Origin of the sequence: Celeribacter baekdonensis, from assembly GCF_900102315.1 — a bacterium.
GTDB lineage: Bacteria > Pseudomonadota > Alphaproteobacteria > Rhodobacterales > Rhodobacteraceae > Celeribacter > Celeribacter baekdonensis.
In genome coordinates, this window is the sequence record NZ_FNBL01000011.1 from 1 (window position 1) to 57,671 (window position 57,671).

Below are 57,671 nucleotides of genomic sequence, written 5' to 3' on the forward strand. Positions count from 1 at the left end.
CTTGGTGGCGATCTGCTTGGCGGTTTGACGGGTGGTCTGACGGGCACCGATGGCCTGCTCGATCCGGTTGTGTCGGATGGTGGCCTGCTGGGCGATCTGACCGGGAACAGCGGTCTTTTGGGCGATGTGACGGGCAATGATGGCGTCTTGGGTGAGGTCATTGGCGATGCCGGTCTGGTGTCGGATCTGACGGGTCTGGCCTTGGTCACGGATGGCACAGCGGATGCGTCCGGCGGCCTTTTGGGCGGCTTGACGGACGGGTTGTTGGGTGGCGAAGGCGGTCTGCTCGATGGCGTGCTTGGCGGCGATCTTCTGGGTGGCCTGACCGATGGTCTGCTGGACGGCGGGCTTCTTGATGGCCTGACGAGCCTGACCGACGATGTTGCCCTCTAAGGGACGATGACACCATGGGATCGGGCGGCACACGCGGCCCGATCGCAACCAAGACGGATGTCGAGGGCGCAAGACATCCTGAAATCTCCCGCCCCTAACGTCTGGCACGTTGGGGGCGGGTTGTTGACCCAGAGCGGTGTGTTTTGTACCAAATGATCCGTGGGATGACGTCATCCGGCCTGTAGGATGATTGAGAGTCTCGCTGTTGTGCGGGTGGGATGCTGCGTGACAGCCAATACAAAGGCGTATGCGATGGGCAAGAAAAAGCGGTCCCGAAACGTGCCAAAAGCAGATGCACGACAGGGGAAGACCGACAGACCCAATGCGTTGATGTCGCCGCTTGCACAGCAGTCCAAAGCCCCGTTGACCGTGCTTTTGGCGCAGGCCAAAGCGGCTTTGACCTATGCGCTGGTGCCCTCCGACGTTGAAACGCCGCCGTCCGCTCCGCTGCGCCTCTTCTTCTCCATGAGTGACGGGACCAAACGCGCAGATGTCGTGCATTTCGTTGGGCGCGATCTGGCGGACATCTGGGAAAAAGTAGAGACATGGCGGGGGGCTTTGGCCAATCCCTGCCCGGCGATCCGTTGGTTGAGAGTGGATTGGGTTGACCAAACATGGGACCTGACATGGCACCACTGCCAATTGGCGCTTGAGAACAGCAAGCGGAGTTACTTTCGCTATGGCCTCGCACTTGACCATGGATTTGAACAGGCATTTTTAGAGCAGGAACTCAATGCCAATGCGATGTTGTATCTTGGCGGCACCGTCGAACAGGCCGGTGTGAACGAAAAGAACTTCAACATTTATGCGCGCCGACGTTTTGGCGCAGGCTTCCAATTGCCTCAAGACCCCGCGCATCAGGTCCGTTTGTTTTCGACCCAAGCTTTCCTTTTACAGCCGGGTCATGGTCCGATCCGGCTGCACGGCTTTAGCGGCGGGGCCGAGGGGCGGGATACCGGGCGCAGGAGTGTGACGGATCTCGACGAAACCACTGTGGAAAGCATGGTCGCGCAATCCAGTCGGTTTTTGGCGACCCAAGTCGATGAACAGGGCCAGTTTGTCTATGGGATTCATCCGTGTTTTGACCGGGAGATTAAGGCCTATAACACCCTGCGCCACACCAGCACGATCTATTCCATGTTGGAGGCGTGGGAGGTCACGCAGGACGCGGGGGTCAAAGCCGCGATCGACCGCGCGCTTCGGTTCATGACCCAGAGTCTCATTCGTCGGTTCACCTTGCCGGATGGGAAAGAGGTCGCGTATCTGCAAGACCTGAACAATGAATTCAAACTGGGGGGCAGTGCTGTCGCCCTTTTGGCGCTTGTCAAATACACCGAATTGACGGGGGATCAGAGCCACCTGCCGCTGTTGGACCACTTGGCGGAGGGCATCCGACGGGTGCAAGACCCAAGGACCGGGCAACTGCCCCATGTGCTCAATTCCACGGATCTCAGCGTCAAAGAAACCTTTCGGATCATATATTACGATGGGGAGGCCGCTTTTGGATTGATGCGGCTCTATGGGTTGACCAAAGACGCGCGGTGGTTGCAAACGGTTGAAAAGGCGTTTGATTACTTTATCGCGCAACAGCATTGGAAAAGTCACGATCACTGGCTCAGCTATTGCGTCAACGAATTGACGCTCTATCGGCCAGAGGAGCGCTATTTCCGGTTTGGCATCCAAAACGTGGTTGGGTATCTGGATTTTGTGATTGACCGCATCACGACCTTTCCCACCCTGCTTGAGTTGATGATGGCCGCGCATAAGATGATTGTGCGATTGCAGGGCAGCGATGCGCACCGCCCTCTTTTGAAACATCTTGATCTTGATAAGTTCTACCGCGCCCTCGAAACGCGTGCGCATTACCTGATGAACGGGTTTTTCTGGCCGGAAATCGCGATGTATTTCAAAAACCCCCAACGTATATTGGGCAGTTTTTTCATTCGCCATCACGGGTTCCGCGTCAGGATCGACGATGTCGAACATTATCTGTCGGGCTATACGGCCTATCTTTTGCACTATTTGCGGGATGGAAACCGCCATGGAACGCGCCCGACAGACGCGGCGGAACCGCCGAAACTGACAGGGCATGTTCCGGATGTGGACGACACACCGTCTCTGAGCGCACCCGCCATTTTGGCTTGGGGGGGCGACGTCAATTTGGGGCGTCGTCAACATTACAGATCAAAGCAGCTGGGGTATGATCAGGTCCTCGACATTCCCGAGCTTAAGTCTGCCGATCTGTCGATCGTGAATTTGGAATGCGTTGTCAGTTCGCTCGGCGCACAAGGTGTGATCAAGGGCGAGGGGGGGCCATATTATTATCGCGCCCGGCCTGAAATGTTGAACATCCTGACGGCGGCCAACATCGACGCGGTGGCCGTGGCCAACAATCACAGTGGGGATTACGGCCCCCAAGCGTTGATGCAGCAACAGGATATCCTGCGCGCACTTGGCATTGCCTGCGCCGGCAGTGGGCGCACCAGAGACGAGGCCTTTCGTCCCACGTTTTGTACCGCTGGCGCGTTGCGCGTTGCGCTGTTTAGTGTCGATGCAACCCAGCACCGGTTTGCCGCGACAGATGATACGCCGGGCACCGCATATTTGCCGTTGGATGATCCACAGACGTGGCGAGAGGTATTTGAACCGCGCATCGCCGAGGCCAAGACACAAGCCGATCTTGCCATAATCGCCGTGCATTGGGGGGCGAACAATGCGGCCGCACCGGATGACGATGAAATCGCAGTTGGCCATGCCTTGATTGATGCGGGTGCTGATGCTGTGCTGGGTGCCTCGGCGCATCGGTTGCAGGGCATCGAAATCTACAAGGCCAAGCCGATCATCCATGACGCGGGTGATCTTTTGTTCGACTCCATCCGCAGTCAGTTTTCTGACGGCGGGGTGTTCCGGTTGGGGGTCGGCGCAGAGGGCGTGAAGTGGGTTGAATTTATTCCGGTGGGGGTTGGCTTTGGCTTTAGCCAGCGCCTGCGCGGGGATGCCGCGCGCGGTGTGATACAGCGGTTTCAAAGCAAATGCCAAAGCATCGGGACGACATTGACGTGCCACGAAGACCGGGCCTCTGTGGCACTCGTGCCACCGTCAGACGCGGAAAAACCCGTGGCGCGAAAGGGCGCATCACCGCGGTGCCATCCGGTTGAGGTTTTGCAGGCCTATGAGGCTGATGCGACGTATGGGCAGGTTCCCTATGTGCCCGAAGAGGCGCGTATAAAGCCGGTGAAAATAAACGGTTTGACGCTGTTAGGGGTGCGCCTGAGCCCGCAAAATATCACGCATCGGCGGATGCTTTGGGTTGAGACCTGGTGGTCCAGTGACATCCCGCTCTCTGAAGATCTTCGATTGAGCTATACGGCGGTCCCTCGCGGGCAGGGGCCGGTGGTGGAATGGGGGCGCGGTATGGATCATGATCCGTGCGACTGGATGCTTCCCACCCGTCGCTGGGTTCCCGGACGGATTTATAGAGACCATTTTGGTCTGCGTCCGCCGCCGTTAAAACACTTGAGCAACGCACCGCTGCAGTTGGAAATTCGTGTGCTGGGGCGGGCACCGAATACACAGTGTTATCTGCATCCAAAACTGGTGCCGGTACACTTGGCAGAGACGGACTCTGCGCTGAACCTGACCTACCGCACAGAGTTCCCTGATCTGGAACATCACAGTCAAACGCATCAAACATGGACTGCGGATCAGCTTCAGGCGATCACGGGAGGCCAGTGGCTGACCGCGCCGCAAAAAGGGTGGTTCGTGCGCTCTGTGGTCAATGGTCAGAAACATATTGAGATGCGAGATGCCCCGGTCTTGTTTGTGGCCCACACCAATCGCGAACGCGCGTTTCACGAAGGCGCGGCCCAGCCGATCAAAACGATCGGCGACCGCCATCCGGTGGTGGCGCAGAACATCAACCGTTTGGCCGGGGCGATTGTCAGTAAAGCCATTGCAAATGTGCCAAGCGATTTCCCGCAGTTGTTGGTCGATGATCCGATCAAGGCCAATATGGAACTGGGCTTTGCGGCCCGTCAGCGGTTTCAGGGGCCAGTGATCGCCGTGACAGGGACGGTTGGGAAATCCTCAACCCTCAGGTTGCTCGAAACACTGTTTGATCCCGGATGTGCCCTGAAAAGCGTGGACAACTATAACTCGCGTGTTGGCGTGCCGATCCAATTGGCCAGCCTTGCGCCCGACCATCAGGCTGCTTTGCTCGAAATTGCACAATCTGCGCTCTGGATGAACCGTGGTCCAATCACCCGATGGGTGCATCCGACCATGGCCATAATCACGGAAATCGGCCTGTCACAAACCAACAGGATGATCAAGACAACTGAGGATGTTGCGCGTTGGAAATCGAGGGTTTTCGATGGGCTGATGCCGGGTGGGATTGCCGTGATCGGCGAACATTTGGCGCATTTTGAGACCATCCACGCCAAGGCAACCCAACATGCAAGCCGGGTCCTGACCTTTGGGCCCAGCCCGAACGCCCATTTGCGTGTGCTGGATCACGCCGCTGAGGGCCGATCGACCCGGCTCACGGTGGAGCTGGCGGGTCAGACCCATGAGGTGACGCTGCCCTTTGTCAGTCAGGGCATGTTGAACAACGCAGTCGCAACGCTCGTCGTTGCTCATGCGCTTGGGCGCGATCTGCAGGACAGCGTTCAAAGGCTGGAGGCATACAGGCCGGAAGAGGGGCGTTTGGTCCAATATGTCTGTCACTTGGGTGGGCACAAGGTGCAGGTGCTGGATGACAGTTGGAACGCCGAAGTCCTTTCGATGTTGAATGCCTTCACTGAACTTGAACGACAGCACGTGGCGGGCCGGAAAATCGCAGTGCTCGGGCGCATTGTCCATCTTGGCGATCAGGCGGCCAAGCTACACGAGGCGCTAGCTGCGCCCTTATTGGCGACGGGTGCGTCCCTTGTTCTGACGCATGGGGACGAGATGCGGCATCTGCGAAAGAGGTTGCCGGAGGCCGTTTTGGGGCCGCATTTTTCGAGTGCGCCCGCGCTTTTTGCCACTCTCAAAGACACCGTGAAAGAGGGGGATTTTATCCTCCTGAAAGGATCGCGTCGGGATTCAGACTTTGGTGATCTGTCCCGTTGGCTCAATACGCTCAAGGTTTTGTAAACTGAAATGGCAAGCTCTGGCAAAGCTGTGTCACAGAATCAGGATAGGTATACCCGCCTTGTGTAGGGGGTGTTGTGCTGGACGACGCCAGATTTATTCAAGGCACATCACATAAAATCAATTCTTAGTGATGTATAGACATATCCTATAGGTCATGTAAATACATTATAAAGAATATATAATATTGCGTATGAAACCTAAAAATTGAAATTTCATTGCTTTAGTCCTTGAAAAAGGATGGCCTTAAATCTCTAAAGTTACTTCGTATGGTGTGTCGTTAATCCTTTCGACACTTTCATGGTCAAAAATATCAATGTGGTGAGCATGAGCCCATGAATCACCCCGTCCACAAGACTTTCGGAGAGAACGCACAGATGAAATTCTTCAAGCCTGCAAAAGCCTTAGCAAAACGTTTCACTCGTGAAGAGGACGGTGCCACAGCAATCGAATATGGCCTGTTTGCCGCTCTGATCGCCGCCGTCATTATTGTGGCTGTCAGCAATATTGGCAAAAACGTGAACTCGGGTTTCGAAAGTGTAAATACTGCACTCTGTGACAATACTTCTGCAACTGCTTGCCCTACATCATGATGTCGCGCCTGGGACTGTCCGGGCGCGTGACCATGGTTTTGGCAACATCCACTTTGGTGGCGGGCTCCGCAGTCTGGTTTGGGCTTTTGCAAAAAGACCAACCCTCCCTGCCGCAACTCCCCCAAATGGAAGCACAAACCAAGACCGAACGTGTCTTGGTCGCGGCTCATACCGTTGTTGCTGGGACACAAGTCACGCCCGCAGGCTACACATTTACAGAGATGGCGTCCGATCAAGTTCACGATGGGTTTCTCGTGGACAGCCCGGCCAATCAGGCGGCTCTTGCCGTGTTGACTGTGGCGCGGACTGTTCCAAGTGGCACGCCCTTTGTGGCCGAAGATTTGATACCACCCGAAACGGCCGTCTCTGGTGCAAAACCACCAGTGCACACAAGCGCCTCGGCTCTGCGGCTGACCGAAGGCATGCGCGCGATTGCTCTGCCGGTGACGGCGGAAACCTCTGTGGCAGGGTTGATCAGGAATGGCGACCGGGTCGACATCTTGCTGTCTTACGCATTGGAAGACGGCCTGATCGCAATCCGCACCGTTTTGCGCAACGTGCGTATTATTGCCACGGATCAGATCCCGGAGCAGGCCCCGGAGAGCGAGCCGGTCGAACCCAAAGCGCCGCCCAAGATCGTCACATTTGAACTCACGCCCGACGGGGCAAAAGTTTTGGTCCTGGCCCAGAAGATGGGTGATCTGATGCTGGTACTGAGCGGCGGCGAGGAGGGGAATGCGCCGATCATTGCCGACGACACTCCAATCTTTTCTTCTCAGATTTCCGGTGAAACGACGAAACCACTGCCGCCGATCAACAGCCGCAGTGTTGCGGTCGTGCGCGGCGCAGAGAGCCGGATGAATGTCCTCACCGTTGCGGATGCCATCGAGCCGGGCGAGATCGGTCGCCCGCTGCCTTCATCAGAGGCGGCCATTGTTGCCGTTCCTCCCACTCAAGGTGATTAATGCATTTCTTTCAAACGTCTAAGATTTTGAAACGCATGTGCGCGGGTCTGCGTCACGTGTGCCTGTGCGCGCTTTTGATCGGCTTTGCGATGCCAAGTGCCGCGCAAACGCTGGTAGAAACCCGCAACCGTGATGTTAATCTTTTTGCTGGACAGGGCAAATTGATCAAACTTGAGAACCCCGCGGAAACGGTGTTTTTGGCCAACCCGGACGTGGCCGATATTGAGATCAAGTCCCCTAGACTTTTGTATATATACGGCAAGGCGATTGGAGAGACGACGCTTTTTGTCATCGACGATCAGGAAGAGGTGACTCTGAGCAGTGTCGTAAAGGTCTCTTATAATATGGACGCGATGAGCCGCGCCGCCCATGCCGCACTCCCATCGGGAAACTTCGCAGTCTCTGAAGTGGGTGGCGCGGTCGTTTTGAGCGGCAAGGTCAACACGATTTCTGATGCTGAACAAATTGAATCCGTGGTGCGACAACTGGCGGGACCCGAGACCGCTTTGATCAACAGTCTCGCACTTGAAACCCCGCCGCAAATCAATTTGCAAGTGCGCATTGCTGAGGTGTCGCGAAGCGTCACAGAAAACCTTGGCGTGACGTGGTCTACCTTGTCGGGACAGGGCATTTCCGGTGGCGAAGCGGTCAGCGGCGGCTATTCGATTGCTGGTAACATTCGCAAAGGCGGAACCAACATCGGTGTGACGCTTGAGGCGCTGAAAGGTGAGGGATTGGTGACCATTTTGTCGGAACCCAATTTGACGGCGCGTTCGGGCGATAAGGCGAGTTTTCTCGCCGGCGGGCGCTTTCCTTACCAGACGAGAACAGCAGAAGATGTCCCCACGGTTCAATTCGAACCCTATGGAGTCGAGCTTGAATTCCTCCCCGAAGTTTTGCGCAGCAATCAAATCAAACTCAATGTTCGGACTCAAATCCGCGAGCTTGATTTTTCCAGCGGCAGCCAGACGAACACACAAAACTTTCCGCTGATCCTGGAACGAAGCGCGAGCACAACGATCGAAGTTGGCAGCGGCCAGAGCTTTGCCATCGCCGGATTGTTCAGCGCCTCGACGCAACAGGATGTCAAGGATGTGCCTGGCCTTGGCGATATCCCTATCTTGGGGGCCTTGTTCCGGTCGACGAGCTACCAAAAAGGTGAATCTGAGCTGGTCATCATTGTGACCCCCTACATCGTGGAGCCCGCGTCGCCTGACAAATTCAAGACGCCCTTGGATCACTTCGCGCCGGCGAACAGCCTTGATCGGAGTTTGTTGGGGGCCTTTTCGGCAGGAGAGCCGATTGAGGGGAATGCCCCCGTCTCCGTCAAAAATATTAACGGGAATGCGGGGTTCCTTTTGCAATGACTGTGACCAAAGCCAAAACCATTCTGGCGGGGCTTGTCCTGATGTGCCTTGCCGCTTGTGACACGCCAACGCCACACATCGGTGTCACCCAACGTTTGTCCGCCCCTTATGTCGAAGCGCAGCATCAATTCCGTTTTGCATCTGGAGCGTCCTCATTGTCCGCACAAGAACGCGCGCGGATCACGGGGTTTCTAAACCAGCTTGCGTTGAAAAATGGGGATTTTCTGATCGTGACGATCCCGTCGAGCGGACAACCCAAAATTGATGCGGAACGTCAGGCTGTGATGCAATCGCTTTTGGCACGTTCGGCCGCGAAAAAGCAGTATCTCATGGACACCTCTTTTGGGTCACGTCCGTCATACCGGCAAACCGGTGTCATTCGTGCCACGCGAACACAAGGTCTGCGCGTTGATTGCAAACCGAGTATCACCGATTTGGGCTGTGCCAGCGCCGCGAACCTTGCCGCCATGATTCACGAGCCGGGCGATGTCCTTGAGCCGGATATGACTGCCACCATGGCCCGTAGGGATGCGCCGCTTGAAGGACATCCGCAATGAGCCAGATGTTCCAGCCCTCCAAGACCGAGCGCCGTGTCGAGGCGTTTGTCACGACAGAAGAGGGCCGCGATGCCGTGATCCATCTGTTGCGACAGGCAGCACTGGACAGCAATGCGACGGTTCACACCGGCACGCTTCAAACCATGGCGCGCCTGTCAGGCATGACCACATTTGGCGATGTGATGATTGCAGAACTTGGTGAGACCTCGCTCGACGCCAATATCGAAGCGGTTCGTGATATCGTCGCGGATGGGACCGAAGTCATTCTGTTGGGTCGCGAAAATGACGTGGCAACATATCGGACCTTCTTGACCGCCGGGGCCAAGGACTACCTCCTGCTGCCTTTGGATACGAAGGGTCCATTGCCGGATCTTCTGTCGTCCGAGAGCATTCCTACAGAGGTAAAGCGTGCGCATGGAAGGGTCATTGCCGTTTGTGGAGTCTCCGGTGGCGTGGGTGCCAGTCTCTTGGCCGCCAATCTTTCGGTGGCGTGCAGAGCGGGCGGCGAGGGGACACCGACCGTCGGGCTGTTGGATGCCGATCTGGCCTTTGGCTCTTTGGCCGTTGATCTGGACATTGAGACCACGTCAGGCCTGTTTGAAGCCTTTTCAACACCGGAACGCGTGGACAGCACTTTCCTTCAGGCGACCATGCATGAATTGCAGCCGGGTCTGTCCGTCTACTCGGCTGAAATCGAAGACATGAGCTTGCTGCCGAGTTGCGAAATGGGTCTGTCCGCCCTTGTGTCTTCTTTGAAAGAGACGTTTTCGACCACTGTGATAGATCTTCCGCGGCGGTTGATTGCCGAGAAAAATCCGGTCTTGGATGTCGTCGACGATCTCATTTTGGTTTTGGCCCCCGGCTTTGGCGCGGTCCGGTCCGCAGGGCGTTTGATGGATCTGCTCAATCGAAATGCGGCAGGGGATGCGCCGCGGGTTTGGCTTGTGCTCACCCAGACCCGCCGGGATGCTGGCCTGAGTGCCAAGGAAGTCGCCGGGGCACTCGATCTGCCGGTCTCCTGCGCATTGCCTCCATGTGCGAGCGACATTGCGCGCGCTTATGTGAAAGGCACGCCCGTGCAATCCCTTGCCCCAAACAGCGCCTATGCCCGCCGTGTGGCACGCCTCGCACAGACCATGTGCAAAGGTCATGAGGCAGACAAAGTGCGGCAAACGTCCTGGTGGAAGAAAAGGGCGTAAGCCATGAGTGAGACCGTTTCATACCCGACTGACATCGCAACCGTGCGTCCGGTTATCGAAGCCCGCGTGCGGTCTTTGTTGGCCGATGGTGCGGTCACAGGTCTTTACGCGGTGAGTGCGGCGATTGATTGGTATCAGGACACGACCGAACAGAGCCTGTCGCGAGAGATGCAACGCGATTTGATGAAACATCTGGTGTCATTGACTGAGGTGCCAGAGGATACCCCACAGGCTGGGCCGGACGCCAGACCGCGGGCCCATTATCAACCAGAGTTCACCAGACGCGTCATGCGTTTGGGGGCGAAAATCGCGCCTGAGATCATGGACCTCCTTGATCTGCGCGCCCTTGCCGGATTGCAATATGTGGCACAACGCGGTGCCATTCGTGATGCGGTCATGTCCGTCAGTAAATCGCAACGGTTTGATTTGAATGGCGTCGAAAGCGCGGAACTCGTCGATTATGTCGTCGATGACATGCTCGGATTGGGGCCGCTCGAACGGCTTTTGGCAGATGACAGCATTTCCGAGATCATGGTCAACGGACCAGAGCAGGTTTACGTCGAACGTCACGGTCAGTTGGAATTGGCGGATATATCGTTTCGCGACGATGATCATGTTTTGACGATCGCGACGCGGATCGTGGGCGCTGTGGGTCGCCGCGTCGATGAAACCACGCCTTTGGTGGATGCCCGCCTGATGGATGGGAGCCGGATCAACGTGACCATCCCGCCGTTGGCCATTGATGGGCCAACCATGACCATTCGAAAATTCCCAAAAGATGACTTAAAACTCTCCGATTTGATGGACCGGGGCAGTCTCTCTGGCCCGATGGCGGACTTCCTGCGCATCGCCGCGCAATTGCGTCTCAATCTCCTTGTCTCTGGTGGAACCGGGTCGGGGAAGACCACGCTTTTGAACGCAATCTCGCGTGAAATTCCGGCGAATGAACGGATTGTCACGCTTGAGGACGCGGCTGAACTGCGGTTGCAGCAGCCCCATGTCGTGCGCTTGGAAACGCGTCCGCCCAATATTGAGGGCACGGGACAGGTGCCTATGCGCGCGCTGTTTCGCAATGCCCTGCGGATGCGTCCTGACCGGATCATCATCGGTGAGGTGCGCAGCGAGGAAGCGTTTGATTTGTTGCAGGCGATGAACACGGGACATGACGGTTCAATGAGTACATTGCACGCGAACACCCCCCGTGAAGCCCTGACACGCATGGAAAATTTGATCGCCATGTCGGGGATTGTCTTGCCGACGGTCTTCGTTCGGCAACAACTCCGGGATGCCATTCATCTGATCGTCCAGATTTCGCGCATGCGGGACGGGGTGCGGCGGGTGACATCCATTTCTGAGATTGTGGGAGGCGAAGAGTCGGTGATCAGCCTTCAGGAATTGTTCCGCTTTGTGCCTGAACCCACACAAGGGCGCGAGACACTTCGCGGGCAATTTGTGTCCAGCGGATTGACGCCGGGCTTTATTGATCGAGCGATTGAACACGGTCTTGATGGCAAATTGCGCCAGATCGTGAGTGTCCAAAGATGATCGCCTCCGCTGTTCTATTCCTTTTGATTTTTACGGCCTGCCTCACGATCGGCACGGTTGGGTTGATGCTCACGGACAGAAGCCGTCGCATTCGACGCGCGCGCCTTGTGAGATACTCAGCGGATCATCCGGGCGCGACCTCAGAACTGGTGCGCAAAAGAGTGTCGCAAACCACCAATACCGTTGCCCAAGCGGCGCTGAAACAACGGCAGGCCGGGATTCAGGGGCTCTTGCAACGGCGGGTGCGTGAGGCAGGCCTGACCATGTCACCTCTGTCCAGCCTTCTCGTCATGGGCCTCATCGCCGCCCTGACAAGTGTGGGTCTTGCCATGGCAACCCCGCTCTCCAAGCCCTTGGTGGGGCTGATTTCGTTCGGGAGCGGATGGATCGTTTTGAATGCTGTTTTCGATGTTCTGAAAGCGCGCAGGATCGGGCGTTTCACCGAGGCATTGCCGGATTGTCTTGATGTTTTTGCGCGTGGGTTGCGTGCGGGGCAACCCCTGAGCGAGGCCTTGGGGCTTGTGGCGAGTCACGCCTCGGGTATCGCGCAAGAAGAGTTCCTGCGCTGCCGCGATGAGCATCGTGTCGGCAGACCGCTTGATGAGACGCTTGCCAGTATGGCGGACCGTATCGCAACGCCTGAGGCCCGGTTCATTGCTGTCGCAACAAATTTGCAGGCGGAAACGGGCGGTAATCTTGTGGAGACGTTGGAGAACCTTGCCGTCCTTTTGCGCGATCGGCGTAAACTGCGTAAAAAAGCCGCCGCCTTATCCGCAGAAACCCGTGTCAGCGCTGTGATCTTATCCAGTCTGCCCTTTGGGATTGGCTTGATCATCTTCATGTTCAACCCCGGCTATCTTGCACCCCTGATCCAAGACCCTCGGGGGCTCTTGCTGACGACTGTTGGGGTTCTGAGCCTCTGTTTGGGCATATTTAGCATGTACAAACTGTCCCGGATTGATGTCTGATATGGGATATTTGGGCCTCATATTCCTACTTCTGCTCATTCTTGGGCTGAGCCTTGTGCAACTGATCGCCTTGGCTTTGATTGACCATCGAATGCGGCGCGGCCGATTGGATCGCTGCATCACGTCGACGGGTAAAAAGACCAAAGATGTCGTCTCTCAACCTATGTCCTTGAGAGCTGGAGAGATTTTGAGACGGATGGCGGCAGTGACTGCGGAACGCGTGTCCGTGGTTAAGGGCGATGAGGCGGAGACCTCAGCAGCTCTTTTGAAATCTGCGGGCATTCGCAGTCGTGACGCGCATCTGATTTACGCCTTTCTAAAGCTCGTCCTGCCTGTGGCCGCTGTGATCCTGTCGGTGCTCTGGCTGAGTCTCAATTCTGAAGAGGGGGTCAAGCCCCTCACCGCAATCGTTGTGGTGTGCGCGACAGCTTTGGTCCTGTCACGGGCACCGGATGCCGTCTTATCCCACAAGCGGAAGCGGCGGCTTGACAAAGTGCGGCGCAATTTCCCGGACATGCTTGAATTACTTGTGATCACAAGCGAAGCGGGGCTTGCGCCCGTCCCGGCACTTGGTCGTGTGGCGCGAGAGCTCTATGCGGCATGTCCCGACCTTGCCATTGAAATACAACAGTTGGTCGTTGAACTTGGGGTGTTGCCAGAACGCGAACAGGCTTGGCGCAATCTGGAGGAGCGGCTGCCTTTGCCAGAGGTGTCCGTGTTCGCCAATGCGATGGCACAAGCCGGGCGCTACGGCACGCCCTTTCGCGGCGCGTTGCGCTCTTTGATGTTGGATGCGCGCGCTCAAAGACTTTTGAGGTTAGAGGAACAGGCGGGGCGTCTCCCGGCGTTGATGACCGTGCCGCTCATCCTGTTCATCATGCCCGCGCTTTTCATCGTGCTGATCGGTCCGGCCGCTCTGAGCATTCTGGACAATCTCATGAAGGGAGGGGCGTGATCGTGACACGGTTGCAACGATATCGGCGCGAAGACGCAGGCGCGACGGCGGTCGAATTCGCGCTTGTGCTGCCATTGTTGCTGAGCATCCTGTTCGGGATCATCACCTTTGGCCAGTATTTCGCCATCGCCAACAGCCTCCAACAATTCGCCGCCGAGGCCGCGCGGTATTCTGTGAGTGAACCGTTTCTTGCCGATAGGGAAGGGCGGGCGACAAGCTTTCTTGCTTCGCCAGGCGGGCGGTTCTCATTTTTGAACGCCAATCACATTTCCGCCGATATCGACATGATTGAGGGCACCATGCCGGCCATCCAGATCACGTTGACCTATGATCTCAGCGGCACAGCGGTTGAGGTTGCAGACAGCTTTCTCGGCATCGGGATCACTGAGATTACGCGGAGCAGCTACCTTGCGTATTAAAGCGTGTTTCCGAAAATACAGGTCTCAAAACGACGGTGCCGTGGCAATCATCGTCGCGCTTTTTCTGACGGTCGCTGTGGGCTTTATGGCCATAGGGATCGACCTCGGTTCGCTGTATTTTCGGCAAAAATCTTTGCAAACGCAGGCGGATATGACCGCGGTCAGTGCCGTTTTGAACCTGAGTGGCACACCGGATGACCATGCTCAGGCGACCGTCATTGGCAACAGGCTCGACGCCTTGGCGCTGACGTCTTTGGCATACGGTCGCTACATCTATGACAGCGCCATTCCGTCAGAGGACAGGTTTGAGACACGCGATCTGTCCGATGTGGATGTCAACGCGGCAGAGGTCGTTTTGAAAGATGCAGCACCTTTGTTTTTCTCTCAGACGTTTTTGGACACGGACAGCACCCCTCTTTCGGCTTCGGCAACGGCGGCACGATTTGATTTTGCATCTTTCAGTCTCGGATCGCGGTTGCTCGACTTGGATGGTGGCATTTTGAACGCGCTGCTCGGCGCGGCCCTTGGTTCAAACGTGTCGCTCTCTCTTTTGGATTACCAAGCCTTGCTGGATACACCGATTGATCTTCTGACCTTTACGGACGCGCTGGCGGTGCGTGCCGATCTTGTTGCGCTTGACTACGCGGATATACTCACCTCTGAGATCGACCTGCTCGATGTGGCGGGCGCGATATTGGATACCGGGCTTGTCTCAGGCTCAACAGATGTGCTGACGGCAATCCTGAATTGCACAGCCTGTGGGCCTTTTAATGCGTCTGAGCTGATCGGCATCTCCGGAGATAACGTGGCGATTCAACTGGAGGATCGTCTTGGCACGGTGTCTGTGTCGGCGCTTGATGTGCTGAAAGCAACGCTCGACATCGTCAATGCAAACCGCCTGATCGAGGCCGATGTCAGCCTGCCCATCCCAAATGTTCTGGGCAATGTGGATTTGGCTGTCGTTGTCGGCGAGCGCGAGGCGCATTCAAGTTGGATCAACCTCGGAGAACGCGGCGCGACGCTCCACACCGCGCAGGTGCGGCTGAAATTGGACGTTGATCTGTCTCCGTCTTTGCTCAGTGGACTTGGGGTGGGTGTGTCCGCCTTGGCCTTACGCCTGCCGGTTTATGCCGAAATCGCGAGCGCAACGGTCACATTGACAGATCTATACTGTGATGCGAGCGGCCCGAATGATCGGATCGCCAGTTTTGATACAGGTCTCACCCCATTCACCGGAACAAACGGCACGCATGTGGTTGAGATGTTCATCGGTGAATTCGATGCCCCAACCTTCGCGGACACGACCACACCCCTTGATGCGGCCAATCTGAACCCTGCGGACTTCTTGGATCTGGAGCTGAACCTCGCTTTGATCACGATTGACCTCTTCACCCTGCAATTGAAAGCCCATGCCGCCACAGGCAATGCGTTACAGCCGCAAATTGATTTCCTCGTGTCCGACATCGCAGGCAGCCCGAAAACGGTCGGGTCCGGCAGCCTGCTGACCTCGACGATTGCATCCTTGCTGGACCCCAACAATTTGGAGATCAGCGTCAGCAGTCAAAGCCAATCCATACTTGGCGGGCTGTTGTCGTTTTTGCTTGCACCGGTTGTCGCGCTTGTGGACGCCGTGCTCGACGTTTTGCCGGGGAAATTGCTTGGCGCTTTATTGACGCCGATTGATGCCTTGCTCGACGGCGTTTTGAATGTGCTCGGCATCGGGATCGGTCAGGCCGACCTCACCCTTGATGGCGTCGCCTGCGGAAAGGTTGTCCTTGTCCGATGATGCATGTTTCTGCCCACCCTCACACCCGCCCTCATCAGCTCGACCGGAGTAAACCATTGCCCTTTTTCACTTACATCACCCGCGCCCTTGTTCCTGTTTTCTTGGTGTTCAGCTTGTCGGCTTGCTCCATGGAGTTGTCCAGCGGCGGGGACGGGAGCACCACGGCAGGCGCGGACACGTTGCGCCTTGCACAGGCGACCTCTGAGGCCGGTGACAATGAGACCGCCGCGCGATTGTTCGAGAAAGTTCTTGTCGCCGACCCCGTCTCCGTTCCGGCGTTGTTGGGCGCGGGGAACAGCTATGCGCGGATGGGACAAAACAGCCGGGCCGAAGCGGTCCTGTTGCGGGCACATGAACTGGCACCGAGCAATGCCGAAGTTTTGACGACATTGGCGCGGGTCTATCTGGCCCAACATCGTTCACAGATGGCCGTGGAGGCATATGACAAAGCCTTGCGGGTGGATCAACGGAATGTGTCCGCCCTCACAGGGAAAGGTGTCGCCTTGGACACGCTTTCGCAGCACAAACAAGCACAGGGTGTTTATGAGGACGGCCTGTCCTATTACCCAACAAATTTCATCCTTCGGAGCAATTATGCCCTGTCTCTTGCCTTGTCGGGGGACATCATCCGAGGCACGGCGATCTTGCAGGAACTTGTCAAAGATCCGCTGGCTGCGCCGTATGTTCGCGGCAATCTTGCCCTCGTGTATGGTCTCGACGGGCGCGACAACGAGGCTCGGGCCACCTTGTCGTTGGACATGAAGCCCGATGAGGTCGAGGAAAACATCCGCGTCTATCAGGCCCTGCGCCGCATGCGTTTGGAAGGCAAACCGATAGGATCCCTCGTCTTTGTCTGAACAGGACCCCAAAACGCCGCCAAAAATTTAGCGGTGGCACCGCTCCGGATGCAACGTTTTCGCGCTTTCAGTCGGGGCAGGCATACGCAGAGGGCGTCTGAGAAGGGGGGCAGGACAGGGCCAGATCACTCCGGATGTTCCGCCTCGCACGCCATTTGGGACCGCGCCAGCGCGTCCTCATAGGCATCCCAAATGTCGGAAGGACGATCCTCTTCTACCTTGAAGGACGCAGGCCCGTCACATCATAGTCTTCATGAGACGCAGCAGTGGTGGCCTGCGGGTTTGCGTTACGCCCGGTTTTTGAAACGCCAGCTTTTGTTGCCGGTTATCTTGTGGCGGCGGGGCGGAACAGGTGTGAACCTTGCGCATGCGGGTGCCAGCGGAAGAGACGGTTCATCCCATGGCTGCGCACAATGCGTGGGACCGTCGCGTCGGGCATAAGGGGATTGGTCGTTGTCGTGGCTGTTATCAGGTATAAACATCAAAAGGTCAGACGCAAAACGAACGCTGATCAAAAGCTGGCGATCAGATATCTTGTTGTGATATGCTCCCCGCAAAATGGCACACCAACATGATCACTAATCTCGAAGCGGACCTGTTGCGCACCTTTGTTGCGATTGCGGAAGAGGGTGGCTTCACTGCGGCTGCGCAACGGGTTTATCGCACACAATCTGCTGTCAGTCAGCAGATGAAGCGTCTTGAAGAGACGCTGGGCATCCCCTTGTTCGAAAAGCTGGGCCGCAAACGGCGGCTGACGCAGGCGGGTCAGAACCTTTTAAGCTATGCGCGCCAAATCATCAGTTTGAACGATCAGGCCGTGATGATGGTGCATGCCTCGCAGGAGATCGGTGAGGTTCGCATCGGAGCGCCGCACGATATTGCGGATTCCATTCTGCCGCTGTTTCTGTCGACCTATGCCCAGACCAATCCGCGCGTTCACGTCATGCTCAAAGTGGACCGAAGCCCAAATCTCATGCCTTTGCTTGAGGACGGGCGGCTCGACATGACCTTGACCACACGTCATTCCGAACGGTTCGAAGGCAAGCTTTTGCGAAGCTCGCCGACGGTCTGGATCGCCTCTTCCATGTTGCGGCTTGAACGCAATCAACCGGTGCCCTTGGTTCTTGCGGATTCTCCATCCATTTTCCGCCGGATCGCGCTTGATGCGCTTGAACAACGGGGCGTGGCCCATATCGAACGCTATACCTGCCCGAGTCTGTCCGGGATTCATGTCGCCTTGACCGCCGGATTGGGCGTGACCGCGCGCACACCGGAAATGGTGACGCAAGACCTGCGTATCCTCGGTGAGCGTGAGGGTCTGCCGCCATTGCCCGACATCAATTTCTATATCTACCGTCGAAATGGCGCGTTGTCTCAGGCAGCCAGTGCCCTTTTCGATCAGATTTGCACCGAAAGGTGAGGCCGATCAACCCGCGGGCGGGGGGTCTTTAAGCCGGGCACCATCCCAGAGCTGAAGCCTGCCATCACACTGGCCATCTTAGTTTGTCTGTCGCGCTCAACGCGACAGCTGTTCTTTGGTATATTGTGCTGACGTGCGCTGGGAGTTGCAGGCAGTAGATGTCCAAACACATTAGCATCACTTATATATTTTGGTTCATTTCTAAATATACCTAATGCTTTTTCCGACCTAACGTCGCCTCGATAAGGGGACCGTAAGACATAAGGCCTCAAACCAACGGGAGACTACACATGCTCAAATCTCTACTTCTCGGTGCTGTGCTTGGAACGAGCCTGATCGCCTCTGCATCGGCGCAGGACTATCCGACACAGGACATTGATCTTGTCGTGCCTTTCGATCCGGGCGGAAGTGTCGACGTCACCTCCCGCTTGCTTGCGGAGGCCGCAAACAAATACCTCGACGGCGTGAGTGTTGTCGTCTCAAACCGCGCCGGTGGCGGCGGCGTTGTGGGGCAGAGCTTTGTCTCAAAGGCCAAACCCGATGGCTACACGGTTCTGGCGATGACCAGTTCCGTCGTGACAAACCCACAGCTCAAAGGCGCGCCCTATAATATCGAAGATTTCACGCCGGTTGCCGCCTATAACCTTGACCCGGAAGTGATCGCCATCCCGGCCTCTTCGCCGTTTCAAACCATTGACGATTTTGTTGCCGCCACCAAAGACCGCCCGTTGAATATCACCGTGGCCGGGATCGGCACATCGCACCATATGGCGGGTCTCGCGCTGACTTCCGCTGCGGGTCTTGAGTTCAACTACATCCCCGCCAATGGCTTTGGTGAACAGCTTCAAGCCGTTGTGGGCGGTCATGCCGATGGTGCGTTCTGGCCGATGGGCGAAGCGATGGTCCACGCCGAAGCGGGCACCGTGCGCATTCTTGCCATTGCCTCTGATGCGCGTGATCCGAATTTCCCGGATGTGCCGACCTTTGAAGAAGCCGGATTGAACATCCCGATCTGGGCAACCTTCCGGGGCTGGGCTGTGCCCGCGGGCACTTCGGACGACACCGTGTCTTTCCTGTCCGATCTTCTCAAAAAGGTGTTTGAAGACGACACCTACCAAGAGAAAATGGCCGCCGCTGGTTTTGATCCGATCTATCGCGATGCGGCAAATTTCCAGTCGATCATCACGGCCTATTCCAATCAGGTTGTGCCAATCATCGAGGACAATGGCCTCGCGAAATAACGCAGGCTGCGACAAACATCCTGCTTGTGCTGATCACGTCCGCCCAACTGAGCGGCGGGCGGGGTTGGCTTTCTGAAACTTTGTGCTGAGGTAGTCATGCCGACTTCTGTCAAATCCGGGATGGCCACACGGCGTATCCTGAGCGACGTATATGTGTGGACGGGTGCTGTTCTGTTTGCCTTCGGGGCGGGGGCCGTATATCTCGCCATGGGCTTTGATCCCACCTCTCGGACCTTTCCCTTGGTGGTCTCGATCATCATGATGCTCGCAGGCGGCGGCGTCTTTTTACAGGCCCTCTCGTCCCACGAACACCGACCCCTCCCGCTGCATGAATTCGGCACCATCGGCTTGGCCGTGATCGCCATCGTGCTGTGGGGGCTGGGGCTGGCGTTTGGTTTGGGCTTTTTGTTGTCCACGATCGCTTTGATGATGGCGATGCTTTGGCTGTCCGGGCTGCGCACCCCGGTGCGGGCCCTGGCGATTTCCTGTGTGATCGCGGTTGTGGCCTATGGCCTGTTTGTGATGGTGCTGAACGTGCATCTTCCGTCGTCTTTCCTCTCCTTTATCGCGCCGGGGCTTTAACCATGGATCAGATTGCTCTCGGGTTTTCCGAACTTTTGCAGCCTGCCGTTTTGATGATGCTGACCATCGGCGTCTTCGCCGGTCTGGTTGTCGGCTCCATCCCCGGCGTGAATGACAATATCGCTTTCGCGGTCTTTATCCCGTTTTCCTTCAACCTTCCGGCGGAACAAGCACTGGCCTTGATGGTTGGGATTTACTGCGCCGCCGCTGCCGGAGGAGCAATCCCCGCGATCATGATCCGCGTGCCCGGCACCGCCTCCGCGCTTTTGACCACGATCAATGGCAATGCCATGGCCCGCAAAGGGCAAGCCGGTCAGGCGCTGTCTATTGCGATGGTTTCCTCTGTGGTTGGGGGGCTTTTGAGTGCCTTGGTGCTTTTGGTTTTCGCCCCTGCTCTGGCCAAGGTCGCCCTGCGCTTTGGTTATGTCGAAAACGCGGCGCTGACCATTTTGGGGCTGTCCAGTGTGGTGGGGCTTTTGTCCGGCAATGTCCTCAAGGGCGTGATTTCCGCCATGTTGGGTCTTTTGATTTCCACCATCGGCTACAGTCAGGTGACCGGCTATCCGCGCTACACTTTCGGCAGCATCAACCTCATTGAGGGTATTCCCTTCGTGCCGATGCTTGTTGGCCTTTTTGGAGTGGCCGCTGTGTTCGACCTTCTGCGCGATCAAGCGCAAGAGCGGCGTGAGAATACCGAAGCCGAAAAATTGCCCGAGATCGGCTCGATGCGCCTTGGCCGCAGATTGATCCGCCGCCTCATTCCGACATGGCTGACCAGCGCGGCGATCGGCAATTTTATTGGTGTTTTGCCCGGTGCCGGGATGCTTATGGCCATTTACATCGCCTATGATCAGGCCGGTCGCCGGTTTCGCAAACATTTCGCCGGACGCAAAGGCGAAGCCAATTGGGACGAAGGCGCGCCCGAGGGCATCGCCGCACCCGAAGCCGCCAACAATGCCGTCACCGCCAGTTCCATGGTGCCGCTTTTGTCGCTGGGCATTCCGGGCAACTCGACCTCGGCACTGTTTATTGGCGCGATGGCTTTGCACGGTCTGGTGCCCGGACCCCTGCTGTTCACGCAGCATGCCGATATTGCCTGGATGATCATGGTCGCCTTTTTGGCCTGCAACATCATCATGGGGCCCGCCGCCTATATCGTGATCCGCACCGTGTCGCGGGTGATCTTTTCCATTCCCAAAAACGTGATGGTCGGCGTCATCGTTTTGCTCTGTCTGCTTGGGGCCTATTCCGATGGCAACAACCTGTTCAACATCTGGGTTGCGCTTGGTGCAGGCGCCGTCGCCTATCTCATGAAGATCGCGAATATCCCGCTTGGCCCCGCCATTCTTGGCCTTGTTTTGGGCGGGCAGATGGAAGCCTCCATCGCCAATTCGCTCTCCATCTCTCGTGGCGATTGGTTGGTCTTTGTTGACCCGGTCAATCACCCGATCAGCGCTGTCATGTTGCTGGCCGCCCTGTTGATGTGGGTCGCCCCCGCACTGCGCGGTTTGCGCCACATGCGCGCCAATCGGTTCGCCAAAGGACAACGCTCCTGACGCCGCACCCTATTTCATTCAAGGAGGACCTTTCATGTCCATCACACCCAACCCCGATCTTTCCACCACACGCGCAGAGGCGGTGCGCGCGCTCATCACGACCACGCGCGCACGCTTGGGCGGCGGGGGTTTGACCCGCGATCTGCTTGATCACATCCGGAAAGACGTGGCGGATTTGGCCGCACAAACCGATTTCTGGACCGATCCCATCTATGCGCCGCCCGAGGGCGATGAGCGTCAGGCGCGCTATTTGATCGGCGCCGAAGAGGGCACGGGGATCTCGCTCTATCTCAACGTCATGCGGTCCGGCAAAAAAATCCCGCCGCACGATCACACCACTTGGGCCTGCGTTGCGGCCGTTCAAGGCGGTGAACACAACACGCTTTATGATCGCCTGGATGATGGCACCATCGAAGGCTATGCAGACCTTGCCGTGCGTGAGGTTGTCGAAATCCGCCCCGGCACCTCGGTGGCGTTGATGCCCGATGACATTCACAGCGTTGAAATCCGGGGGGATCAGATCATCCGCCACCTGCATTTCTATGGCCGCCCGCTTGAAACCCTGTCAGAGCGCAAAGCCTTTGATTTGGACAACAACACTTACAAAATCATGGCCGTTGGCGTGAAAACACGGACCTGATCAGGAACAGATGATGCCAATTGAAATGATTTCCGCCACCGCGCTAAAAGCAATTTTAGCGGGCTCAGAAGAATATGCCTTTCTTGATGTTCGCGAACACGGACAATATGGCGAAGGCCACCCGTTTTTCTGTGTGAATGCACCCTATAGCGTGATCGAAACATGCGTGCCGGTCTTGGTGCCGCGCCGTGACGTCCTTTGCATCTTGATGGATGATGGCGATGGTGTGGCCGACCGGGTTCATGCACGGATGACGCAGATGGGCTACAGCACCCTGCGGGTCCTCGACGGCGGGGCACCGGGGTGGGCGGCGGCGGGGTATACGTTGTTCAAAGGCGTCAATGTCCTGTCCAAAAGCTTTGGCGAATTGGTCGAACATGCCAATGAGACCCCCTCCATTTCCGCCGAAGAGCTGCGCGGGATGCAGGCGGCGGGTGGACCTTTGGTTGTGCTCGATGGCCGCAGCCCAAAAGAGTTTCACAAAATGTCTTTGCCGGGGGCGCAATCCTGTCCCAATGCCGAACTCGCCTATCGTCTGCCGGAACTTGTCCCGGATGACAGCACTCCGGTTGTGATCAACTGTGCCGGGCGGACTCGTTCGATCATCGGCGCGCAGTCTTTGCGCAACCTTGGCTTAAAAAATCCAGTGTTTGCCCTGCGCAATGGCACCCAAGGGTGGCGTTTGGCGGGCTTAGATCTTTGTCACGGCGAAGTGGCGCAGCCACAGCCCGCTCTTGACGCAGCGGGGGAGGCGTTGGCCGCAGAGCGGGCCAAGGCATTGATCCGCCGGTTCAACCTGACCACGGTGTCGCCCTCTGATTTGGACGCCATGCGCAGAGATAGAACCCGCACCACCTCTCTCTTGGATGTGCGCACCGAAGAGGAATATCTGAGGGCGCATTGGCGTGGTGCGCGCCATGCGCCGGGCGGACAGTTGGTGCAAGCCACCGATGAGTTTTTGGGAACGCGCAATGCCCGGATTGTGCTCAGCGATGATGTCGGTCTGCGCGCCGCGGGCACGGCGGTCTGGCTCATGGGCATGGGGCACGACGTCTATATCTTAGATGCCGATGCGCGCACAGGCTCCGAGACCGGACCAGAACCCCGCCCGACTGTCTCGCTGCCCCAACAGATTGCCCTGACCGATCTGGCACAGGCGGTGTCACAAGGTGCGCGGCTCTATGATGCGTCCCGCGGGATGAGTTATCGCGAGGCGCATATTGACGGTGCGACATGGGTGACGCGGGCGCGCCTCAGCGTAACAGACGCAGGTCCCGCCCCGATTGTTGTCATCGGTCAAAGTACCGATCTCGTTTTCGGCGTGATGCAGCGCTTGACCGAGCTTGGTGCGACGGAGGTCTCTGGCTGTGTGAGCACGCCGGAACAGTGGCGCGCGGTTGGATATACAGTGGTGGCCACGCCCTACATTCCAGAGGAAGCGGACTGCATCGACTTTTTGTTCTTTGTTCATGATCGTCACAACGACAATCTTGAATCCGCACGTCAGTATCTTGCCTGGGAGCTGAACCTGCTGGGGCAACTCGACGTCCAAGAACGGGCTGCGCTCAATCCACTGATGGCAACAGAACCGGAGGCCGTGTGACATGAGACGCGAAACGAAACTCTGTCATTACGGCCAGACCTCGCGACCGAGTCCGGCAAACCCGCCCGTTGTGCGCGCCTCGACCATTTTGCACGATACGGTCGAAAGCTACCGTGCCATCAAAAAGGCGCGGGAAAACGACGACTATGTGCTGTCCTATGGGCGGCGCGGCACGACCACAGCGCATGCGCTGATGGAGGCAATCGCGGATCTTGAAGGTGGCGATGGGGCATGGCTCTATCCGACCGGCGTTGCCGCGATTTCCGCGACGCTGATGGCGCTGTTGCGCCCCGGCGATCATCTTTTGTTGGTCAATACGATCTTTGGCGCGACGAAAACTCTCTGCGATGAGGTCCTGTCGGAATTTGGCGTGAGCTATGATCTCTTTCCCTCCGGCACCACGGATGTGACGCCCTATGTCCAAGACAACACCCGCCTCGTTTTCGTGGAATCCCCCGGTTCGCAAACCTATGAAATCATGGACCTGCCCGGATTATGTGACACGGCCCATGCCGCCGGTCTCGTCGTTGTTGCGGACAACACCTATGGCTCCGGCTGGCTGTATCGCCCGCTTGAACTGGGGTGCGATGTGTCGATCATTGCCGGCACGAAATATCTTGGCGGACATGCCGATGTGATGATGGGTGCAGTCAGTGCGCGGGGCGATGCCGCCGCAAAACTGCGCAAGGCCAGCCACCTCACCGGGCAAATCCTTGCCCCCGATGAAGCCTATGCCACGCTGCGCGGAATGCGCACGTTGCCCTTGCGACTTGAACGGCATGGCCACAATGCGCGCAAACTTGCGGACTGGTTCACCCACCGTCCTGACGTGCTGCGCGTTTTGCATCCCAGTCTGCCCGATCATCCGGGGCATGCGATATGGGCGCGCGATGCCTGCGGGTCGAACGGATTGTTGAGCGTGGTCTTTGCGCCGGGGATCGACAGCGACGTCCTTCTCAACAGCTTGACTTTGTTTGGGATCGGCAGCAGTTGGGGCGGGTTTGAAAGCCTCGCCATGCCGATCACGCCAGAGCGCAACCGCGCGTCTTTGGCCGGACTGCCGCAGGAGGCCCAGATCGTCCGGTTTCATGCGGGGCTTGAGCATGTGGATGATTTGATCGCAGATTTGGACATGGCGCTCACCATGGCGCTCACCACGATGACGGCAAAAGGGTAAGCTCGGATGCAGCTCGGATCTTCTAAGGTCTCATTGAAACTCTCGACGTTTTTCAAAGAGAATATAAAAGGCTTTCTGGTGTCAGCCCTCGTCGCTGTTGCCGCAAAATTCCTGTCCGAACATTACGGTGCCCCCGCCATGCTGCTGGCGCTTTTGCTTGGGATCGCGATGAATTTCCTTTCAGATGATCCGCGCACCCATGCCGGGATTCATTTCACCGCCCGCACCGTGCTGCGCCTTGGCGTGGCGCTTTTGGGCGTGCGCGTGAGTTGGGAGATGTTGCGCGATCTGGGGCCGGAGGTGATCGCCTGGGTCATTTTGGGGGTGTTTCTCACCATTGGCTTTGGCGTGTTTTTGGCGCGCCTTCTTGGGCGCAGTACGGATTTTGGCCTGTTGACCGGCGGATCGGTTGCCATTTGCGGGGCCTCTGCCGCAATGGCGATTGCCGCCGTTTTGCCCGCACGCGAAAACGATGACCGCGATCTGACATTTACCGTCTTGGGCGTCACAGTGCTTAGCACTGTAGCAATGATCATCTACCCGGTTCTGGTGCAGCTTTTTGGCTTTGATGCAGAGACCGCCGGGATTTTCCTTGGGGCCACTATCCATGATGTCGCCCAAGTTGTCGGTGCAGGGTTTTCCGTCTCTGATGAGGTCGGTGAAGTGGCCGTTTTGGTCAAACTGATCCGCGTTTCCATGCTCGCGCCCGTGGTCCTTTTGCTGGCTCTGCGCGTGCGTCAGGCTTTGGCTTCGGGTGAAAAACATCGGCCTAAAATTCTGCCGGGTTTCTTGCTCGGATTTGCGGGGCTGGCCTTGCTCAACTCCCTTGGCGTGATCCCCGACGTGATGCGCTCGCTTTTGACCGAACTGTCTGGCTGGGCGCTTTTGGTTGCCATTGCGGCCGTCGGCATCAAAACCTCGCCGCGCAGCATCATCGCGGTGGGCGGCACCGCCATCATGATGATCGTGGCAGAAACCATTTTCCTCGCGCTTTTCGTGTTTGGCGTGGTGATGTGCCTGTAATTGGCCGTGGCACCGGTGATGCAAACTGTTGACCATGCGTCCGTGTTGCGATCCGCCTACAGTGAATGTCAACACTGTCTGATTGTCGGTCACGCCGCGTTGCGGCATGTCTTGAAATCGAACGCAGCGCTTTCCCTGGGCAATGTTTCACACCCATGCGTGAATGATAAATCATTATAAAACAAATAGTTAATAAAATTTATCCTTCTTTTTCTCCCTTTTTCACGGGCTGGAAAAGAACCTGCTTCCCTTTGGATAGGATCGACGGTCCGGCCAAAGGGAGAGGAGCCCCCATGGCCACAGCGACCGTGATCCCGGCGTAAGACACGCTCTGTACCGCAGGTTCACTGCGCAACAAGGATGGGAGGAGAGATGCACGATGGCATTTCAGATCAATATTGATAACGGAGGGACGCTGACCGATGTGTGTATCATGTCGGACGACGGCGTTCAAAAGACCAAGGTTCTGACCACGCCTTATGATTTGTCGAAATGTTTTTTCGAGGGTCTGACCAAAGCCTCCGAGGTGGTCTATGGCGCCACGGACGTCAAACGTCTGCTCGAAGAGGTGGACCTGATCCGTTATTCCACCACCCAAGGCACAAACGCGATCTGTGAGCGCAAGGGGCCGAAACTGGGTCTGGTGCTCGATACGGGTTCCAAGGGTCTTGTGGTCTCACTGCGAGACCACGATCCCGAAGTCTATGATGCGCTGATCGGGGATCGGGTGGCTTTTGTCGATACGGCGACCTTGAACAGCGACGCCGCCGAAGTCGATGTGGTCAAGGTGATCAACCAATTGACCGCAATGGGCGCGAACCGTCTGGTGGTGTGTTTCAGCGGCACAGGTTTTGGTGATGCAGAAGAGCGCGTGAAAAAAATCGCGCTGCGCAAATACCCGCGCCATTTGTTGGGGGCGGTGCCGGTGCTTTACGCGTCGGATCTGACGGTCGATGCCAATCCGGATCGGCGGGCGTGGTCGGCGTTGATCAACTCTTTCCTGCATCCGTCGATGGAGGCGTTTTTGTACAACGCCGAAAACCGCCTGCGCGCGTTTCGCACGAAAAACCCGCTTTTGATTTTTCGCAATGATGGCGACGCCTCACGCGTGGCCAAAACCGTGGCGATCAAAACCTATTCGTCGGGTCCGCGGGGCGGCATGGAAGGGGTCAAAACCTTTGCGGCGCTTTACGGCTTTCGGGACACGGTTTCCATCGACGTGGGCGGAACCACGACGGACATCGGCCAATGTACCGAAGGGCGCGTTGCCGAAATGCGCCGCGGTCATGTCGAAGGCATCAGCGTCTCCTTTCCACTGTGCGAAATCATGTCGGCCGGGGCCGGGGGCAGCTCGATCTTTCGGGTGAAAGATGGCCAAATTGTCATTGGTCCCGAAAGCGTTGGCGCATTGCCTGGTCCGGCCTGTTTCGGGCGTGGCGGCAAAGAGGCGACCATTACGGATGCCAGTTTGCTTTTGGGGCTTCTTGATCCGATGTCATATTTTGGCGGCGGTATGGGGCTTGATCTTGCGCGCGCAGAGGCGGCGGTGATGGCCAATGTGGCCGATCCGTTGGGTGTGGACCTTGGAACGGCACTGCTTTCGATGTCGGATGCGTTCGAGGCGAAAATTGCCGAGGAACTGCATCGTTGCACCACGGTTTCTTCTGATACGGTGATGATGGCCTTTGGCGGCGCTGGACCTTTGAATGCCTGTGGTGTGGCCGAAAAAGCCGGGATTTCCCGTGTGGCTGTCCCTGCAATGGCGGCGGTCTTTTCGGCCTATGGCATCGGGTCTTGCGATGTGTCGCAACGCTATGTGGTCGGCCTTGAGACCTGTGACACGGCATGCCTGAACGCGACTTTGGACACCCTGAACGTCAAAGCCGCACGCGATATGTTTGCGGAAGGGTTTGAGCCGGGCAGCTACACGATCTTGGCTCAACTGGTGGCCCAGACCGATGCGGGCGAAGTGGTGCGGCCTCTGACCGAAGGTGCTGATTTCCCACCTGAATTGGCCGGAGCGACGTCGGTGGAATTGGAACTCAGCGCGATCAAAAGCCTGCGCCAAGGGGACACGGGTCATGTCGCAATCACACGCAAATCCGCCGCCAAAGCTGCGGAGCACCGCAGCGTTCTCGTGCCTGAGAAAGGCCGGATTGACCTGCCTGTCTACGCCTTGGGCAGCCTGAAAAAGGGTGATTTTGCTGCGGGCCCGGCCATCCTTGAAGAAGACTATTTTACCGCTCGCGTGCCTGCGGGTTGGGGTTTTGTTGTCAGCGAAGCAGGCGACGTGATTTTGGACCGGGAGGGCTGAGCCATGAAGATTCCGATGACGGAATATCTACGAATTGATCTGGAAACCGAAAAATGGGAGTGCCGCGTGTGCGATCATGTGATCGCGCCTGCCGATGGCAATTACAAAGAAGGATTGTTGGTTCACAACCGTGATCCGCGCGAAATCCACCCGCCGATCATCGACCCGGACAAATACCGTTTCACCTTTAGCCCAGACCCGGAATGGGTGCGTATTCTGGAATTCTGCTGCCCAGGCTGCGGCACGCAGGTTGAAACCGAATACGCCATTCCCGGCCACCCCCCGCTTTGGGACATGCAGGTCGATGTGGCGGCATTGAAAGCACAATGGGCCGCGCGTGGTCCTGCGGCGCTGCCGGATGCGGGTCCCGTGGTGATGCCCGAACGGGGCCACAGCCACTGACCATGATGCACTGAAAATGACGCCAAGACCCGCGCTGTGACGGCGCGGGTGACACCGGGGGTGTGTTCGCAAGGTCGAGGAGACTTGCCGCCTCCGCAGCACATAAGGGAGAGAGTATGAAACGTGTATCCGTTGATATCGGCGGCACCTTCACCGACTGTTTCGTCGTTTGGGGCCAGCAATATATCGAAACCAAGGCCCTGACGACGCACCACAATCTTGCGATGGGTTTTAACGAAGCTCTGGGCAAAGCCTGCACCACGTTGGGTTTGGGGTTGGAAGAGATTTTGGGCGAAGTGGACAGCGTGCGCTATGCGACAACGCTGGGCACCAATGCCCTGATTGAACACAAAGGTCCGAAAATCGGCATGTTGGTGACGGCGGGCTATGAGGCGACTGTGCCGCTGAGCCGGGCGCGGGGCTATGGCGAAGGTTTGGACAACCTCGGCCAACAAGACATGCCCAATGCCCAGCGTCCTGACCCACTGGTGGAGCCGCACATGATTTATGGTGTGCGCGAGCGGCTGGATTTCGAAGGCAATCTGGTGATGAAGCTGGACGAAGAAGACGTGCGTCGCCAGTTGCGCGGGCTGGTCGATCGCGGCGCACAGATCATCGTGGTCGCCTTGGTGAACTCGGTTGTGAACCCGGCCCACGAACAGCGCATCGAAGAGATTGTGTTGGAGGAATATCCATCGCATTTGCTCGGTGCGATCCCGGTGATCCTGTCGCATCAGGTGGCGGGCCGCAAAGGCGAATATGTCCGCGCGACCTCGGCCATCGTCGATGGCTATCTGCATTCGACCATGTATCACGCGCTCTCGGCGCTTGAGCAAAACCTGCGGGCGCACAACTACGAAAAACCGATGTTGGTGATCCACAATTCGGGCGGTATGGCACAGCTGAACTCGACGGATGCGCTGCAAACCATCCATTCGGGGCCGGTGTCCGGCATCGGCGCGTCCGAGCACCTGTCTTTGCAAGCCGAATTGGGCAATGTGGTTGCCACCGACATGGGCGGCACCAGCTATGACATCGGGATCGTCGTCGAGGGCGGGATCAAGCACTATGATTTCAACCCGGTCATCGACCGCTGGCTTGTCTCTGTCCCCATGGTGCACCTTGTGACGCTGGGCGCGGGTGGCGGGTCCATTGCCTCCTATGACCGGATGTACAAGACGGTGAAATGCGGGCCGGAAAGCGCGGGGTCTGATCCGGGACCGGCCTGTTATGACCGGGGCGGGATGCGCCCCTCCGTCACCGATGCCGATCTGGTTTTGGGTTATCTGGACGCGGAAAACTACGCCGGCGGTTCGATCCCTCTCAATCCGCGCCGGGCCAAGACCGCGGTTGAGGATGCGCTGTGCGACGAGTTGGATTGCGACGTGATCGAAGCCGCCAAGCTCATTCGCGAAAAGGTCGATGACAACATGGCAAACGGTCTGTTCACCGAGCTGCGCGCGCGGGGCTATGACCCGAAAGATTTCACCATGTTGGCCTATGGCGGCAACGGTCCGCTGCATTGCTGCGGCATTGCGCAGAACCTCAGCATCGACAAGATCCTGGCCCCGCCCTTGTCCTCCGTTTTCTCGGCGGTGGGGGCAGGCAACATGCACCAGCTCCATATTCATGAACAGTCGCTCTACATGGTGCTCTATGACAGCAACACCCGCCACATCTTTGACGACTACGATCGGTTCAATGCCATCGTGGCGGAGTTGAAGGAAAAAGGCACCCAAGACCTGTTGCGTCAGGGTGTGCCGCTGGAACAGATCAGTCACGATCTGGAACTCGATATGCGCTATGGCAACCAGTTGGTGCAAACCACGGCTGTGATCCCGCGCCATGAGGTGCATGGTCCGGCGGATGTGTTGGCGATGATTTCGCAATTCTCCAACGATTATGGCAAGCGCTTTGGCGAAGGCTCTCAGGCGCCTGAGGCGGGCATCCGCATCAACACCATTCGTGTGGCCGCCTATGCCAAACACGAGACGGTGAAATTCGAAGACATCAAGCCATTGGCCAAGGCGGACCGCAAGGCCCCGCCCGCTCCGCAAAGCCATCGGACCTGTCATTTTGTCGGCTTTGACACGGCCTTTGAGACCCCGGTCTGGGCGCGCAAGGACATTGAGCCGGGTGTCGAGATTGAAGGGCCAGCGATTGTTGCCTCCGAAGTCACGACCTTCTTGGTGAACCCCGGCTGGACCTATGTCGCGGCAAAACAGGACGCGTCGTGGTTCTTGCGCAACGAAACGCCGATCACCCACCATTAAGTCAATCTGCCCCCCGGCGCGGAGGAGGCGTCGGGGGACGTACCCCTTTGGAGGAGAGTCCCATGAACGAGATGTCAACACGGGCGAAAACGCCCACACTCGAAGAAATGAACCTGATCAAGAAGTTTCTTGATGACACCACGCTGTTTCTCGGCCCTGACCCGGAGATCATGCAAAACCATGACCTGATGCCGCGCACCGAGATCGAAGACGACGCCATCGGCAAGGTCAGCGATGCCCATACCGTGGCCAAAATCCGGGATCGCATCCAATCGGGCTGTGATGAAGGCTATGAGATGGTCGAACAGATGGGTGCCGCACCCGGTGCAAAATGGGGTGACGTGATCACGGGCGTCTATTCCGCCAGTGGTGATCTTGCCATTGCGTCGGCCGGGGGCGTTTTGATCTTTTCGGCGCTGGTGCACCACCCGATCAAATTCATCATCAAAAACTGGATGAATGAGCCGACCGTGGGGGTGAAGGATGGCGATGGTTTCATCCACAATGACTCGCGCTATGGCAATGTGCACAACACCGACCAGTCGATGATCATTCCGATTTTCCACAAAGGGAAACTGGTGTGCTGGGTTGCCTCGACCGTACACGAAGGCGAAAACGGTGCGATTGAGCCGGGCGGCATGCCCTCCATGGCCGAAAGCCCCTCTGATGAAGGGCTGAAAATGTCGCCTTTCAAAGTGGTTGAGAACTACCAGATCAAACGTGACATCCTGACCTTTCTGCAAAACTCGGTACGCGAGCCAAAGCTGCAATACGAAGACATGAAGGTGAAACTGTTCGCCTGTCTGCGCATCAAACAGCGAATTGAGGAGACGCTGAATTCGGACGGACCAGAGGCCTTGATGGCGACGCTGCGCCTGACCATGGAAAACGTGCGTGCCGAGGTGAAACGCCGGATTTCGGAATGGCCGGACATGACCGTGCGCAGCTATATCATTCAGGACTCCACCCTGCGTGAAAACTGTGTGGTCAAGATCAACTGTAAACTGACCAAGACCGGCGACCGGTTGATTTTCGATTTCCGCGGCTCGTCGCCCGAATTCACCAACCGCGCCACCAACACCATTGTTGCGGGTCTCAAAGGGATGCTGGCGCAGGTTTTCCTGTGCTACGTCTGGCCCGATCTGCCGCGCGGACAGGCGGCTTTTGCGCCCATCGAAGTGATCACCGATCCGCATTCGATTGTGAACTGTTCCTATGATGCGCCAAATTCGCAGTCCTTGATGTCAATCTTCACCGGGTTCACCGCCGGACAACATGCGGTGGCTAAGTTCCTGTATTCCTGCCCGGAAAAATTCACTCGGGTGCATGCGCCGACCTTCAACATGATCAACACGTTTATCTGGGGTGGGGTCAGCCAGCATGGCGAAACATTGGGCAACCTCTGTGCCGATCTGAACGGCATGGGCGCGGGGGCCACGGCAAGCCGCGATGGCGAACATGCTCTCGCTCCGATCTTTGCCACCATGGCCGACATCGGCGAGCAGGAGCTGAACGAGGAGGAAGTGCCCTTCTTGCAGCTTGTGTCGAAGAAAATGACCCGTGACGCCATCGCGCCCGGCAAATATCGCGGCGGTCAGGGCTATACGATGATGGTGGCCACCAAGGATTCCGAACAGTGGGGCTTCATGACCACGGCGCAAGGGGCCAAAATCCCGCCGCTCCAAGGTCTGTTCGGCGGCTACGCGTGCGGCACCTATCCTTTGTCAAAGGTCAAGGATGTCGATGTCTACGATGTGTTGATGAACGAACCGGAGCGGTTCCGTCATTCGATCGAAGAGATCATGAACGAACAACCGTTTGAGGACGCCGATTATTCGACCCATCACATGGGCATGGGCTTTGAGATCTCGAAACGCGGCGAGTTGTTCATGATCAGCCAAGGCGCGGGCGCAGGCTATGGTGATCTTCTGGAACGCGATCCGGAAAATATCATCAAGGACATCGAGGAGGGGTTGATCTCTCCCGAAGTGGCCGCACGCCTTTATAAAGTGGTCTTTGATGCCGCCACGCTGGCGATTGATTTTGACGCGACCGAGGCCGCGCGTGCCAAAGAACGTCAGGCCCGGATCAAACGCTCGGTCCCCTATGCCGAGTTTGTCAAAGGCTGGAACACACCAAAGCCGCCGGCGCATCTGCAATATTTCGGGTGTTGGGGCGACGATGTTGGCACGCTCTATATGGGCGCGCCGGACATCACCCGCCGTGGCGACCAACCGCGTCCGAATTACATGATGCACCCCAAAGACGTGCGCATCGCGGAACTCGAAGCGCGCCTTGAGGCGGCGGGTGCCATGGGGGATGAAAAGAAATGAGCCAAAACCTGGCAGACGATCTACCCGATGGCTCGGGTACGAAGGCGCTGCGGGTCTGGTTGAGGTCGTCGGGCTATGCCCGGCGGCTTCTGCTGGGCGAAAGCGGCGATCCCTGGGCGGACGGGGCGGCGAAATACCTGTCCTTTTTCTCTCAGGCACGCGGGCTGCTGCGGGCCGATGTTGCGGAGGTGGATTTGGGGGATTTGTTCCGCTCCTGGGTACACCGCCATCCCGCGTTGCGTGCCGACATGGCCAGTAAAAAACGCGCGACATACCCGTTGCGGCGGATGCTCGAAGAGGAAGGGCCGCGCCAGCTTTTGGACGAGGTGACTGAGGCCGTTGCCGCCAATTTGCAAGCTCAGGTGCCAATGGTTCTGGTGATGCCCGCACCGGGCGCTTGGTTGGCTGAGGCGCAACAGATGGTCGATCGTCCGCCTGAGGTTGACGATGATGCGGTGGAAGATGCGGCCATGTATATGGCCGATTTTCTGCGCTGTGTGTCCGCGCGTCCAGTGGGTGGGCTGTTGTTGGAAGAGGGCGTCAGCCCCGGCCCGGCCAGCCGCTATTCCCCGATCCTGAATGCCGCCAAACACTACCGCTGGGCTGTGGTCGGACGCAATGTCGCTCCAGAGTCAGCGGACGTGTTTGACGCCACCATAGGCACGGATGCAAGCGCCCAAGGCCGTGATGTCAGTCTTGATCTGTTTGGACAGGGCACTTTGCCTGCCATTGGCTTCGGCCAGTTTGCCTTTGCCGAAATCCCGGTCGGCCATGCGCCAGAGGCGGTGCTTGACGCGATTGCCCAGCTACGGGGGTAGCTGCGCGGGTCATGTGTCTCAAATTCCGTCCCTCCCCACGGGCGGATTTGACCAGCGGTGCAGTTTTCAAACAGACGCCAAGGTCAGCACGGCGCCCCTCCTCCGGGGCGCCGTTTTTCGTGAGGTCAGTTTTGGACCGCGCGCAGGATCGCGACACTTTCCTTTAATCCAAACCGTTCCAGTTTGACGTAAAGCGTGCTTTTGGCGATCCCCAGATCACGCGCGACAGAGGTCAAATTGCCCTGATGCGCCCGGATTGCGGACATGATGGCCCCGCGTTCGGCCAGTTCCAAGGGGCTGATCCCCGCATGATCAGGCGGGGGGATGTCAGAGGTCAGATCATTTGGCAGACCAAACTCAGACGGCAAATGTTCCGCCTCCAAAAGGTCGCCATCGCAGACCAAAAGACTGCCTTCCAAGGCGTTGCGCAATTCGCGGATGTTGCCCGGCCAATCATATTGCTCCAAGGCGCGCCGCATCCCGTGCCCGATCTGGGGAACCGGGCGGTCATACCGTGCCGCGATCTGCGCCAGAAAATACTCCGCAAGCGGCACAATATCGCTGCGCCGGTCGCGCAATGGCGGAAGCGCCAAAGACGTCACCGCGATCCGATAATACAAATCCATCCGGAACCGCCCCGCTTGCACCTCGGCTTTGAGGTCTCGGTTGGTCGCGGCGATCAGGCGAAAGCGGACTTTGCGCGGATGGTTCTCACCGATGCGGCAAATCTCGCCGGTTTCCAGAACGCGTAACAGATGCGGTTGCAGATCGAGAGGCATCTCGCCGATCTCATCCAAAAACAATGTGCCGCCATCGGCGGCTTCGATTTTCCCCATCATGCCGCCACGTTTGGCCCCGGTAAAGGCACCCTCTGCATAGCCGAACAATTCGCTGGTCAGCAGTTCGCGTGAGAACCCGCCGCAATTGACCGCCATGAACGGGCCCTTTTGGTCCGGCCCCATGTCGTGAAACGCATGGGCAAAAGCATCCTTGCCGACGCCGGTTTCGCCCAACAACAACACGGGAACCGAGGCTTTCGCCAGTTGTCGCGCCCGGTTCAGCGCCGCCACATAACGTGGCGCGGCCCCGATCAGGCGGTTAAACGCATCGGTTGGTGCGGAGTTCGGGCGGGGGACGTCGTGTATTTTGCTGCGTTGCACCAAGGCATTGCGGTCGGGCAGTACAAGGATCGACCCAAGACGATGTCCCTGCACATGGACGGGTTCGATCCAGTCCTGATCCACCCAAGACGGCATTTTCTCGGGCACGAGCTTGCCGTCCCGCCACGGCAATGTCAGGTCGCGAATGGTAAGGGCCGGATCATTGCGGCCTTTCGCCAGTTGCGTCATCAACGCGGCGGCACTGTCATTGGCTTTGACGGCGCGGCCTTGACGATCAAACACGATCAACCCGTCGCTTCCGGCGTTGTTCAGCCGGTCGAGATAGTGATCAAGCAGCCGATACCGCCATTTCATTTCCTGACGCGCCAGACGGTTTTCGATCCGTCCAGACGCGGCGACAGCCAGCGCCAGCGCGTGACGGCTGTAGCTATCCGTCAGACCGGAAATGTCAATCGCGCCAAGGATTGTATGGCTGATCGGATCGCGGATCACGCTGGCCGAACAGGACCACCGTTTGATCCCGGAACAGAAATGTTCGGAGGAATGAATTTGAATCGGTTGGCCGATTTCAAGCGCGGTGCCGATTGCGTTGGTTCCACAACTGGCCTCACTCCAACTTGCACCGGGCATCAGGTGAATGTTTTCAGCCGGATCACGCAAAGAGGTGTCGCCCTCAATCGACAAAACCACACCTGCCGCATCGGTCAGCACCATGACGGTTCCGGTTTCGTACAGAAAATCGCGCGCAGATTGCATCACCGAGACGCTGGCCTGTACAAGCTCCGTGTTGGTTTCCAAGAGGCCATACAGAGGATCACCATCAAGGGGAACCGGGGCCTGATCCCGTGTGGGATCGACCTTGCCCTGGCAGCGGCGCCAAGAGTCGTCGATCAACCGACGCAGCGCATCAGAACCGGGTTCATCGCCTTGTAGAAACCGTTCCCAAGATGTCATAATTTGCCGGTCATTCTCTGGACGTGAAAATGTCTGGCGCAAGGCGGTTCCCGGCATTGCAGTTCTCCTCCCAGTGTTGCGTGAGTGGTGGCTGCTTCCTCCCCGAAACAGATGGTCCACCAGCCAAGACAGCGACCGAGATCGCCTCTTTACGCATTTTTATGGCGGTAGTTTAACAGCCTTTGCCCTCTCCACCACAATTATTGCGTTTTGGCCTGTCTGTGCGCGGGCTCCATGGGCCCTGCGCGACTGGGTCTTTGAGGCTTTCTATTTCGTTGCGACGCATATCGTGCGTGTCGTACAGCGCGCGCCTTTTCAGCCGTGATGCGGTCGTCGTCACCGCGTTTTCTCTGCGCGCAATCTGGCGCAACCGTCCGATTTTCGAACGCTCCACGCAATGTGCTCAGACCGGAAACCGGACGCTTTGGTGAGGAGGTTTGGAGCGCGTTCTCCGCAAGCCGTTGTTTGGCCTGAAAAGTCGTTTGTGGAATGAAACCTGCTTCTCTTTTGGGTGGATGGATGGAGGAAAACCGATGACAACGCCCGAAAACCTTGCTGTTTTGGCGCGCCCTGCGGATGTGGGCCGCGTGCCTGTGACCCTGTTGACCGGGTTCTTGGGAGCCGGAAAAACAACGCTTTTAAACCAGCTCATGCGCCTGCCCGAAATGGCCTCTGCGGCCGTTTTCATCAATGAGTTCGGTGAAATTGGCATTGATCACCACCTTGTTGAGCGAATCGATGAGGCCTTGGTGATTCTCGAGTCTGGCTGTGTGTGCTGCTCGGTTCAGGGCGATCTGATCGCTGAGTTGAAACGGCTGCATGATCGCATGGCGCGGCGTGACATCCCGCAGGTGTCCCGCGTGGTGATCGAGACCACGGGTCTGGCCGATCCGATGCCGGTGGTGCGGGCCTTGATGGAAGATCGGTTTGTGTCCGCCCGTTTCCGGTGTGACGGGATCGTGACGGTGGTGGACAGTGAACATGCCTGTGCCCAGTTGGCGCATCATCGTGAGGCTCGGGTTCAGGTCAGCATGGCGGACCGTATCGTCTTGTCGAAAACCGACCTTGCACCGCGGGCCGCGCGGGCAGAACTGACCAAAGTTTTGATGGCGCTGAACCCTGCCGCGCCTCGGGTGAGCGCGGCGGAGGCGGTTGATGCGGTGGGCACTGTGTTGGGTGGCGGGCTTTATGCGCCGGAACAGATCCCGCAGGATCTTAATGGTTGGTTGCAGGCGCACATCCCATCAGGGTCGCGCGCGGAAACAATGCCCGTGCCGTTTCCCCGCGTAACACAAGACCCCCATAGCGGTCGCGTCCGCAGCTTTTCCATTCGCCTGCCGGAGCCGGTGGCCTGGCGGGGCTTTTCTGTGCGGATCGGGGAAATCCTTGCGCGCTGGTCGGGTCAGATTTTGCGCCTCAAAGGCATTGTGGCGGCTGAGGGGATCGAGACGCCAACAGCCATTCAATGCGTGCAGGATACGGCCTATGCGCCCGTGCATATGGCGCGCTGGCCAAAACAGGATGCGACCGGGGCACTGCGCGCGGGACAGGGCGCGGTGGTGGTGATTGGTGAGGATTTGACGGCTGAGGATGAGCAGGCAATCCGCGCACTTTTGACCGAGTTTCCGGCAGACAGATTGGCCCTGCGCCGCGCGGCGGCCCTGCCGGATTTGGCAACGCGCAACTGGCTCAACGAGCGGATGCCCTTGGCGTCACGACCGGGGATGAGCTCTGAGGCATTTGTGATCCAGCCGCGGTTTTTGCGTGATGCGCAAGGATCAGTTGCGTGATGGGGGTTTCGATAAACCCAAGGTCGCTCAGAGGGGCTGCCCATACGGATGTGACGACGCAGGAAGACGTATAATTTGATGCCCCAATATCGCTGCGCTGCACAGGCAGGCAAGGTGGCAAGGACCACAGGGGCGGGCAAAATGACAATCACAAAGGAGAACAACATGACCGGCATTCATATCGTGGGCAGTGGCCACACCGCGTTTGGGCGGCTCGATGCCCGAAGCCTGGAAGACCTGATCGTCGAAGCCACGCGCGAGGCTTTGTCGGAGGCTGGGATCAGCGGCAAAGACATTGATGCGGTGTATCTTGGACATTTCAATGCTGGCATGTCCGACGACGGGTTTGCCTCATCCTTGGTCCATCAGGCCGACGACCAATTGCGGTTCAAACCGGCAACGCGGGTTGAAAACGCCTGTGCCTCCGGGTCGGGGGCGGTATACGCCGGGATCGACGCCATTCTGGCCGGTCGGGCCAAGCGCGTTTTGGTGGTCGGTGTCGAAAAAATGACCCACCGCAGCACACCCGACGTGACCGCTTCGCTTGGCCGCGCCGGGTATCAAGGTGATCCGACCGAGGCCGGGTTGAGCTTTCCGCAAGTGTTTGCCATCGCGGCCAAAGCCTATGCCGAGCGCTACAGCGATCCGATGGCGGCCATGGCGCGGATTTCGTCGAAGAACCATAAAAATGCTCTGGCCAATCCACTGGCCCAAATGCGCCGTGACCTGAGCTTTGAGCAATGCAACGAGGTGACCGAAAAAAACCCGCTGATCGCGCCGCCGCTGCGCTTGTCGGATTGTTCGCTGATTTCCGATGGTGCCGCCGCCGTGGTGCTCAGTACCGATCCGGCGGCTCATGCGCGCAGTGCGCATATCCGCGCCGCCGTGCATGTGTCGGATTTTCTCCCCATGTCGCGGCACGATCTCCTGCGCTTTGAAGGTCCGAAACGGGCCGTGGCGCAGGCCTATGCGGTGGCGGGCATCAAGGTGGATGATGTGGGGTTTGCCGAGGTGCATGACTGTTTCACCATCGCGGAATTGCTGATGTACGAAGCGCTTGGCCTGTGTGAGGCAGGACAGGGAGAGACTGTGTTGGCGGATGGTTCTGTCTATCGTGGTGGGCGGTTGCCGGTGAACCTGTCTGGCGGGCTCAAAGCCAAAGGCCACCCGGTCGGGGCCACGGGTGTGTCGATGCATGCGCTGTCGTTTCGGCAATTGACCGGCACGGCGGGGGAGAGTCAGGTGGATGCCCCGCGCCTTGGAGTCGTGGTCAATATGGGTGGCGCGGCAGTGGCAAATTATGCCACCGTGTTGGAAACGGGCCACGTCTGAGCAAAGGTGTGGCTGAGGGGAGGAGCGCATGAGCTTGGCCGACCTGTCGGGGGGCTTTGAGGATCGGGTGGTCAGTGCCGTTTTGGCATCTGTGCCACAGCGCGCGCGTCATCGCCACGCTACAGCGCGCCGCTTGATCCGGTCCGATCTTGGGGCGGTGAACCCGCATACGCTGTTGGGTTCACTGCCATGAGAGGCCCCGGACTGCATCAGGTTCAATACCCGGCACAGCGGATGTCTCAGACGATGCAACGCGCGCTCAATCTGTTGCAAATGGACAATGCCGAACTGAGCGGTCTTTTGATCGAAGAGGCCGCGCGCAATCCCCATGTGCAGGTCACGCTGCCGATGCCCGAAGACCCGCCGCCGCGCAAGCACAGGCATTGGGGCACGCCCGGTCTCATGGCCGGGGCCGTCGATTTTGATCCTGACCGTGTCGAGGCTCAGGCGTCGGGTCTCTACGCCCATGTCCAAGCGCAGGTGGGGCTTCTTTTTAAAACCGCAAAGGAGCGCGCCATTGCCGAGGTGTTCATCTCCGCGCTCGATCTTTCGGGCTGGTTGGGCGAGACGGTGGAGGAGGTCGCCCGTGCGGCGGGCTGTGCGCCTGAGAGGGCGGAACAGGTGTTGCGCAGATTGCAGGGGGTTGAACCCACCGGGCTGTTCGCCCGGTCGCTGGCCGAATGTCTGAGCTTGCAACTGGCCGAGGCACAGGCCTTGGACGCCCCCATGCAGCGCTTGCTGGAAAACCTTCCGGCCTTGGCGCGGGGCGATACGGCGCTCTTGTTGGATCGGTGCGGTGTTGATGCCAAGGAATTGGGTCGTATGGTCGCGCTCTTACGCAGCTTTGATCCCAAACCGGGGGCTCAATTCGACTCCGACCCTGCGCCCCGTCGCGCGCCTGACCTTATCGTCAGCCGGGATTCACTGGACAGGTGGCAGGTGGTCATGAACCGGGCCAGCACACCGGAGGTCCAAGTGGCGCGTTTGGCCGAGCCGAGCAGCAAGGAGGGTTTGGAAACCGCCCGATGGCTGGAACGTACCTTGTCGCGGCGCAACCAAATGATCCTGCGGGTTGCGGGCTATGTGATTGCGTTTCAGCACGCGTTTCTGGAACAGGGGCCGACGCAGTTAAAGCCATTGACCAACGCCGAGGTGGGCGCGGCCCTGAGCCTTCATGAAACGACGGTGGGGCGTATCCGCACCGGGCTTTTGATGCAATTGCCCGAGCGCGTGCTGGCGCTGGATGCGTTTTTTGGCCGGGGGCGCGTGGCGTGTCGCAATGGCGGCAGTCTGGCGGGGGATGCAATTGTTGCCATCATCCGATCCCTGATTGCCACTGAACCGTCAAAGGCGCCGTTGACCGACGCTCAACTGGTGGACGCCCTTGCCCTGCATGGCATCACGGTGTCGCGCCGGACATTGGCCAACTGGCGCAAACGTGCCGGGATTGAGACCGCCTCAGACCGCAAATGCGCCAAATAAGCCGCTCCGCCCTAAACCGAAGGCATGACAAACCATTATGCCGTTTCCTACCGCGATCTTGAAGAGATCATGGCCGAGCGCGGGGTGAAGGTTGACCACGTCGCGCTGAACCGCCCGGGGGGCCAGTTTGCCCTCATGAGGGAGCGGAATGGGTGTTTTGCCTGAAATCTGTGGATTCAAGCAACCTCAACCACCCCGTTTCCAGCGTCGGCGGGCGGTCGCTACCCGTGTGGCGGAGGGAGCCGACCCTGTGCGCCCCGTTATCGGGAAGGGTCGCCATCGGGATGAACCCATTCAATGGGCAAATCAAAGGCCACGGACCAATTGAAAAGCGGCGAGTCGTCAAGCGCGCTCCGCTCCGTATCCGAGTCCCGCACACATCCGCGCGCTCCTTCGAGCCGCCCAGATCGTCCAGACGTGCCGTTGTAAAGCGCGTAGCTGACACGCGCGTTGCGCGCAGGGGGACGGTCGAGCACAAGGCGTATGCGGCTTGGACCGGCCCGTTCAACCGCGATGATGTGGCTCTGTGGGTCATGCAGCGAAAACCCATACTGGCCGGGGTCGCGCACATGCTCGGTATCAAAACACAGCGGTTCCACAGGCACGTCAAAGTCGATCAAAACGGTGCTGTCCGTATGGGTCAGTCGGCGCGGCTGAAGCGGGTGCCAGCCTTTGCCCTCCTGCGCCAACCAACGATAGGCTTTGGCAAAAAGGGCACCATGCCGCCGGGTCGATGCGGCATCAATATGGGCCCAATCTATGTAATCATACTGATATTTTGGCCCCACCAGAACAAGCTGAGGATGGGTCAGCGCGGCCTGAAATTGCATCTGCGGCGTTCGAAAATGCTGCCGATCCCCGCTGCAATAGCCGGAAATGCTTGAGGTTTGACACAGCAGCATGGGCATCGGCTCCACCGTGTCAAAGATGTCCGAGAGCGCTGAGGAGAAATCCTGATGCCATTGGGCCAGAATGCGGTCGTAATCCGAGGTGCCTTGCGCCCCGTCGGTTTCACCATGCAGCACCAAAATCGCGCCAAACTGGACGTCCGGCACATGGGTCTTGGCCATCTGGGCTTGGGCGATCACCTGTTCAAAAACGTGGCTTGGCCCGCCTTTGCGCAGCGCTGCATAGGGCTGACCGGCCCAGCCTTGCCCGGCCAGAATGAGCGGGTCAGAAGAGGTCTGCAAGAGCTGTGCCGCAAAGCCGCTGGCGATGGTTTCCGTGCCGGTTTCGCGCAGAGGACCAAGCCGCGCGGTCAGCGGTTGGCCATTTTCCCCGACAGGACCGCCATCAAAACACAGGGCTTGATCCTGCGCCACGGGATCGACGCTCATCGCCGGGGCGCGTCCCGTCGCAAGACTTTGTCCAGTGATCAAAAACAAATGCGTCACTTGGATCTCATGGCAGAGGGTGGTTTGGTTTTGGCATCCGCGCCGCGCAGTCGGTGGCACTGAGCAAGGCGGGTTTGGGACAGGCGGGTTCTCTCAAAAAGGCTTTTTCAAGCCCCTTTGCCTGCACTCCGAGATAATGCACAAAGGCTTTCAACAGCGGCGTTTGATAGGTGCGGGACGGGTAGACCGCATAAATTTTACGTTCCGGGGACCGCCAGTCCGGCAGGACATTGACGATGTGACCGGCGTCAAGTTCGGCACGCGCGCTCCAGATCGAGGAATAGGCAAGGCCTGCGTCGGCCATCGCGGCGGCTGTTGTGGCATCCCCGGAGCGGGTGGAAATGCGCCATTTCACCGGGATGGTGACCGTGTTTTGCCCGTTTGATAGCCGCCAGTCTGTGATCGGGGGGCTGCCAAAAACCACGCATTCATGGGCGGAAATATCCTTTGGGTGGTCAATCGCAGGGGCGTTGCGCAGATATCCGGGAGAGGCGCACACAATCCGATAATCCGTCGCAATGGCCACCGCAATCAGGGAAGAACTCGGCAAAACCGCCTGACGAATTGCGAGGTCAACACCGGAATCAATCAGGCTGACGATGCCATCGTCATCGAGCAAATGAATGGACACATTGGGGTGTAACGCCTGAAAGCCGAAAACGATTTTGGCCAAAAACAGGCGGGCAAAAGAGGTGGATGACGTGATCGTAAGGGAGCCTGAAATCTCATCTTTGCGCGATTGAATGCTGTTTTCGGCCCTCTGTATTCCTTCAAGAATGACCCGGCATTGTTCATAAAAATCCTGCCCGCTTTCTGTCACCGACAAGCTCCGGGTTGAGCGCGTGATCAGGCGCACCCCCAACAGATCTTCAAGCTTTGAGAGTCGTTTGGAGACCAAGGCGAGAGAGAGGTTGAGGTCCCGTGCCGCCTGAGACAGCGACCCTGCCTCGACGATCGTTGTAAAGATGGTGAGATCCTGGATGCTGTTGATATGCGTTGAATAGGGGGTCTGTGATCGCATCTCGACGTCTCCTAATAAACTGACTTTACACAAGTTTTACAAAGTGAGGCGCGCAACGCGACCTGTGGGAGATGGCTATACTCAATAAGACCAGAGTACCAAATTGCTCAGTTCTGCAAAGACCCTATCCATTATTTGATGTGCCCTGACGTAAACGCGCTTGGTTCAGGGCAGGAATGCCTTGTGAATGGGCAGGTTGTCGATGGACCGCTCAGGGTGCAGGTCAGCGCCTCCCGCATTGTTGCTGAATCGTCAAGAATGCCTCGCCAAATGAGTGGCTACTGACCAACCCCACCACAGAGATACTGAAGTCACCCGGAGGCCGCACCCTGATCGGTGCGGCCGGATCACTCTGCGCCTTGGCGCAGATTTCTGTCATTCGAAAGGGATCGAAATGCCCACAGATGCCAACCCTGAACTGAATGCCGCCAAACTGGCGGCCCCTGATACCAAAATGACATCAAAGCTTTGGCGTACGCTTGTCATTCTTTTGTTGGCCCAATTTATGATGGCCGTCGATTTTTCCATTCTCAACGTGGCCTTGCCCGAAGTCGGCGCCGCACTTGGGTTTTCCTTGGGCGGGATGCAGTGGATTGTCACATCCTTTGCGCTCACAGCCGCCGGGTTTACCCTGTTTTTCGGGCGGCTTGGCGATTACCTCGGTCGGCGAAATCTTTTTATTGGCGGGATGGTCCTTCTGGGCCTCTCTTCGCTTGTGGGTGGCATGGCCGAAAGCCAAACCGTGTTGTTGTCGGCGCGTGTCATGCAGGGCCTGTCCACCGCCATGGTGACGCCCACCGCCCTCTCTTTGATGACCACGTCTTTCCCCGAGGGACCTTTGCGGGATCGCGCTTTGGGAATGAATGGGGCGATCATGTCCGCCGGGTTCACCACCGGGGCTGTTCTCAGTGGTGTGTTGCTGGACCTTTTGAGCTGGCGTTGGTTGTTCTTTGTCAACGTGCCCATCGCCGCCATCGTCGTGGTGTTCGCGCCGATGTTGATCAAAGAACCTGCGCGCGATCCCAAGGCCGGCAAGATGACGCTGGACATGCCCGGTGCGATCACCGTGACCGCCGCCGTTTTGTCGCTGGTCTACGGGATCACGGCGCTTGGCAACCACGGTTTGGAGGCCTTCCTTGGCATCGAATCCATGGTTTTGAGCGTGGTTCTGTTCGGTGTCTTTATCGTCATTGAGAAACGGTCGGCGGAGCCGCTTGTGCCGCTCAACATTCTCAAACGCCGCTCGGTTGCCCTTGGCAATATCACCGGCCTGTTGGCGTTCGCGACGGAAACATCGCTTGTGTTCCTCATGACGCTCTATCTGCAAGAGGTCTTGCAACAGTCGGGAACGGTGACCGGTCTGGCCTTTGGTATTCTCGGGGCGGGGACCGTTTTGGGTGGGGTGATGGCCTCTCGGGTCATCTCTTTGATTGGTCATCGTGGCACACTTCTTGCCGGATTCGCGCTTCAGGGCGTGGCCACAGCGGCGCTGATCCTCTTGACCACAAACCCCGGTTCGATCCCGCTGATGCTGATCGCCACCTTCCTTGGCGGTATCGGCAACATGTTGGCCATCGTTGGCTTTATGACCGCCGCCACCTCGGGTTTGCCGAACAAACAACAGGGGCTGGCCACGGGGCTTGCCATTCTGACTCAGCAATTCGGGATCACCATTGGCATCCCGATCATGAGCGCGATTGTGTCGGCGCGCATCCTGTCTCAGCCCGATCTCGACGCTTTGAGTGCGCCCGAGCGCATATTGGGAGGTGTGCTTTTTGCCATCGCGATCAACGTTGCGCTGGTTGTGCTGGGCTTTCTTGTGGCGCTGCTGCTTCGGCCAGATCAAGCGCCAGACGGTGCTGAGACCGTCACACAAAACTGACGCCACTGCGGGCGGGTCCGAAAGGTCCCGCCCGCTTCCTTTTATCCCTCTAACAGGAGCTTACCATGACACAAACCACCCCCTCATCAGGACCGTTCCAAAGGTCGAAAGACGCCAGACCGGCGATGTCTTCCTCAACCGATGGCGCGCGCTTGCCACGGCTCCCCTCCTTGACCGGATTGCGCTTTTTGCGGTCTTTCTATTTCATGTCACTCTTTTCACCTCGCCCTTGCCGCCCTATCAGCCGACGAACCCGTTCGGCGCGACGCCCGTGGGCGACACCATTGAGCAGCTCTTTCGCCAGCTTGGTTATGTCGGGGTGAGTTTCTTTTTCATTCTGTTCGGCTTTGTGACCACTTGGGCCACGCCCCAATGTTTTTCGATCCGCGGGTTCATGTGGCGGCGTATGCTCAAAATCTATCCACCACATGTTGTGGTCTGGGCGATCTCACTTGTGCTCTTCGCCGGTGTCTATACCTCGCCACAAACCGCCATTCTCAACCTGACGCTGTTCAACACGTTCAGCACGGACCCAACCGTCTACGTCAGTGTCAATCCACCGTCGTGGTCGCTTTCAAGCGATATGGTGTTTTACCTGCTGTTCCCGGTGCTCATGCCACTGGTGCACCTGATCCCGGAACAGCGCCTTGGGCAAAGCCTTCTTGCGTTGCTTTTGGGGATGTTGGCGGTGATCCTCATCACCACATATCTTGTGCCAAGCGAACCCAAATCGCCGATTTCTCCGATCTCCGGGACGCAGTTTTGGTTCAACTATATCTTCCCACTGCCACGCATGTTTGAGTTTGCAATCGGCATGGTGGCCGCTCGGATGTTGGTGTTGGGACGGTGGCCCCGGATCGACCTGTTGTCCTCTTGCGTGATGTTGATCGCCTCCATCGCGGTCGCCAAACATCTGCCGTTTCTGTACACGTTCGGCATTTGTTACGTCTTGCCGCTGACCGCCCTGATCACCGAATGCGCGGCGCGGGATCGTGAGGGGTGCTCTCCGATCTTCTTGACCAACAGGCTGACCCTCTGGCTTGGTCAAGTCTCCTTTGGCTTCTACCTCTGTCAGGGTGTCAGTATTTTTTGGTTGAGCAAACAGCTTGGCCTACGGGATCTCTCGGTTGTCGGCGGAATGGCTGCCATTGCGCTTCCGGCGCGGGGACGGTTGATCGACGCGCCCATAGCGCGCCAGATAGTCAAGCAAAACCCGTATCCGCGCCGGAAGCGCGCTGCCGATGCCAAGCCGGACCGCATGAAAGGGTTCCAAATCGCCCGGATTGTAACTTGGCAGAACCTCGACCAAACGACCGGCTTTCAGGTCATCCTCGATGGTGAACCGTGCCAGCCGGGCAAGGCCGAGACCGCTCAAGGCCATGTGTCGCACCCCTTCGCCATCGCTGGCCTGAAGGCGCGGATCGGCGTTCAGGTCCATCACCTCGCCGTTGAGCGCAAAAGGCCAAGGTTTGTTTTTGCGCCGATAGGCAAATCCGATCAGGGTGCAGCCCGCCAAATCTTCCAGACATTGCGGCATCCCGACGCGGTCCAGATATGCGGGGGCGGCAACGACCAGCCGCCGTGAGGCCCCCAACGTGCGCGCCACAAGAGCCGAGGAGGGCATTTCTCCGGCGCGAATGGCAAGGTCGGCCTGAGCCTCGATCAAATCAACGACATGATCGGTCTGGCTGACCGTGATGGAGAGTTGCGGGTATTTGGCGATCAAATCGGGGAGGATCGGATACAGCCGATGTTGGGCATAAGAGGCCGATGTGGTGATGTGCACCGGCCCGGCCGGGGTCCGTCCCGCTCCGGCTTCGCGCTCTGCGGTGTGAAGGGCGGCCAGAATTTCAAGCACCCGTAAATGCAAATCCCGGCCCTCACTGGTAAGCGTCAGCGCGCGCGTTGAGCGCAGGACGAGCACAGCCCCGACGCGTTCTTCGAGCCGGGCAATGGTTTTTGAGACCGCAGACGGCGTCAATCCAGACGCGCGCGCTGCCGCCGAAAAGCTGCCTTCTGCGACTACCAGCGCGAAAATTTCCAGTGCTCTAAGCCGTCCGGGATCGCCAAGCATTGTGCCTACACTTCATAAATCCTGTTCCTTAGAGAGATATACTCTAAAATCGATGGCCATGACAGGGTGAGTGACATTTTCGTTTCACATCTTCGTTTCATGGAGGGGCCAAAATGCCACCTGCTCTCATCGCTCTCGCCCTCGGTGCCTTTGGCATCGGCGTTACTGAATTCGTCATTATGGGGCTGCTCGTTGACGTGGCCGACAGTCTCTCGATCACCATCGCCACCGCCGGCACGTTGATTTCTGGCTATGCGCTTGGGGTTGTGTTCGGCGCGCCAATTCTGACGATCCTGACCGCGCGTTGGCCGCATCGTCAGGTTCTTTTGCTTTTGATGGGGATTTTCATCCTCGGCAATCTCGCCTGTGCCTTGGCCCCAACCTATCAAACGCTTCTGGCGGCGCGGATTGTCACCGCTTTGACCCACGGCACATTCTTTGGCGTCGGCTCGGTGGTCGCGCAAAACCTTGTGTCACGAGAGCGCCAAGCCTCCGCCATTTCCATTGTCTTCACCGGGCTGACGCTGGCCAATGTTTTGGGGGTGCCGTTTGGCACATGGCTTGGGCAACACACCGATTGGCGCATGACCTTTTATGCGGTCGCCGCCATTGGCGTTGTCGCCGCTGTGGTCATGGCGGCGCTGTTGCCACGCAGCCATGCGCCAACAGAAATCAGTGATTGGCGCGAAGATTTGACCGTCTTGCGCCGTGGTAGCGTGCTGCGCGGATTGGCGATGACGGTTTTGGGCTATGCGGGCGTTTTCATGGTCTTTACCTATATCGCCCCGCTTTTGACCCGGACGGCGGGCCTGCCTGAGGCGGCCGTGTCGCCAATCCTTTTGGGCTTTGGCTGTGGTTTGGTGTTTGGCAATGTCCTTGGCGGGCGGTTTGCCGACCGGGCGCTTGGGCCAACCGTTTTGGGCAGTTTGGGCGTTTTGGCGCTGGTGCTGTTTGGGTTTGGATTTGCGGCGCAGGGGCAGGTGAGTGCCATTGTGTTGACCATTGCGCTTGGGGCCGCTGGCTTTGCCACCGTCGCTCCGTTGCAAGCCTGGGTCATGGCACAGGCCACGGGCGCGGGCCAAGCCCTTGTGGCCTCTTTCAACATTGCTGCCTTCAATCTGGGCAACGCGCTTGGCGCATGGGTTGGAGGCTCTCTTTTGGCGGCGGGGTTTTCATACGGCGATCTGCCCTTTGCTGCGGCTGTGTTTCCATTGGCCGCGCTTTTGCTCGGCACCATCTCGCTGAGGCGCGATGCCCGCGTTCCTGCCTAACACCTCATTTCTAAAGGACTATCATCATGGACTATCGTCAATTGGGCCAATCCGGTCTGCGCGTCCCCGTTCTGAGTTTCGGCGCGGGCACCTTTGGAGGCACCGGCCCGCTCTTTTCCAACTGGGGTCAAACGGAGGTGGATGAGGCGCGCGCGTTGATCGACCTGTGCCTCGACGCGGGGGTGACCCTGTTTGACACGGCGGATGTGTATTCCGCCGGTCGGTCCGAAAGCATTCTGGGTGCGGCCCTTGAGGGGCGGCGGGACGCGGTTTTGATCTCGACCAAGACGGGTTTGCCGATGGGCGAGGGGCCGGACGAATGGGGCGTGTCGCGTGGGCGCCTTGTGCGGTCGGTGGAGGCGGCGCTGAAACGTCTGCGCACGGACCGCATCGATATTTTGCAACTCCACGCCTATGACAGCCACACCCCGCCGGAGGAGATTTTGAACACCATCGACATGTTGATGCGGTCCGGCAAAGTGATCCATTGGGGGGTTTCAAACTATCCGGGATGGGCGCTTATGCAGCTTTTGGAGCGGGCCGACCAGATGAACGTGCCGCGCCCTGTGGTACATCAGGTCTATTACTCTTTGGTTGGGCGGGATTACGAATGGGACCTCATGCCGCTCGGCGCACATGAGGGGGTGGGAGCGATGATTTGGAGCCCGCTTGGATGGGGTCGTTTGACCGGCAAGTTGCGACGCGGAGGTGCGGTGCCCGCCGTCAGCCGTTTGCATGAAACCGCCTCAATGGGTCCGCCGGTCGATGACGTATTGCTCTATGACGTGCTGGATGTGCTGTTTGAGATCGCGGCTGAAACCGGGCGCAGCGTGCCACAGGTGGCGATCAATTGGCTCACCCGGCAACCCACGGTTTCGAATGTGATCATCGGCGCGCGCAACCGGGCCCAGCTTATGGACAATCTTGGGGCCGTGGGCTGGTCGCTTGAGCCTGAACAATGCGCCCGTTTGACCCGAGTTTCGGAACGCGATGCGGCCTATCCGGCGGCGCAGTATCGTCGCCAAGAAGGCTTTGCCCGCCTGTCTGCGCCGCTTGTGACGGCTTGAGCCAGAGCGACACCTGAGAGAAAGTTGGGGGCGGAGGTCGCCCCCTCGATTTTGACAGCACCGCGAGAGGCGGCAAGGATATTTCAATGATTGAACTTGACCATGTGACACTTCGGACCGCGCATTTGGCGGCAACGCGCCAATTTTTTATCGACCTTTTCGATCTGGAGGAGGGGGAGCGGCCCCTTGAGATCCAACAAATTCCGGGGCATTGGCTGTATTCCGGCGATGCGCCTGTGGTGCATCTCATCGGCAGCTATGGTCGCGGGACCCCCATTGATGGCGAGATCATTGATCACATTGCCTTTCGCAGACGGGGCTATCACGATTTCATCGCACAGCTCAAAGCGCGCCGTTTGCCTTATTCTTGTATGTCACTGAAAGGCTTGGCCGAGCATCGCGTGTTCTTGCGTGCCCCCGGTGGGCAATTGATTGAAACGGTGTTCCGTGGCGAAGATGCGCGCCGGGCCTTTGATGACCTTGGGTTAGAGCCGACCTACGGGTGACCCGAGGCCCCGTCAAAGGGGCATTCGCAGGTGCAGCAATCACGTTTTGGAAAGGATGTCTCAACACGGGGGACGACTACTCGAGATTTGGGAATCGACGTTTCATGAAGGCAGGGCGGTTTTGCAAAGCCCGACAGGAATTTTACGTCATCCCAATCTCGAAGGAGTGTCCCATGACCACAGTGTCCCGTCGCAGCTTTATTGGCTCCGCTTTCGCCGCAGGTGCGTCCGCATCCGGGGTGGCCATCCGACCCGCTCATGCCGACACATCGGCCGTCGCCCCCGCGCCAATTGGCGTGCAAACCGGCCAGCGGATCACGGCAGAGGGCGCGCGCTTTCAGGCGCTGCGCACAGGCAACAATCAGCGGTTTTTGTCGACACCAGACTATGTGCGCATGATCCACACGCCACAAGATGCGCTGTTGGCCACTCAGGAGGCGTTGGATCTGGGCAAAAAATTCACTGTCCGCTCCGGCGGGCATTGTTTTGCCGATTTTGTCTGCAATCCCGACACCGAAGTGATCCTTGATATGGCGCCGATGCGGGCGGTTGGGTTTGATGAGACGGTTGGCGCGTTTTATGCCGAACCGGGTGGGATGCTGATTGATGTCTATGAACGCCTGTACAAAGGCTGGGGGGTGACCCTGCCCGCAGGCATTTGTTATTCGGTGGGCGTTGGGGGACATATTGTTGGCGGCGGCTACGGGCTTTTGTCGCGCAAATATGGGCTGACCGTGGATCACCTCTCCATGGTGGAGGTGGTTGTCGTGGACGCACACCGACAAGCGCATCTGGTGCGCGCCAGTTCGGACCCGAAGGACCCGCACCATGATCTGTGGTGGGCGCATACCGGGGGGAGGGGGCGGCAGCTTTCTTTACCCTTGGCACCAGTATGACGTGCGCATCGATTGCCTCTGGCTTGCTGTCGAACTTGTGCCCGAGGGCCTCGCGCCAAGACCGCACACCCCGGACACACACACTGGCCAGTGTTGCCATTACTGAAGGAGACGACAGAGATGGATATTCAGAAAACCCCCAGCCGCCAGACCCCCACCCACCAAACCCCCGATGCCGGATCGCAGACCGGGACATCCCCGCTTTTGATCCCGGTGTTTGATCCCGAATGGGTGGCCGATCATCTGCGGGATGGCTATTGGCTCATTATGACGGATGTCACGACCTCAATCGGTAAACGTAAATAAATTGGTTTACCGATTGCCACGGGAAACCGAAAGATATAAGTTTACCGTGCATGTAACAGCGGAGGCCAAAGTGGCAAATCTAAGTTCAGTGGCACGGTCTGCCTATAGTGATCTCTTGCGTCTTCTGAAAGACGATATGGTCGCGAATGTGCGTGGCTCGCTTGTCACCAAAGAGCGCGGTGGCAAGGTTTATTGGTACGCGGCCGAAAAAATCGGCACCTCTGTCAAGTTCTGGTATATCGGGCCGGACAGTGCCGAGACGCGCGCTCGTGTGGACCGCATGAATGAGCTTCGCGAACGGGCCGCAGAGCGCAAGCTGGAACGTGCGCGGCTTGCGCGTCTGCTGCGGGCCGAAGGCATGACCCCGGTTGATCGCGGCACGGGCGGGTTGCTGCTCGCCATGGCAAAGGTCGGCACATTCCGGCTGGGTGGCACCCTGATCGGGACGAATGCCTTTCGCCTGATGGAGGGAGAGCTTGGCGCCACTCTTCCCCTTGGCAGCGTGGCCAACACCGGGGACCTCGACATCGCGCAATTCGAACGCCTGTCGCTTGCTTTGCAAGATGCGGTCGAACCATCGCTTGCCCAGACCTTTTCGGCGCTCAAATTCGATCCGGTTCAGGGTCTTGATCGCGACAGTGTCTGGCGGTGGCGACAAAGCGGCAAGACGGGGATGATGATTGAATTCCTCACCCCATCCTTTGACGCCGCCGAAGGCATTCGCGATCTCCCCGCTCTGGGCGTTAAGGCGCGGGCGCTGCATCACCTGAATTATCTGATTTCGGACCCGATCCATGCGGTTGCGCTCTATCGTGATGGGATTCTTGTGCAAATTCCGCGACCCGAGAAATTCGCCATCCACAAACTGATCGTGGCAGATCGCCGTCGTGACGGGCCTCAGTCCTTCAAGGCAGAAAAAGACCGTCAGCAGGCGGCGTTTCTGATTGAGACCATGTCCGAGGATCGTCCATCCGACATTTGGGATGCCTATGAGGACGCACTGGCGCGCGGTCCCAAATGGCGTGAGAGGATCGCACGGACGTTGGAACGTATGCCCGTCACACGCGACATCCTGATGGCGTGCAAGGCGGGATAGACCCCTAAGTCCGCTGAAGAGTGTTGGATTGGGTGGGTTGGCACCAGACGATGATTTCGGAAAACGGCAAGGTGACGCGGGTTGCGGCGGTTCTGGGGATTTCTCGTCCGACGCTTTATCGCAAGATGAAACAATACCATATTCGCAAGGCGTCCTCTTCCGAGGACTAAGGGTTTTGCGACATGCAAAGAGGCCACCCCAAGGGATGGCCTCTTTGTCTTTCTGTTTCTACCGTCAGGCGACTTTTTGAAGCCGATGAAATTGGGCGCGTGCATAGATCAAAGGGTCACCTGCGGTCTGAGCGACATCTTCGATGCGACCGATGAAAATCCGGTGGGTGCCGGAAACTGTTTCGGTCAGCACATCACACGACAGGCTGGCGAGCGCCCCCGGCAGGCGCGGCAATCCGCGCGGGCACTCTTGCCAATCGCCGATGTCGAACTTGGCAATCCCGCTGTGCCCATTTGCCCCGGCAAAGGTCATGGCCACATCACTTTGGTGCTGGGCCAGCAAATGCACGCTGAAACGACCAGACCGGGTGATTTCCGAACAGGTGCCGGTGCGGTTGTTGACACATACCAAAAGGCTCGGCGGGGCGTCGCTGACGGAACAGACCGCCGTGGCGGTGATGCCGCGCCGCATCTCGCCGGTTCCGGTTGTGATCAAGGTCACCGCCCCCGGAAACAGCCCCATTGTGGTGCGAAAGGTTGCTGTGTCGATGGTCATGTCATGCGGCCTGTAGGCTTGTGAGATATTCTTGCGCAGCGGTTGGATCGGCAAACCACGGGAAGAAATCACGCGGGTCGTCAAACCCATTCGCGATGCGATGGGCCAGTCCCGGCAGAACCTGCGCCGAACCCATGATGTCCAGAACAAAAGGCGGCGGGGGCAACAGCATCATGTTGGTCCAACGCACAACCCATTGAGCATACTGCCAAAACCGCTCAAACGTGGCTTGCATCCAAGCGGCATCAAAGGGGTGATCCCCATGCTGTTCGCCATGGCGCAAGATCGCATCCAGGTAGATCCCAGCCGCCTTGGCGGCATTGTTCGCGCCCTGACCCGTGATCGGATCGTTGAGACAAACCGCATCGCCCATCCCCAAAACCAGCGCCCCAGACGGCAGGGTGCCCACGGGTTTGCGCACGGTTGGCGGGAACCGTCCGGCAAGGATACCGTCCTCATCCGTGAGTTCGATGGTGCGGCACCGATCTGCTTCCCAAGGTAGGAATGTGCTGAGAATGTCCTTCGATTGGGTGAGATGTTCAGCGGGTGTTTTGACATCGCGCCAGCAATCCATCGGGCCACCCGGCACACCTTCAAACACCATGATTTCGCAGGGACCAGATTTGGTCAGCGCAGGAAACACGAAATATTCGCCCACGCCGGGGATGAGGTTGAAACTGACGGCCGAAAAGTTTTCGCGGGGCGTCATGCCATGCACATAGGTCAGCGCCAGCGCGCGTTGCGGCGCGTCAAAGGGCGACCGCTCCGCATCCCGTTCAAACAGCTTGCCGATATCACCTTTGCCGGAGGCGACAATCACCAAATCGGCGGCTTTTGCTTCGGCTTCGAGCATCGGGATGTCGGCCTGCGTGATGATCAATTTGCCGCCCAAACGTTCGAACTCCGCAAGCCAGCGCGGCATTTTCACCCTTTGGTCGATGGATTGGGCTTTTTGATCAAGACGCGAGGACCATTCGATGACCTTGCCCGGCCCTTCGGGATTGGGAACGGAAAAGGAAATGCCTTCCACCGGCGGGCAGTCGTCTTCCCAAAAGTTGATGCCAAGGTCGCGCTCCAACGTGAGGGCGGCGTCAAACTGACATTGCGATGAGGTCACGCGCCCATGGGCGATCTCATTGGCGGTGCGATCTTGGATCATTTTGACGTCATAGCCCTTTTGCAAAAGGCCAATGCCAAGTTGAAGGCCGGACTGACCGCCGCCGACGATTGTGATGCGTTTCATAGTGTCTCTCCTGTTGGTTTTGCTGTGCGTCAGTCGATGAGGCGTGGGATGGCGGGGGTTTTCCCCTCTGGTCCCATGGTGGTGTAGCCGCCATCGACGCGAATATCGGTGCCGGTGATAAATCCGGCCTCGTCTGAGCACAGGAACATGATGGCGTTTGCGACCTCTTCCGGGTCTCCTACGCGGTCAAACAAATGATAGTCGGCACCGACTTTGTCGGTTTTCGCGCGGTCGCCGCCGGTGAGATTGTCCATGATGTTGGACCAGGTCCAACCGGGGGACACCGCGTTGACGCGGATGCCATCGGGGGCCAGATCCATCGCCTGATTGCGGGTCAATTGCAGGATCGCCGCCTTGGACACGGGATAAAGCCAGCGGCCCGTTTGTGCGACGCGGGCCGATATCGAGCCAAAATTGACAATGGCCCCTTTGTTTTTCGCAAGCTGTGCACGGGCGGCCTGCATCAGCATCACCGACCCGACAAGGTTCACATCCAAAGCTTCGAGCCATTCGGCGCGCGTGCTTTCAACCCCGTTGTCAAGATATGTGGCCGCCACGTTGACGATAAAATCAATCCGGCCATAGGTGTCGACAGTGCCTTTGACGAGGGCGTCGATATCCGCATCTGAGCGCAAATCCGCGCGGATGAAATGCACGCCATCGCTCTGTAGCTTCTCTCCATTTTCCGCGTCAATATCGGCCACGACCACCTTGACGCCATGTGATTTGAACGCGTCGACCACAGCAACGCCAATTTTCGTGGCACCACCGGGAATGATCGCGACTTTGTCTTTCAGACCGCGCATTTTGTGCTCCCTGTTGTTGGTTTTATAAAAAGAAAGCTTGCGGAGAGTGGGGGGGAAGGCGCTATCCTGATCGCGCGAGGAGAGTCCATATTGCGAAAAAATATGCTTTAGACCTAAAATAAACTGCCGCACTGACGTCCTAAATGACCATAATCAGGGGAGGCGCATGACTCGTTTCGATGGACAGCCAGCAACGGAGGGCTTGCCTTTGGGGGCGCATCCGCTGTTTTCGAGTGACGATTTGGATGAAACCCGCGACTGCGTGGCGCGGGTGTATTGCGATCATCGTTTGGAAACCATCGGGTCCGGTCGTCTTGCGGCGCGGCACAACCGTCTTGCGGGGCGGTCCCTGTCCATCAATGTCATGACCTATGGGGCAAAGACCCTGATTGCGCCGGGCGAGCTTGAGCGGTTTTATCTGTTTCAGGTTCCAATCCGTGGCTCGGCGTCGGTGGCCAATGGCCCGAACCGACATGAGATCGGCGGCGGGTTTGGCGGCGTGCTTAACCCGGATGCGCAGACCTGCATGATCTGGAGCGAAGACTGCGTGCAAGTGCTGGTGCAGATTGAGAAGACCGCATTGCTCGCTGCGGCGCGGGCCGAGTTTGGCCTGCCGTCTGGTCAGGCGCTTCATTTTGACGGCGCAAATGACATGCGTGACGGCGAGGGGCGTGCCTTTATGAGCGTCTTAGACTTTGTGATGCGCGAAGCCGAACAGGGGTCCAATCTGATCGGTGGCGACACGCTTTTGGCGCGTCAGCTTGAGCGCACGTTGATGATTGGGGTGTTGCAGACGCAGACCCATAATCTTGATCCGGTGATGGGCGGGGCGGCTGGGCCGGTTCCGCGCGTGCTGCGCCGCGCCGAAGAGTTCATGCGCGAAAACCTGCACAATCCGATCATGATTGAAGACATCGCGCAATCTGCAGGGACCAGTGTTCGGACCCTGCAAAGCATGTGCCGGGCGAGATATGGCCGCGCACCGATGACGGTTTTGCGCGATCTCCGGCTTGATCAGGCGTGGGAAGATTTGTCGAACCCCGAGCCGGACACAAGCGTCACGACGGTGGCCATGGCGCTTGGGTTCTTTCACCTTGGTCGGTTCTCCGAGCATTACCGTAGAAAATTTGGCTGCACGCCGATTGAAACGCTGCGGGCGGCCAAACGTCCGTAAGGCAATCAGGCGGGTTCGGGCATGTCGTCCCACCAGGTTTCATCCATCTCCGGGTGCGGGATCGCGGACAACAGGCTTTTGGTGATCTCGGATTGCGGGTGCTCAAAAACGTCTTCGACCGGACCTTGGTCGACGATGACACCATGGTGCAAGACCACGACTGTATCGCAGAGATGGCGGATCACGGATAAATCGTGGCTGATAAAGGCCAAGGTGAGCCCCATATCCCGCGCCAGATCAGCCAAGAGAGTCAGCACCTGTGCCTGACTGGACACATCGAGACCAGAGACGATTTCATCGGCCAAAATGAACCGCGGTTCCAAGGCGATTGCCCGCGCAATGCCCACACGTTGCCGTTGTCCGCCAGACAGTTCATGCGGATAACGATCTGCAAAATGCGCAGACAGGCCGACCTTTTCCAATGCTGTGATGGCATCGGTCCGATCCCCACCCCGGCCATAGCGTTTCATCGGTTGGGCTATGATGCGCCAAACCTTGTGACGCGGGTTGAGCGAGGACATCGGGTCCTGAAAAATCATTTGAAGATCGCGGCGCAGCGGTCGCAATGCGGCCTCACCGAGCGCGCCAATGTCTTTGCCATCAAACAAAACCTGACCAGACTCGGGGGCCAACAAACGCACCAGAATGCGCCCAAAGGTCGACTTTCCCGATCCGCTTTCACCGACAATCCCGGTGATACGCCCCTCTGGAATCTCAAGACTGAGACCTTTGAGAACCTCGACACGCGGGGCGGGGCCAAACAGGGGTTTATGGGCGCGATCGGCAAAAGACAGGCGCAGATCGCGAATGGAAAACAGGGCAGGGGGAGTGGGCTGCGTCATCTGGTTCATCGGCGACCTCTCTGAGCAAAAAGGGCATCTGCGGCCACTGTGTCGCGGTGCAATTCGGCGATCAGCGCCGAGGGCACCGGTTGAAACGGCCGGGCGCTGACGTTTGGCGTGGGCGTCGCGGCAATGAGTGCTTGCGTGTACGGATGCGCGGGGTTTTCAAAAACGGTATGTGTGGCGGCGTCCTCGATCACACGTCCGGCAAAGAGCACGGTGACTTTTTGGCTGATCTTGGCCACCACGCCCATATCATGGGTGACAAACAAAACGGCGGTGCCGGTTTCGCGTTGCAATTCACGAATGAGACGCAGGATTTGCTTTTGAACCGTGACATCAAGCGCGGTGGTGGGTTCGTCGGCCACGATCAAGCGCGGGGAGGGCGCAAAGGCGGCGGCGATCAAAATCCGCTGGCGCATGCCGCCGGACAGCTCATGCGGATAACTGTGCATCACCCGGTCCGGCGCGCGAATATGCACCCGATCCAAAAGCTCGCGGGCGCGGGCAAGCGCGCGCTGATGGCTCCAGCCGTGAATCCGGATCAAGGGATCAGTGATCTGTGGGCC

Annotated in this window: 47 protein-coding genes and 3 pseudogenes (1 of these 50 running past the window's edge); 41 read left to right on the forward strand and 9 right to left on the reverse strand. The window is 58.2% G+C overall.

From position 1 onward, the window contains the following. From BLT54_RS22625 to BLT54_RS16090, 26 genes and pseudogenes are all read left to right on the forward strand, one after another. Positions 1–393: pseudogene (locus BLT54_RS22625) on the forward strand (BapA/Bap/LapF family prefix-like domain-containing protein); the annotation flags it as partial. 252 nt (positions 394–645) lie between these two features. Beyond that, the gene (locus BLT54_RS15970; RefSeq protein ID WP_218129400.1) at positions 646–5,529 is read left to right on the forward strand and encodes a CapA family protein; all 4,884 of its coding nucleotides are present in this window, start codon (positions 646–648) and stop codon (positions 5,527–5,529) included. Between the two features lie 374 nt (positions 5,530–5,903). After that, positions 5,904–6,119, forward strand: a complete 216-nt coding sequence (locus BLT54_RS15975; protein WP_074646296.1) for a Flp family type IVb pilin — start codon at positions 5,904–5,906, stop codon at positions 6,117–6,119. Next, a complete protein-coding gene (gene cpaB, locus BLT54_RS15980; RefSeq protein ID WP_074646297.1) occupies positions 6,116–7,084 on the forward strand; it encodes a Flp pilus assembly protein CpaB in 969 nt (322 codons plus the stop codon). Before BLT54_RS15975 ends, cpaB begins: the two co-directional genes overlap by 4 nt. Then, complete coding sequence (locus BLT54_RS15985) at positions 7,084–8,451, forward strand: type II and III secretion system protein family protein (RefSeq protein ID WP_074646298.1); 1,368 nt, start codon at positions 7,084–7,086, stop codon at positions 8,449–8,451. Before cpaB ends, BLT54_RS15985 begins: the two co-directional genes overlap by 1 nt. Continuing rightward, positions 8,448–9,008 (forward strand): CpaD family pilus assembly lipoprotein, encoded by a 561-nt coding sequence (locus tag BLT54_RS15990; protein ID WP_074646299.1) that lies wholly within the window; start codon positions 8,448–8,450, stop codon positions 9,006–9,008. Before BLT54_RS15985 ends, BLT54_RS15990 begins: the two co-directional genes overlap by 4 nt. After that, entirely contained in the window at positions 9,005–10,207 is a 1,203-nt protein-coding gene (locus BLT54_RS15995; RefSeq protein ID WP_074646300.1) for a CpaE/TadZ family protein, read from the forward strand. Before BLT54_RS15990 ends, BLT54_RS15995 begins: the two co-directional genes overlap by 4 nt. 3 nt (positions 10,208–10,210) lie before the next feature. Beyond that, on the forward strand, positions 10,211–11,752 hold the full coding sequence (locus BLT54_RS16000) for a TadA family conjugal transfer-associated ATPase (RefSeq protein WP_074646301.1): 1,542 nt from the start codon (positions 10,211–10,213) through the stop codon (positions 11,750–11,752). After that, a complete protein-coding gene (locus BLT54_RS16005; protein ID WP_074646302.1) occupies positions 11,749–12,720 on the forward strand; it encodes a type II secretion system F family protein in 972 nt (323 codons plus the stop codon). The genes BLT54_RS16000 and BLT54_RS16005 overlap by 4 nt, the downstream gene beginning before the upstream one ends. Before the next feature lie 196 nt (positions 12,721–12,916). Further along, entirely contained in the window at positions 12,917–13,675 is a 759-nt protein-coding gene (locus tag BLT54_RS16010) for a type II secretion system F family protein (protein WP_245708032.1), read from the forward strand. Positions 13,676–13,677: 2 nt separating this feature from the next. Next, positions 13,678–14,094, forward strand: a complete 417-nt coding sequence (locus tag BLT54_RS16015; RefSeq protein WP_245708033.1) for a TadE/TadG family type IV pilus assembly protein — start codon at positions 13,678–13,680, stop codon at positions 14,092–14,094. A 40-nt stretch (positions 14,095–14,134) separates the two neighbouring features. Next, positions 14,135–15,880: a Tad domain-containing protein gene (locus BLT54_RS16020; RefSeq protein WP_074646305.1), complete on the forward strand. Its 1,746-nt coding sequence runs from the start codon at positions 14,135–14,137 to the stop codon at positions 15,878–15,880. A 128-nt stretch (positions 15,881–16,008) separates the two neighbouring features. Continuing rightward, the gene (locus tag BLT54_RS16025; protein ID WP_245708034.1) at positions 16,009–16,737 is read left to right on the forward strand and encodes a tetratricopeptide repeat protein; all 729 of its coding nucleotides are present in this window, start codon (positions 16,009–16,011) and stop codon (positions 16,735–16,737) included. Positions 16,738–17,308: 571 nt separating this feature from the next. Beyond that, the gene (locus tag BLT54_RS16030; protein ID WP_074646393.1) at positions 17,309–18,157 is read left to right on the forward strand and encodes a LysR substrate-binding domain-containing protein; all 849 of its coding nucleotides are present in this window, start codon (positions 17,309–17,311) and stop codon (positions 18,155–18,157) included. A gap of 290 nt (positions 18,158–18,447) precedes the next feature. After that, the gene (locus BLT54_RS16035; protein ID WP_074646307.1) at positions 18,448–19,398 is read left to right on the forward strand and encodes a Bug family tripartite tricarboxylate transporter substrate binding protein; all 951 of its coding nucleotides are present in this window, start codon (positions 18,448–18,450) and stop codon (positions 19,396–19,398) included. A 96-nt stretch (positions 19,399–19,494) separates the two neighbouring features. Then, complete coding sequence (locus BLT54_RS16040; protein ID WP_074646308.1) at positions 19,495–19,980, forward strand: tripartite tricarboxylate transporter TctB family protein; 486 nt, start codon at positions 19,495–19,497, stop codon at positions 19,978–19,980. Positions 19,981–19,982: 2 nt separating this feature from the next. Next, positions 19,983–21,536 carry a tripartite tricarboxylate transporter permease gene (locus BLT54_RS16045; RefSeq protein WP_074646309.1) on the forward strand — a complete coding sequence of 518 codons (1,554 nt, stop codon included), beginning with the start codon at positions 19,983–19,985 and terminating at the stop codon, positions 21,534–21,536. Between the two features lie 34 nt (positions 21,537–21,570). Then, entirely contained in the window at positions 21,571–22,176 is a 606-nt protein-coding gene (locus BLT54_RS16050) for a cysteine dioxygenase family protein (RefSeq protein ID WP_074646310.1), read from the forward strand. Positions 22,177–22,189: 13 nt separating this feature from the next. Further along, the gene (locus BLT54_RS16055; protein ID WP_074646394.1) at positions 22,190–23,779 is read left to right on the forward strand and encodes a rhodanese-like domain-containing protein; all 1,590 of its coding nucleotides are present in this window, start codon (positions 22,190–22,192) and stop codon (positions 23,777–23,779) included. Position 23,780: 1 nt separating this feature from the next. After that, complete coding sequence (gene metC / locus BLT54_RS16060) at positions 23,781–24,956, forward strand: cystathionine beta-lyase (protein WP_074646311.1); 1,176 nt, start codon at positions 23,781–23,783, stop codon at positions 24,954–24,956. A 6-nt stretch (positions 24,957–24,962) separates the two neighbouring features. Continuing rightward, positions 24,963–25,979: a YeiH family protein gene (locus BLT54_RS16065; protein WP_074646312.1), complete on the forward strand. Its 1,017-nt coding sequence runs from the start codon at positions 24,963–24,965 to the stop codon at positions 25,977–25,979. A gap of 379 nt (positions 25,980–26,358) precedes the next feature. Further along, complete coding sequence (locus BLT54_RS16070; protein WP_074646313.1) at positions 26,359–28,293, forward strand: hydantoinase/oxoprolinase family protein; 1,935 nt, start codon at positions 26,359–26,361, stop codon at positions 28,291–28,293. A 3-nt stretch (positions 28,294–28,296) separates the two neighbouring features. Continuing rightward, on the forward strand, positions 28,297–28,695 hold the full coding sequence (locus BLT54_RS16075) for an acetone carboxylase subunit gamma (RefSeq protein WP_176832904.1): 399 nt from the start codon (positions 28,297–28,299) through the stop codon (positions 28,693–28,695). A gap of 116 nt (positions 28,696–28,811) precedes the next feature. Further along, complete coding sequence (locus tag BLT54_RS16080) at positions 28,812–30,968, forward strand: hydantoinase/oxoprolinase family protein (protein WP_074646314.1); 2,157 nt, start codon at positions 28,812–28,814, stop codon at positions 30,966–30,968. Positions 30,969–31,030: 62 nt separating this feature from the next. Then, positions 31,031–33,301, forward strand: a complete 2,271-nt coding sequence (locus tag BLT54_RS16085; protein ID WP_074646315.1) for a hydantoinase B/oxoprolinase family protein — start codon at positions 31,031–31,033, stop codon at positions 33,299–33,301. After that, the gene (locus BLT54_RS16090; RefSeq protein ID WP_074646316.1) at positions 33,298–34,119 is read left to right on the forward strand and encodes a hypothetical protein; all 822 of its coding nucleotides are present in this window, start codon (positions 33,298–33,300) and stop codon (positions 34,117–34,119) included. Before BLT54_RS16085 ends, BLT54_RS16090 begins: the two co-directional genes overlap by 4 nt. 125 nt (positions 34,120–34,244) lie before the next feature. Here the strand turns inward: BLT54_RS16090 and BLT54_RS16095 are convergent, their stop codons facing one another. After that, on the reverse strand, positions 34,245–36,194 hold the full coding sequence (locus tag BLT54_RS16095; RefSeq protein WP_245708035.1) for a sigma-54-dependent Fis family transcriptional regulator: 1,950 nt from the start codon (positions 36,192–36,194) through the stop codon (positions 34,245–34,247). 533 nt (positions 36,195–36,727) lie between these two features. Here BLT54_RS16095 and BLT54_RS16100 point away from each other — a divergent pair. From BLT54_RS16100 to BLT54_RS22305, 5 genes and pseudogenes are all read left to right on the forward strand, one after another. Then, positions 36,728–37,984: a CobW family GTP-binding protein gene (locus tag BLT54_RS16100; protein ID WP_074646396.1), complete on the forward strand. Its 1,257-nt coding sequence runs from the start codon at positions 36,728–36,730 to the stop codon at positions 37,982–37,984. A 165-nt stretch (positions 37,985–38,149) separates the two neighbouring features. After that, on the forward strand, positions 38,150–39,316 hold the full coding sequence (locus BLT54_RS16105) for a thiolase domain-containing protein (protein ID WP_074646318.1): 1,167 nt from the start codon (positions 38,150–38,152) through the stop codon (positions 39,314–39,316). A 28-nt stretch (positions 39,317–39,344) separates the two neighbouring features. Next, complete coding sequence (locus BLT54_RS22630) at positions 39,345–39,509, forward strand: hypothetical protein (protein WP_176832905.1); 165 nt, start codon at positions 39,345–39,347, stop codon at positions 39,507–39,509. Then, positions 39,506–40,798: an RNA polymerase factor sigma-54 gene (locus tag BLT54_RS16110; protein WP_083351866.1), complete on the forward strand. Its 1,293-nt coding sequence runs from the start codon at positions 39,506–39,508 to the stop codon at positions 40,796–40,798. The genes BLT54_RS22630 and BLT54_RS16110 overlap by 4 nt, the downstream gene beginning before the upstream one ends. A 36-nt stretch (positions 40,799–40,834) precedes the next feature. Further along, positions 40,835–40,912 (forward strand): annotated as a pseudogene (locus tag BLT54_RS22305) (IS6 family transposase); the annotation flags it as partial. Positions 40,913–41,058: 146 nt separating this feature from the next. Here BLT54_RS22305 and BLT54_RS16115 read toward each other — a convergent pair. Both BLT54_RS16115 and BLT54_RS16120 read right to left on the reverse strand, forming a co-directional pair. Then, positions 41,059–42,192 (reverse strand): sialate O-acetylesterase, encoded by a 1,134-nt coding sequence (locus BLT54_RS16115; protein ID WP_074646320.1) that lies wholly within the window; start codon positions 42,190–42,192, stop codon positions 41,059–41,061. A 7-nt stretch (positions 42,193–42,199) separates the two neighbouring features. Then, the gene (locus tag BLT54_RS16120) at positions 42,200–43,213 is read right to left on the reverse strand and encodes a LysR family transcriptional regulator (RefSeq protein ID WP_074646321.1); all 1,014 of its coding nucleotides are present in this window, start codon (positions 43,211–43,213) and stop codon (positions 42,200–42,202) included. A gap of 394 nt (positions 43,214–43,607) precedes the next feature. On the opposite strand from BLT54_RS16120, the gene BLT54_RS16125 reads away from it, so the two are divergent. After that, entirely contained in the window at positions 43,608–45,095 is a 1,488-nt protein-coding gene (locus tag BLT54_RS16125) for an MFS transporter (protein WP_074646322.1), read from the forward strand. Further along, positions 45,070–46,158 (forward strand): annotated as a pseudogene (locus tag BLT54_RS23140) (acyltransferase family protein); the annotation flags it as partial. The gene BLT54_RS16125 and the pseudogene BLT54_RS23140, both read left to right, overlap by 26 nt. 48 nt (positions 46,159–46,206) lie before the next feature. Here BLT54_RS23140 and BLT54_RS16135 read toward each other — a convergent pair. Continuing rightward, positions 46,207–47,169: a LysR family transcriptional regulator gene (locus BLT54_RS16135; RefSeq protein WP_074646324.1), complete on the reverse strand. Its 963-nt coding sequence runs from the start codon at positions 47,167–47,169 to the stop codon at positions 46,207–46,209. Positions 47,170–47,282: 113 nt separating this feature from the next. Between BLT54_RS16135 and BLT54_RS16140 the strand changes: the two genes are divergently transcribed. The 7 genes from BLT54_RS16140 (at position 47,283) to BLT54_RS16170 (ending at position 52,481) form a co-directional block, all read left to right on the forward strand. Next, on the forward strand, positions 47,283–48,440 hold the full coding sequence (locus BLT54_RS16140) for an MFS transporter (protein WP_074646325.1): 1,158 nt from the start codon (positions 47,283–47,285) through the stop codon (positions 48,438–48,440). Between the two features lie 26 nt (positions 48,441–48,466). After that, positions 48,467–49,507 (forward strand): aldo/keto reductase, encoded by a 1,041-nt coding sequence (locus BLT54_RS16145; RefSeq protein WP_074646326.1) that lies wholly within the window; start codon positions 48,467–48,469, stop codon positions 49,505–49,507. 86 nt (positions 49,508–49,593) lie between these two features. After that, positions 49,594–50,013 carry a VOC family protein gene (locus BLT54_RS16150; protein ID WP_083351868.1) on the forward strand — a complete coding sequence of 140 codons (420 nt, stop codon included), beginning with the start codon at positions 49,594–49,596 and terminating at the stop codon, positions 50,011–50,013. Positions 50,014–50,186: 173 nt separating this feature from the next. Continuing rightward, the gene (locus BLT54_RS16155; protein ID WP_245708036.1) at positions 50,187–50,909 is read left to right on the forward strand and encodes an FAD-binding protein; all 723 of its coding nucleotides are present in this window, start codon (positions 50,187–50,189) and stop codon (positions 50,907–50,909) included. A 120-nt stretch (positions 50,910–51,029) separates the two neighbouring features. Further along, entirely contained in the window at positions 51,030–51,215 is a 186-nt protein-coding gene (locus tag BLT54_RS16160; RefSeq protein ID WP_074646327.1) for a hypothetical protein, read from the forward strand. A gap of 70 nt (positions 51,216–51,285) precedes the next feature. Next, the gene (locus BLT54_RS16165) at positions 51,286–52,311 is read left to right on the forward strand and encodes a nucleotidyltransferase family protein (RefSeq protein WP_074646328.1); all 1,026 of its coding nucleotides are present in this window, start codon (positions 51,286–51,288) and stop codon (positions 52,309–52,311) included. A 32-nt stretch (positions 52,312–52,343) separates the two neighbouring features. Continuing rightward, complete coding sequence (locus BLT54_RS16170) at positions 52,344–52,481, forward strand: helix-turn-helix domain-containing protein (RefSeq protein WP_245708037.1); 138 nt, start codon at positions 52,344–52,346, stop codon at positions 52,479–52,481. Between the two features lie 64 nt (positions 52,482–52,545). Here the strand turns inward: BLT54_RS16170 and BLT54_RS16175 are convergent, their stop codons facing one another. From BLT54_RS16175 to BLT54_RS16185, 3 genes are read right to left on the reverse strand one after another with little or no spacing between them, the layout of a single operon-like run. Then, positions 52,546–53,037 (reverse strand): flavin reductase family protein, encoded by a 492-nt coding sequence (locus tag BLT54_RS16175; protein ID WP_074646329.1) that lies wholly within the window; start codon positions 53,035–53,037, stop codon positions 52,546–52,548. 1 nt (position 53,038) lies between these two features. Continuing rightward, on the reverse strand, positions 53,039–54,280 hold the full coding sequence (locus BLT54_RS16180) for a styrene monooxygenase/indole monooxygenase family protein (RefSeq protein WP_074646330.1): 1,242 nt from the start codon (positions 54,278–54,280) through the stop codon (positions 53,039–53,041). Between the two features lie 29 nt (positions 54,281–54,309). Further along, on the reverse strand, positions 54,310–55,086 hold the full coding sequence (locus BLT54_RS16185; protein WP_074646331.1) for an SDR family oxidoreductase: 777 nt from the start codon (positions 55,084–55,086) through the stop codon (positions 54,310–54,312). Positions 55,087–55,252: 166 nt separating this feature from the next. On the opposite strand from BLT54_RS16185, the gene BLT54_RS16190 reads away from it, so the two are divergent. Further along, on the forward strand, positions 55,253–56,260 hold the full coding sequence (locus BLT54_RS16190; RefSeq protein WP_074646332.1) for an AraC family transcriptional regulator: 1,008 nt from the start codon (positions 55,253–55,255) through the stop codon (positions 56,258–56,260). Positions 56,261–56,265: 5 nt separating this feature from the next. Here BLT54_RS16190 and BLT54_RS16195 read toward each other — a convergent pair whose 3' ends face one another. Together BLT54_RS16195 and BLT54_RS16200 are read right to left on the reverse strand one after the other, a co-directional pair. Beyond that, positions 56,266–57,111 carry an ABC transporter ATP-binding protein gene (locus BLT54_RS16195; RefSeq protein WP_083351870.1) on the reverse strand — a complete coding sequence of 282 codons (846 nt, stop codon included), beginning with the start codon at positions 57,109–57,111 and terminating at the stop codon, positions 56,266–56,268. Further along, positions 57,108–57,671 carry the 3' portion of an ABC transporter ATP-binding protein gene (locus tag BLT54_RS16200; RefSeq protein WP_074646333.1) on the reverse strand. 336 nt of this gene lie beyond the right edge of the window, so the window shows 564 of its 900 coding nt (coding positions 337–900); its start codon lies beyond the right edge, outside the window; its stop codon occupies positions 57,108–57,110. The genes BLT54_RS16195 and BLT54_RS16200 overlap by 4 nt, the downstream gene beginning before the upstream one ends.

Coding starts and splice junctions, on each gene's coding strand:
- BLT54_RS16080 (WP_074646314.1), top strand. CDS start 28,812: ATGAAACGTGTATCCGTTGATATCGGCGGCACCTTCACCGACTGTTTC.
- BLT54_RS16055 (WP_074646394.1), top strand. CDS start 22,190: ATGCCAATTGAAATGATTTCCGCCACCGCGCTAAAAGCAATTTTAGCG.
- BLT54_RS16045 (WP_074646309.1), top strand. CDS start 19,983: ATGGATCAGATTGCTCTCGGGTTTTCCGAACTTTTGCAGCCTGCCGTT.
- BLT54_RS16145 (WP_074646326.1), top strand. CDS start 48,467: ATGGACTATCGTCAATTGGGCCAATCCGGTCTGCGCGTCCCCGTTCTG.
- BLT54_RS16030 (WP_074646393.1), top strand. CDS start 17,309: ATGATCACTAATCTCGAAGCGGACCTGTTGCGCACCTTTGTTGCGATT.
- BLT54_RS15995 (WP_074646300.1), top strand. CDS start 9,005: ATGAGCCAGATGTTCCAGCCCTCCAAGACCGAGCGCCGTGTCGAGGCG.
- BLT54_RS16010 (WP_245708032.1), top strand. CDS start 12,917: ATGGCGGCAGTGACTGCGGAACGCGTGTCCGTGGTTAAGGGCGATGAG.
- BLT54_RS16190 (WP_074646332.1), top strand. CDS start 55,253: ATGACTCGTTTCGATGGACAGCCAGCAACGGAGGGCTTGCCTTTGGGG.
- BLT54_RS15970 (WP_218129400.1), top strand. CDS start 646: ATGGGCAAGAAAAAGCGGTCCCGAAACGTGCCAAAAGCAGATGCACGA.
- BLT54_RS15975 (WP_074646296.1), top strand. CDS start 5,904: ATGAAATTCTTCAAGCCTGCAAAAGCCTTAGCAAAACGTTTCACTCGT.
- BLT54_RS16120 (WP_074646321.1), bottom strand. CDS start 43,213: ATGCGATCACAGACCCCCTATTCAACGCATATCAACAGCATCCAGGAT.
- BLT54_RS16105 (WP_074646318.1), top strand. CDS start 38,150: ATGACCGGCATTCATATCGTGGGCAGTGGCCACACCGCGTTTGGGCGG.
- BLT54_RS22630 (WP_176832905.1), top strand. CDS start 39,345: ATGAGCTTGGCCGACCTGTCGGGGGGCTTTGAGGATCGGGTGGTCAGT.
- cpaB (WP_074646297.1), top strand. CDS start 6,116: ATGATGTCGCGCCTGGGACTGTCCGGGCGCGTGACCATGGTTTTGGCA.
- BLT54_RS16085 (WP_074646315.1), top strand. CDS start 31,031: ATGAACGAGATGTCAACACGGGCGAAAACGCCCACACTCGAAGAAATG.
- BLT54_RS15985 (WP_074646298.1), top strand. CDS start 7,084: ATGCATTTCTTTCAAACGTCTAAGATTTTGAAACGCATGTGCGCGGGT.
- BLT54_RS16050 (WP_074646310.1), top strand. CDS start 21,571: ATGTCCATCACACCCAACCCCGATCTTTCCACCACACGCGCAGAGGCG.
- BLT54_RS16095 (WP_245708035.1), bottom strand. CDS start 36,194: ATGACATCTTGGGAACGGTTTCTACAAGGCGATGAACCCGGTTCTGAT.
- BLT54_RS16065 (WP_074646312.1), top strand. CDS start 24,963: ATGCAGCTCGGATCTTCTAAGGTCTCATTGAAACTCTCGACGTTTTTC.
- BLT54_RS16195 (WP_083351870.1), bottom strand. CDS start 57,111: ATGAACCAGATGACGCAGCCCACTCCCCCTGCCCTGTTTTCCATTCGC.
- BLT54_RS16005 (WP_074646302.1), top strand. CDS start 11,749: ATGATCGCCTCCGCTGTTCTATTCCTTTTGATTTTTACGGCCTGCCTC.
- BLT54_RS16090 (WP_074646316.1), top strand. CDS start 33,298: ATGAGCCAAAACCTGGCAGACGATCTACCCGATGGCTCGGGTACGAAG.
- BLT54_RS16075 (WP_176832904.1), top strand. CDS start 28,297: ATGAAGATTCCGATGACGGAATATCTACGAATTGATCTGGAAACCGAA.
- BLT54_RS16160 (WP_074646327.1), top strand. CDS start 51,030: ATGGATATTCAGAAAACCCCCAGCCGCCAGACCCCCACCCACCAAACC.
- BLT54_RS16125 (WP_074646322.1), top strand. CDS start 43,608: ATGCCCACAGATGCCAACCCTGAACTGAATGCCGCCAAACTGGCGGCC.
- BLT54_RS16135 (WP_074646324.1), bottom strand. CDS start 47,169: ATGCTTGGCGATCCCGGACGGCTTAGAGCACTGGAAATTTTCGCGCTG.
- BLT54_RS16150 (WP_083351868.1), top strand. CDS start 49,594: ATGATTGAACTTGACCATGTGACACTTCGGACCGCGCATTTGGCGGCA.
- BLT54_RS16100 (WP_074646396.1), top strand. CDS start 36,728: ATGACAACGCCCGAAAACCTTGCTGTTTTGGCGCGCCCTGCGGATGTG.
- BLT54_RS16110 (WP_083351866.1), top strand. CDS start 39,506: ATGAGAGGCCCCGGACTGCATCAGGTTCAATACCCGGCACAGCGGATG.
- BLT54_RS16025 (WP_245708034.1), top strand. CDS start 16,009: ATGGAGTTGTCCAGCGGCGGGGACGGGAGCACCACGGCAGGCGCGGAC.
- BLT54_RS16035 (WP_074646307.1), top strand. CDS start 18,448: ATGCTCAAATCTCTACTTCTCGGTGCTGTGCTTGGAACGAGCCTGATC.
- BLT54_RS16040 (WP_074646308.1), top strand. CDS start 19,495: ATGCCGACTTCTGTCAAATCCGGGATGGCCACACGGCGTATCCTGAGC.
- BLT54_RS16140 (WP_074646325.1), top strand. CDS start 47,283: ATGCCACCTGCTCTCATCGCTCTCGCCCTCGGTGCCTTTGGCATCGGC.
- BLT54_RS16175 (WP_074646329.1), bottom strand. CDS start 53,037: ATGACCATCGACACAGCAACCTTTCGCACCACAATGGGGCTGTTTCCG.
- BLT54_RS16070 (WP_074646313.1), top strand. CDS start 26,359: ATGGCATTTCAGATCAATATTGATAACGGAGGGACGCTGACCGATGTG.
- BLT54_RS16185 (WP_074646331.1), bottom strand. CDS start 55,086: ATGCGCGGTCTGAAAGACAAAGTCGCGATCATTCCCGGTGGTGCCACG.
- BLT54_RS15990 (WP_074646299.1), top strand. CDS start 8,448: ATGACTGTGACCAAAGCCAAAACCATTCTGGCGGGGCTTGTCCTGATG.
- BLT54_RS16155 (WP_245708036.1), top strand. CDS start 50,187: ATGACCACAGTGTCCCGTCGCAGCTTTATTGGCTCCGCTTTCGCCGCA.
- BLT54_RS16000 (WP_074646301.1), top strand. CDS start 10,211: ATGAGTGAGACCGTTTCATACCCGACTGACATCGCAACCGTGCGTCCG.
- metC (WP_074646311.1), top strand. CDS start 23,781: ATGAGACGCGAAACGAAACTCTGTCATTACGGCCAGACCTCGCGACCG.
- BLT54_RS16180 (WP_074646330.1), bottom strand. CDS start 54,280: ATGAAACGCATCACAATCGTCGGCGGCGGTCAGTCCGGCCTTCAACTT.